Origin of the sequence: Flavobacterium fryxellicola (assembly GCF_900143245.1) — a bacterium.
GTDB lineage: Bacteria > Bacteroidota > Bacteroidia > Flavobacteriales > Flavobacteriaceae > Flavobacterium > Flavobacterium fryxellicola.
Window position 1 is genome coordinate 115343 of sequence record NZ_FRDK01000001.1, and the last position, 57671, is coordinate 173013.

Annotated in this window: 43 protein-coding genes and 1 tRNA gene (2 of these 44 running past the window's edge); 28 read left to right on the forward strand and 16 right to left on the reverse strand. The window is 36.0% G+C overall.

Annotated features, from left to right (window positions below; translation table 11 throughout):
- Both BUA03_RS00500 and BUA03_RS00505 read right to left on the reverse strand, forming a co-directional pair.
- On the reverse strand, nucleotides 1-678 hold the 5' portion of the coding sequence (locus tag BUA03_RS00500) for a peptide MFS transporter (protein WP_066083039.1). Its footprint begins 867 nt before the window's first position; 678 of the gene's 1545 nt are visible here — the first part of the coding sequence; the start codon lies at nucleotides 676-678; its stop codon lies beyond the left edge, outside the window.
- Nucleotides 679-687: 9 nt separating this feature from the next.
- On the reverse strand, nucleotides 688-2859 hold the full coding sequence (locus tag BUA03_RS00505) for a S9 family peptidase (RefSeq protein ID WP_066083040.1): 2172 nt from the start codon (nucleotides 2857-2859) through the stop codon (nucleotides 688-690).
- Between the two features lie 179 nt (nucleotides 2860-3038).
- On the opposite strand from BUA03_RS00505, the gene BUA03_RS00510 reads away from it, so the two are divergent.
- Together BUA03_RS00510 and BUA03_RS00515 are read left to right on the forward strand one after the other, a co-directional pair.
- A complete protein-coding gene (locus tag BUA03_RS00510) occupies nucleotides 3039-4355 on the forward strand; it encodes a hydroxymethylglutaryl-CoA reductase, degradative (protein WP_066083043.1) in 1317 nt (438 codons plus the stop codon).
- 69 nt (nucleotides 4356-4424) lie between these two features.
- Nucleotides 4425-5342: a GYDIA family GHMP kinase gene (locus tag BUA03_RS00515; RefSeq protein ID WP_066083045.1), complete on the forward strand. Its 918-nt coding sequence runs from the start codon at nucleotides 4425-4427 to the stop codon at nucleotides 5340-5342.
- A 122-nt stretch (nucleotides 5343-5464) separates the two neighbouring features.
- On the opposite strand, the gene BUA03_RS00520 is transcribed toward BUA03_RS00515, so the two are convergent.
- The 6 genes from BUA03_RS00520 to BUA03_RS00545 all read right to left on the reverse strand — a co-directional run bounded on the left by BUA03_RS00520 (nucleotide 5465) and on the right by BUA03_RS00545 (nucleotide 11710).
- Nucleotides 5465-7561 (reverse strand): peptidylprolyl isomerase, encoded by a 2097-nt coding sequence (locus BUA03_RS00520; RefSeq protein WP_066083047.1) that lies wholly within the window; start codon nucleotides 7559-7561, stop codon nucleotides 5465-5467.
- 108 nt (nucleotides 7562-7669) lie between these two features.
- Complete coding sequence (locus BUA03_RS00525; protein WP_066083049.1) at nucleotides 7670-8929, reverse strand: hemolysin family protein; 1260 nt, start codon at nucleotides 8927-8929, stop codon at nucleotides 7670-7672.
- A gap of 3 nt (nucleotides 8930-8932) precedes the next feature.
- Nucleotides 8933-9130, reverse strand: coding sequence for a hypothetical protein (locus BUA03_RS00530; protein ID WP_066083050.1), 198 nt, complete (start codon nucleotides 9128-9130; stop codon nucleotides 8933-8935).
- A 10-nt stretch (nucleotides 9131-9140) separates the two neighbouring features.
- On the reverse strand, nucleotides 9141-9695 hold the full coding sequence (gene lptC / locus BUA03_RS00535) for an LPS export ABC transporter periplasmic protein LptC (RefSeq protein ID WP_066083053.1): 555 nt from the start codon (nucleotides 9693-9695) through the stop codon (nucleotides 9141-9143).
- Nucleotides 9696-9735: 40 nt separating this feature from the next.
- Nucleotides 9736-10983, reverse strand: a complete 1248-nt coding sequence (locus tag BUA03_RS00540) for a BamG family beta-barrel-assembly machinery protein (protein WP_066083055.1) — start codon at nucleotides 10981-10983, stop codon at nucleotides 9736-9738.
- Nucleotides 10976-11710: a type III pantothenate kinase gene (locus tag BUA03_RS00545; RefSeq protein WP_066083057.1), complete on the reverse strand. Its 735-nt coding sequence runs from the start codon at nucleotides 11708-11710 to the stop codon at nucleotides 10976-10978. Before BUA03_RS00545 ends, BUA03_RS00540 begins: the two co-directional genes overlap by 8 nt.
- Before the next feature lie 128 nt (nucleotides 11711-11838).
- On the opposite strand from BUA03_RS00545, the gene BUA03_RS00550 reads away from it, so the two are divergent.
- A tRNA-Phe gene (locus BUA03_RS00550) sits at nucleotides 11839-11911 on the forward strand.
- Between the two features lie 206 nt (nucleotides 11912-12117).
- Here the strand turns inward: BUA03_RS00550 and BUA03_RS00555 are convergent.
- Nucleotides 12118-12657: a lipid-binding SYLF domain-containing protein gene (locus BUA03_RS00555; RefSeq protein WP_066083058.1), complete on the reverse strand. Its 540-nt coding sequence runs from the start codon at nucleotides 12655-12657 to the stop codon at nucleotides 12118-12120.
- Nucleotides 12658-13260: 603 nt separating this feature from the next.
- Between BUA03_RS00555 and BUA03_RS00560 the strand changes: the two genes are divergently transcribed.
- The 8 genes from BUA03_RS00560 (at nucleotide 13261) to acs (ending at nucleotide 24402) form a co-directional block, all read left to right on the forward strand.
- Entirely contained in the window at nucleotides 13261-13680 is a 420-nt protein-coding gene (locus BUA03_RS00560) for an IS1/IS1595 family N-terminal zinc-binding domain-containing protein (RefSeq protein ID WP_066083061.1), read from the forward strand.
- Between the two features lie 101 nt (nucleotides 13681-13781).
- Nucleotides 13782-15161 (forward strand): porin, encoded by a 1380-nt coding sequence (locus BUA03_RS00565; RefSeq protein WP_066083063.1) that lies wholly within the window; start codon nucleotides 13782-13784, stop codon nucleotides 15159-15161.
- 16 nt (nucleotides 15162-15177) lie between these two features.
- Nucleotides 15178-15438, forward strand: coding sequence for a DUF4212 domain-containing protein (locus BUA03_RS00570; protein ID WP_066083064.1), 261 nt, complete (start codon nucleotides 15178-15180; stop codon nucleotides 15436-15438).
- A 28-nt stretch (nucleotides 15439-15466) separates the two neighbouring features.
- On the forward strand, nucleotides 15467-17218 hold the full coding sequence (locus tag BUA03_RS00575) for a sodium:solute symporter family protein (protein WP_066083065.1): 1752 nt from the start codon (nucleotides 15467-15469) through the stop codon (nucleotides 17216-17218).
- A 273-nt stretch (nucleotides 17219-17491) separates the two neighbouring features.
- A complete protein-coding gene (locus BUA03_RS00585; protein WP_066083067.1) occupies nucleotides 17492-20197 on the forward strand; it encodes a sensor histidine kinase in 2706 nt (901 codons plus the stop codon).
- Nucleotides 20198-20201: 4 nt separating this feature from the next.
- Entirely contained in the window at nucleotides 20202-20564 is a 363-nt protein-coding gene (locus BUA03_RS00590; RefSeq protein ID WP_066083069.1) for a response regulator transcription factor, read from the forward strand.
- Between the two features lie 17 nt (nucleotides 20565-20581).
- Nucleotides 20582-22480, forward strand: a complete 1899-nt coding sequence (locus tag BUA03_RS00595; RefSeq protein WP_066083072.1) for an acetate--CoA ligase — start codon at nucleotides 20582-20584, stop codon at nucleotides 22478-22480.
- Between the two features lie 14 nt (nucleotides 22481-22494).
- Nucleotides 22495-24402: an acetate--CoA ligase gene (gene acs, locus BUA03_RS00600; RefSeq protein ID WP_066083074.1), complete on the forward strand. Its 1908-nt coding sequence runs from the start codon at nucleotides 22495-22497 to the stop codon at nucleotides 24400-24402.
- Between the two features lie 224 nt (nucleotides 24403-24626).
- Here the strand turns inward: acs and BUA03_RS00605 are convergent, their stop codons facing one another.
- The 4 genes from BUA03_RS00605 to BUA03_RS00620 form a co-directional block, all read right to left on the reverse strand.
- Entirely contained in the window at nucleotides 24627-27515 is a 2889-nt protein-coding gene (locus BUA03_RS00605; protein WP_066083076.1) for an alpha-amylase family glycosyl hydrolase, read from the reverse strand.
- Nucleotides 27516-27588: 73 nt separating this feature from the next.
- Nucleotides 27589-28701: a SusE domain-containing protein gene (locus BUA03_RS00610; RefSeq protein WP_066083079.1), complete on the reverse strand. Its 1113-nt coding sequence runs from the start codon at nucleotides 28699-28701 to the stop codon at nucleotides 27589-27591.
- Nucleotides 28702-28724: 23 nt separating this feature from the next.
- Entirely contained in the window at nucleotides 28725-30323 is a 1599-nt protein-coding gene (locus BUA03_RS00615) for a RagB/SusD family nutrient uptake outer membrane protein (protein WP_066083081.1), read from the reverse strand.
- 17 nt (nucleotides 30324-30340) lie between these two features.
- Nucleotides 30341-33280: a SusC/RagA family TonB-linked outer membrane protein gene (locus tag BUA03_RS00620; RefSeq protein ID WP_066083083.1), complete on the reverse strand. Its 2940-nt coding sequence runs from the start codon at nucleotides 33278-33280 to the stop codon at nucleotides 30341-30343.
- A gap of 233 nt (nucleotides 33281-33513) precedes the next feature.
- Between BUA03_RS00620 and BUA03_RS00625 the strand changes: the two genes are divergently transcribed.
- The 10 genes from BUA03_RS00625 (at nucleotide 33514) to BUA03_RS00670 (ending at nucleotide 46806) form a co-directional block, all read left to right on the forward strand.
- On the forward strand, nucleotides 33514-34536 hold the full coding sequence (locus tag BUA03_RS00625) for a LacI family DNA-binding transcriptional regulator (RefSeq protein WP_066083085.1): 1023 nt from the start codon (nucleotides 33514-33516) through the stop codon (nucleotides 34534-34536).
- A 188-nt stretch (nucleotides 34537-34724) separates the two neighbouring features.
- Nucleotides 34725-36254 (forward strand): MFS transporter, encoded by a 1530-nt coding sequence (locus tag BUA03_RS00630; protein ID WP_066083088.1) that lies wholly within the window; start codon nucleotides 34725-34727, stop codon nucleotides 36252-36254.
- On the forward strand, nucleotides 36247-36903 hold the full coding sequence (gene pgmB, locus BUA03_RS00635; RefSeq protein ID WP_066083090.1) for a beta-phosphoglucomutase: 657 nt from the start codon (nucleotides 36247-36249) through the stop codon (nucleotides 36901-36903). Before BUA03_RS00630 ends, pgmB begins: the two co-directional genes overlap by 8 nt.
- Nucleotides 36904-37014: 111 nt before the next feature.
- On the forward strand, nucleotides 37015-39318 hold the full coding sequence (locus BUA03_RS00640) for a glycoside hydrolase family 65 protein (protein WP_066083092.1): 2304 nt from the start codon (nucleotides 37015-37017) through the stop codon (nucleotides 39316-39318).
- Between the two features lie 247 nt (nucleotides 39319-39565).
- Nucleotides 39566-41371, forward strand: a complete 1806-nt coding sequence (locus tag BUA03_RS00645; protein ID WP_245792539.1) for a glycoside hydrolase family 13 protein — start codon at nucleotides 39566-39568, stop codon at nucleotides 41369-41371.
- A gap of 5 nt (nucleotides 41372-41376) precedes the next feature.
- The gene (locus tag BUA03_RS00650; RefSeq protein WP_066083094.1) at nucleotides 41377-43074 is read left to right on the forward strand and encodes an alpha-amylase family glycosyl hydrolase; all 1698 of its coding nucleotides are present in this window, start codon (nucleotides 41377-41379) and stop codon (nucleotides 43072-43074) included.
- A 118-nt stretch (nucleotides 43075-43192) separates the two neighbouring features.
- On the forward strand, nucleotides 43193-43900 hold the full coding sequence (locus BUA03_RS00655) for a glycerophosphodiester phosphodiesterase (RefSeq protein WP_066083192.1): 708 nt from the start codon (nucleotides 43193-43195) through the stop codon (nucleotides 43898-43900).
- 403 nt (nucleotides 43901-44303) lie between these two features.
- The gene (locus BUA03_RS00660) at nucleotides 44304-44711 is read left to right on the forward strand and encodes a GxxExxY protein (RefSeq protein WP_066083096.1); all 408 of its coding nucleotides are present in this window, start codon (nucleotides 44304-44306) and stop codon (nucleotides 44709-44711) included.
- A gap of 36 nt (nucleotides 44712-44747) precedes the next feature.
- Nucleotides 44748-45971, forward strand: coding sequence for a BaiN/RdsA family NAD(P)/FAD-dependent oxidoreductase (locus BUA03_RS00665; protein WP_066083099.1), 1224 nt, complete (start codon nucleotides 44748-44750; stop codon nucleotides 45969-45971).
- Between the two features lie 94 nt (nucleotides 45972-46065).
- Nucleotides 46066-46806: a hypothetical protein gene (locus tag BUA03_RS00670; protein WP_066083100.1), complete on the forward strand. Its 741-nt coding sequence runs from the start codon at nucleotides 46066-46068 to the stop codon at nucleotides 46804-46806.
- A gap of 67 nt (nucleotides 46807-46873) precedes the next feature.
- Here the strand turns inward: BUA03_RS00670 and BUA03_RS00675 are convergent, their stop codons facing one another.
- Nucleotides 46874-47350 (reverse strand): TspO/MBR family protein, encoded by a 477-nt coding sequence (locus BUA03_RS00675; protein ID WP_066083101.1) that lies wholly within the window; start codon nucleotides 47348-47350, stop codon nucleotides 46874-46876.
- 113 nt (nucleotides 47351-47463) lie between these two features.
- Between BUA03_RS00675 and BUA03_RS00680 the strand changes: the two genes are divergently transcribed.
- The 6 genes from BUA03_RS00680 to BUA03_RS00705 all read left to right on the forward strand — a co-directional run bounded on the left by BUA03_RS00680 (nucleotide 47464) and on the right by BUA03_RS00705 (nucleotide 52540).
- Nucleotides 47464-48546, forward strand: a complete 1083-nt coding sequence (locus BUA03_RS00680) for a diphosphomevalonate decarboxylase (RefSeq protein WP_066083103.1) — start codon at nucleotides 47464-47466, stop codon at nucleotides 48544-48546.
- Between the two features lie 41 nt (nucleotides 48547-48587).
- Entirely contained in the window at nucleotides 48588-48782 is a 195-nt protein-coding gene (locus BUA03_RS00685; RefSeq protein WP_066083104.1) for a hypothetical protein, read from the forward strand.
- A 57-nt stretch (nucleotides 48783-48839) separates the two neighbouring features.
- Entirely contained in the window at nucleotides 48840-49778 is a 939-nt protein-coding gene (locus BUA03_RS00690) for a mevalonate kinase family protein (RefSeq protein ID WP_066083106.1), read from the forward strand.
- Between the two features lie 106 nt (nucleotides 49779-49884).
- Nucleotides 49885-50838, forward strand: a complete 954-nt coding sequence (locus BUA03_RS00695; RefSeq protein WP_066083108.1) for a geranylgeranylglycerol-phosphate geranylgeranyltransferase — start codon at nucleotides 49885-49887, stop codon at nucleotides 50836-50838.
- A gap of 345 nt (nucleotides 50839-51183) precedes the next feature.
- The gene (locus BUA03_RS00700) at nucleotides 51184-52092 is read left to right on the forward strand and encodes a pseudouridine synthase (RefSeq protein WP_066083110.1); all 909 of its coding nucleotides are present in this window, start codon (nucleotides 51184-51186) and stop codon (nucleotides 52090-52092) included.
- A gap of 85 nt (nucleotides 52093-52177) precedes the next feature.
- On the forward strand, nucleotides 52178-52540 hold the full coding sequence (locus tag BUA03_RS00705) for a nuclear transport factor 2 family protein (RefSeq protein ID WP_066083111.1): 363 nt from the start codon (nucleotides 52178-52180) through the stop codon (nucleotides 52538-52540).
- 82 nt (nucleotides 52541-52622) lie between these two features.
- On the opposite strand, the gene BUA03_RS00710 is transcribed toward BUA03_RS00705, so the two are convergent.
- Nucleotides 52623-54770, reverse strand: a complete 2148-nt coding sequence (locus BUA03_RS00710; RefSeq protein ID WP_066083112.1) for a M3 family metallopeptidase — start codon at nucleotides 54768-54770, stop codon at nucleotides 52623-52625.
- Nucleotides 54771-54950: 180 nt separating this feature from the next.
- On the opposite strand from BUA03_RS00710, the gene BUA03_RS00715 reads away from it, so the two are divergent.
- A complete protein-coding gene (locus BUA03_RS00715; protein WP_066083114.1) occupies nucleotides 54951-56714 on the forward strand; it encodes a DUF885 domain-containing protein in 1764 nt (587 codons plus the stop codon).
- Nucleotides 56715-57475: 761 nt separating this feature from the next.
- Here the strand turns inward: BUA03_RS00715 and BUA03_RS00720 are convergent.
- Nucleotides 57476-57671, reverse strand: the end of a protein-coding gene (locus tag BUA03_RS00720) for a hypothetical protein (RefSeq protein WP_139255590.1). It continues 683 nt past the right edge of the window; only the last 196 of its 879 coding nucleotides appear in the window; the start codon falls outside the window, past its right edge; its stop codon occupies nucleotides 57476-57478.

Here is a 57671-nt window from a genome sequence, read left to right on the forward strand (position 1 = left end):
TAACGTTTCTGGAACTTTTGGCTCTCCTTTGCCCATCAACAATTTTCTTCCGGAAATAAAAGTCACCAAACCAAAAAACATTCCCACCCCAGCAGCGCCAAAACCATAGCTCCAACCGTACGTTTCACCTAGCCAAACGCAAATTATAGTTGCCAAGAAAGACCCTAAATTGATTCCCATATAAAACAATGTGAATCCAGAATCCCTTCTTTTATCACCCGTTTCGTATAACTCTCCAACTAAAGAGGAGATATTGGCTTTCAGAAAACCAACCCCTACAATTATTAAGGATAAGGAAAAGTAAAATATTTGCAAGGCAGTTTCGTCTCGCGTAATCTCGCCTGTCATAGATTGTGTTGCGGCATTGCCTTCATAAGCCATTCCTATATGTCCTAAAACCAGCATAATCCCACCAAAAACGATGGCTTTTCTAAAACCTAAATACCGATCTGCTATAAACCCGCCTATAACTGGCACGGCATAAACTAGAGCGGCATAACTCCCTATCAATAAATTTCCTGATGTATCTGAAAATAGATGGTATCGTGTCAAATAGAAAATCAACAATGCTTTCATTCCGTAAAAGGAGAAGCGTTCCCACATTTCTGTAAAAAACAATATAAAAAGCGCCTTTGGATGTCCAAAAAATTCTTCCTTATTTAATGCGTCGTTTGTCATAAAGCCCTGTTATAAATTTTCTTTAATGAAATTGGTCATTTTCGTGTACAATTGAATTCTAGTTTTTCCACCATAAATCCCATGATTATTGTCTGGATAAATTTGCGAATCGAATTGTTTATTAGCTTGAATCAAGGCTTCCATCATTTGCATGGAATTTTGAACATGCACATTGTCATCTCCTGAACCATGTATCAAAAGAAATTTTCCTTTTAATTTACTTACATGATTTATAGGCGAATTATCATCGTATCCACTTGCGTTCTCTTGTGGTGTTTGCATGTATCGTTCCGTGTACACGCTGTCGTAAAAACGCCAGTTCGTTACTGGGGCCACTGCTATTGCCATTTTGAAAACATCATTTCCTTTCAAAATGCAATTAGACGACATAAATCCACCATAAGACCAGCCAAATATACCAATTCTAGCCTTATCCACAAATGAATAATTTCCTATTGCTTTGGCCGCATCAATTTGGTCTTCCACTTCGTACTTTCCTAACTGCAATTGCGTTACTTTCTTGAAATCAGCTCCTTTAAAACCAGTCCCTCTACCATCTACACAAGCTACAATATACCCTTGTTGTGACAGCATCATAAACCAGTAATCATCTGTACTGTTCCATTCATTATTCACTTGTTGTGAACCGGGACCCGAATACTGGTACATAAAAACCGGATATTTTTTAGTTGCATCAAAATCTTTCGGTTTAATCATCCATGCATTCAGTTCAATTCCTTTTGCTGTTTTTAAAACAAAAAACTCTTTAGCCGGCAAATCATAGTTTTTAAGTTTTGCAGCCAATGCTTCGTTGTTTTCAATAACTTGAACTTGTTTTCCAAATTTAGCATCGTTCAACGTGTACTTCGTAGGTTGAGCCGCACTAGAAAATGTATTGATGTAATATTGAAAATTTGGGCTGAAGGTCGCCGCATTCGTTCCTGTAAATTGTGACAGACGTACTTTGTTCTTTCCGTCAAGACCTATTCTGTAAACATCTCTGTTGATGGAACCATTTTCAACAGATTGATAGAAAACGGTATTGGTCTTTTCGTCTAAACCATAGTAATTTGTTACTTCCCATTTTCCTTTGGTCACTTGATTTTTCAATTTTCCATTTTTATCATATAAATAGATATGATTGAAACCGTCTTTTTCAGATGTCCAAATAAAACTGTTGTCTTTCAAAAAGGTCAAATTATCCGTTACATCAACGTATGCTTTGTCTTTTTCATTCAAAACTACTTTTGCACTGCCTGAATTTCCATCTATAAAAACGAGGTCTAAATTATTTTGATGGCGATTCAATACCTGTGCAGACAAAGTATTTGCATCATTAGTCCATTTCATTCTGGCGATGTAAAAATCTTTATAATTGCCAAGATTTATATTTTTTACAGCATTCGAATTAACATTATAAATATGCAAAGAAACTACCGCATTATTCTCCCCTGCTTTTGGATATTTAAATGTTTGCATGGTTGGATATAAGTCTTTAGCAAACATAGACATTGAAAATTCTGGAACCTGAGTTTCGTCAAAACGAATGTAAGCTACTTTTTTGCTATCCGCACTCCAATCAAAAGCTTTTACGAAAGCAAATTCTTCCTCATAAACCCAATCCGTAATTCCGTTGATGATGCTGTTTTTTTGTCCGTCTGTAGTTATTGGAGTCGATTGATTAGAAGCGAGATTATATACATACAAATTATTTTCTTTGGCGTAAGCAATCATTGATCCATCCGGTGAGAAAGTAGGTTCTTGAATTTGAAAATCGAATAATTTACGCAACTTCTTACTGGCTATATCATACAAAAAATAATCAGCCGTAAAAGAGTGGCGGAAAATTTGATTGGTATTGCAAGCCAATAAAATCATTTTCTCCCCTGCATCAAAAGTATAACTGTCAATACCATCAGACAATTCTTTGTGCGCCTTCGTGTCAATTAATGTGGATACTTTTTTTAATGTTGCAAAATCATACAAATCAATCTGCATGCTTCTGGACTGTCTGTCCGCATTCAAAACGGTATACTGATTGGTGTTTTTCAAAGACTGCAACTCCTCCATTCCTTGAGCTCGGAAAGTGCCGTTATACATTTCATCGATTGTAATTTTTTGTTGTCCGACGACCGTAAAACACAAGAATAAAAATAATGCTATAATTTTTTTCGAATACATGATATTTATTTAAAGATAAAAACCGTCAATTTTAGTGAAAAAATTACAATTATCGGTCATTTTATATGTTAAATGTAAAAAGTATTATAAAAAATAACCTTTCGCTGAATATAATTTGATTGTAAATAAATTGGCTAAAACCGTATATTTGCATCAAATTACACCATAATCAATTGAGAATGAACAAGGCCATAAGCGGATTTTCTAAATTATCCAAAGAAGAAAAAATTAAATGGATTGCCGATCAATATTTTTCAACACCTACAGAAGCCATTGCCTTGTTGAAAAACTATTGGAACTCTGATGAAAAAATACAGAAATTACACGATGAATTCATCGAAAACACGATCACTAATTTCTATATTCCGCTGGGAGTTGCACCTAATTTTCTAATTAATGGCAAATACAGCACCATTCCCATGGCCATCGAAGAAAGTTCTGTTGTTGCCGCTGCCGCAAAAGCCGCTAAATTCTGGTCCACCAGAGGCGGGTTTAAAGCAACCGTAATCAATACCGAAAAAATTGGTCAGGTTCATTTTATCTATAAAGGTGACGCTTCCAAACTGAACTTATTTTTTGCAGAAAATAAAAGCAAATTTTTCGAAGAGACAGAATCGATTACAACAAACATGCAACAACGCGGCGGCGGAATTTTAGACATCATTCTAAAAGACAAAACCGATTTGTTGCCGAATTATTTTCAACTGCATGCCACTTTTGAAACCAAAGACAGCATGGGAGCAAATTTTATCAATTCCTGCTTAGAACAGTTTGCCAAAACTTTGCAAGAGGAAGCGCATCGCTATGGTTTATTCACCGAAACAGAGAAAGAGATTGAAGTGGTCATGAGTATTTTGTCGAATTATGTTCCAAATTGTATTGTAAGAGCAGAGGTTTCCTGCCCAATAGAAGACTTAGAAGAAAAACACATTCCGAATCCCCAGGATTTTGCTAAGAAATTCGTTCAAGCAGTTCAAATCGCCGAAGTAGAACCGTATCGTGCTGTAACGCATAACAAAGGAATTATGAACGGAGTAGACGCCGTGGTTTTGGCAACAGGAAATGATTTCCGCGCTGTCGAAGCCGGAATTCATGCCTACGCTTCGAGAAACGGAAAATATTCCAGTCTTTCACACGCCAAAATCGAAAATGATATTTTTACTTTTTGGCTAGAAATCCCACTAGCATTAGGAACTGTTGGTGGTTTAACTTCGTTGCATCCATTGGTGAAATTGTCCTTAGAAATGCTGGAAAAACCATCTGCTCAGGAGTTAATGCAGTTTGTAGCCGTAGCGGGTCTGGCCCAAAACTTTGCCGCTTTACGTTCTCTAACTACGACTGGAATTCAGGAAGGACACATGAAAATGCATTTGAACAACATCATCAACCAGTTTGAAGCCACCGATGAAGAACGCGTTTTGATTCAGAAACATTTCAAAAAGAATACTATTTCGCATAGTGCGGTGGAAACCTACATCATAAGTCTAAGAAAATAATTTTAAGAACCCTTTCAGGGTTGTAAACCCTGAAAAGGTTAAAAAGATACTGAAATAAATTCAGCGTAAATGAAAAAAACATTTTACAGCAACGGCAAGCTTTTAATCACTGGAGAATATCTCGTTCTAGAGGGCGCAAAAGCCTTTGCATTACCTACAAAAATGGGACAAAATCTCATTATAGAGGAAGGAAATAACAACGAAATCATTTGGAAAAGTTACGATGCGGATGGAAGCATTTGGTTTGAAGACACCCTTTTATTTTCTGACATTACAACAGGAGTAGCTGCTGAAAATGAATCGGTCACAACAACACTGATTACCATTTTACACGAAGCTTTTAAACTCAATCCGGATTTTATTTTAAATTCAGATGGTTACATTATCACCACTGAACTTGGATTCCCGAAAAGCTGGGGTTTGGGCACGTCATCGACTTTGATAAACAACATTGCCAAATGGTTGCAAATTGATGCCTTTACATTACTTAAAAACAGTTTTGGAGGCAGTGGTTATGATATTGCGTGTGCACAAAATGACACTCCTATCGTATATCAGTTAAAAAACGGAAAACCTATTATTGAAAAAGCCACATTTAATCCAGAATTCACACAAAACCTATACTTTGTATATTTGAATAAAAAGCAAAGCAGTAAAACTGCAATTGCCGCTTACAATATGAATAAAAAGAATAATCTGCCGAGAACAATCGCTATAAATGACGTGATAACATCTGAAGTTTTGAATGCTACAACAATTCAATCTTTTGCTTCCGCCATACATAAACACGAGGTACAAATGAGCAGTATACTAGAAACACCAACGATAAAAGAATCTTTGTTTCCTGATTTTAATGGTGTGATAAAAAGTCTGGGAGCTTGGGGAGGCGATTTTGTGATGGCAATTGCAAGTGAAAATCCAAGCAACTATTTTTTTTCAAAAGGGTATAAAACTATTCTTCGCTATGATGAAATGATCATAATCTAATTGGATCCGTTTCCAATAGCCACTATATTTCTTGATCGTTTTTCTAATTAAATCCTTAAAAGCAAAATCCCGATACATTCAGCATGTATCGGGATTTTTTATTTTGATTAATTCCTTTTTAACTAGTAATTAAAATCTTGTCTGTTGTCTTCAATTTTAGCATTTCCTTTCAATGCAGGAATTACTCTATTTACTTCTGAAGCACTTTGCCCTTTCAATTTAGCAACGTAAGGAGCATGGTTCTTCATTGCTGGAGCTTTTACAGTATTTGTGTTTTTAACTACGTAAACACCTGTATTCCCTTCGATAGGAGCTGACATTTTATTTGCAGCTAAAGCAAATGCATTTCCTACTACTCTTGGCTCAGGACCTACATTTGGCAACATGGTGTTTTCCATGGTGACATCAGCCGCTTGTTGTACTGTTCCACCTACTGCTTTTGCAATAGCCTCAAGTGAGGTACCAGTCATTTTAGCTTTGATCAGTTCTGCTTTTTTCTTGTTTTTAAGTATTTGTTCTACATAAGGTCTCGCTACAGAAACAGCAACTAAACCAGATTTATCAATACTTTTTACCTTTGCAATAACGTGTCCAACATTAGCCACTTCAAATCTTTTTACAGATCCTTCTTTAACTCCGTCTTCAAAAGCCCATCTTACAATAGTTCTTTGATTTCCTAATGTTCCAAAGTTTTCATCCATCCCTTTTACAGAGACAGCTGGAGTAACTTTAAGACCCATTTCTTTTGCTGCTTTGTTGAAATCTTTGTCTGCAGCATCCATTTCAAATTTAGTTGCTTGCGTAAACATTTTATCAGAAGTAGCTTCTGACGCTTCAATTTTTTGAGCTACAGTAGCCAAACGAATTCCATCTTGTTTGTCTGTTACTTTAATAATATGATAACCAAAAGGAGTTTCTACTAAACCAACTTTTCCAATCCCACTGTTAAAAACAAAGTCATTGAAAGGTTTTACCATTTGGTTTGGACCAAAATAACCTAAATCACCCCCTTGTTGAGAAGACGAGTCGTCAGAGGCTGTAAATGCTAGCATCAAAAAACTATCAGGATTAGCGGTAACTTGAGCTAGGATATCGTCTGCTTTTGCTTTTGCTTGTTCTTTAGTTCTTTTTTCTTTTTTGTTAGGAACTTGAGTTCCTTCATAACTAATCAAAATATGACTTGCTTTTGCATTAACTCCTGATTTCATTCCCATAGATTTTGAAATACAGTAGTATTTTCCAAACATGTAAGGACCATAAACTGCTCCTGGAGCCAAGTTGAACAATTTATCAGCATCTACAGCTGGTAAATCTTTCTTTGCGATATACGTTGAATCGTAAGGAACATCTGAATTTGAATTCACAAAGTCGATTGCATTTTTGGTAGTTCTAAATCCAGCCAAAGTGTCATTCTTTCCAGTAGCTTGGTTGTACACCACACTTCCTGTCAACAACGCATTTATTTTGGATTTTACTTCAGCCTCATCTACTGTAGAGGCTTTGTCTTCAATCAAGACATATTCTACCTCACGAGATTCATCTGCTTTGAATTTTTTTTCATTTTTCTTCATGTAGTCAACAATCTCTGCATCGGTGATTTTTACATCACTATCTTTAATCGTCGAATATAAACCGGCAACGTAAGCAAAATTCACTTTGTTTGCTTCCATTTCGTATTTCATTTTCCCTTCACTTTCCGTTGTAAAAACGGCCGCTTTGATCATTGTGTTGTACATTTGATATTTAGCGTTTAGTTCAGCGTCTTTTTCTCTATCTTTTAAAAATTGAGCTTGTTCAGGATTTGACTTGAAGTATTCTTTGAATTTAGCAACATCAAATACACCAGCGGCATTCATAAATAATGGATTTCCACCAATATTTTGATCTGCTTTTAGAACTTCTAGCAAGTGCTTTTCCCCTACTCTAAGTCCTAATTTTTCAAATTCAGAAGTCAACAAAGCAATAGAAACTTCTTGGTCCCAAACTCTATTTGCAGCTTCTGTTGAAGTAATCCCTTGCCCACTTTTCTCTACATTGCTTACTTTAACTCTAAAGTCTTCAAATGAAATATCTTTATCATCAATGCTTCCCACATCTTTTGATGTACTGTTAAAACCACCACTGTTGAATATATCACCTATGATAAATGCTAATAAACAAAACCCAATAACGAGTATCAGAAGAAGTGAACGTTGTCTAATTTTTTGTAAAACTGCCATTTTATTGTTGTTAATTTTTATATTCAGTTTGCGAAAATACAATTATCTAATTAATAATTATACTACTAGCGTTTTATTTTGCAAGAAATTTTATTATCACAATAAAAATCAGTCTTGAACGCTCATTTTTACTAATTCTATTTTCTTATTTGTTGCTTCTTCTATTACAAAATGATAGATTCCTATTGGAATTACGGCTCCTTTTTGCGGTATTTCCTTTGTAAAATCGACAATAAATCCACCTAGCGTACCGTAAGAATCCCCCTCCGGAATTTGCAATTTATAGGTTTGATTCAAATATTCTACATCTAGGCGAGCTGAAAATATAAAAACACCTTCACCGAGTTCTTTTTCAACCAATTCTTCATCAGAGTCATGTTCGTCTTCAATTTCGCCAAAAAGCTCTTCAACAATATCTTCAATAGTAATGATGCCTGATGTTCCGCCATATTCGTCCAAAACAACCGCTACACTTTTTCGCTTTTTAGTTAGCAAACTCATGGCATCCTTTATAAAAATTGTTTCCGGAACAAATTGCACCAAAATCACAATTTCTTTGATACTCTTTGGTTTTTTAAACAAGTCAAAGGAATGCACGTAACCAATAATATCATCCAGAGAATTTTGATAAACAACAATTTTAGAATAGCCCGTTTCTATAAACAACTCCCTTAATTCTTCGATTGAATCAAATAAGTCAATGGCTATAATTTCAGTCCTAGGACTCATTACATCTCTGGCTTTAACCCCTGAGAATTCTAATGCATTTTGAAACATGAGTATTTCTGAATCTACCGTTTCATTATCCTCTACCGCACTCATTTGTTCTGTAATGTAGTTTCCGAGTTCAATTTTACTAAAAAACAATGAGACACTATCCCCTTGTGTTTTAAAGAATTTTTTTAGTATAAAATCAGAAATTCCTACGAAGAAAGCAGCAATATATCCAAAAATCTTGTAAAAAAAATAAGCTGGAATTGCAAAAAATTTAATTAATGAGTTGGCATAAATTTGAAAAAAAACTTTAGGAAGAAATTCTGATGTAATCAAAATGAGCATCGTTGAAACCAGCACTTGTAATAGCAGCAGAAATCCTTCGGAAAGAGAATAACCTAAGGCTAAAAACCAACGCATCAAGACATCTCCCATTAAAAAACCATAAACCACCAAAGCGAGAACATTGCCTATGCCCATGGAGACAATAAAATTCGTAGGTTTCTCCGTCAGTTTGGTCAATATTTTTGATAGAAAATTATCTTGCTTTTTTTCAATCTCAAGATATATTTTATTCGAAGAGACAAAGGCTATCTCCATTCCTGAAAAAAAAGCACTTAGTATTAGACAAAGTATGATAATACTAGCTTCCATCACTTAGGAATTTTTGTTTCTATCTTCAAATTTTTTGGCAAATTTTCTTCTAAAGAAAAACATAAAGACGGCTAATCCTGCGATCATAAAACTCAACCACGGATTTCCCAATGCAGGATCGTTTACTTTGGTAAAGCCATCGTAAATGAAATAAGCTCCAAAAACAAGATAAACGTATTGTGTGTATTTTAAGTAATTCATAGTGTTAAAATTATTCGTTTGTTTCTACTTCGCCTGTTATTTTCTGAGAATTAATGACCTTGAAATCTTTACTGAAATCAATTCCTTGACCGTTTGAAACCCCTTTTGGATCGGTAAATTTAAATTTTCTTTCGGTAAAAAACCATTCGTTTTTTTGATCAAAATACAACTGCTCTGTTTCTAGCATTTGACCTTGCTCTGTGAAAATTTTCACCTTGCCTTGTAAATCGATTATGTTAGTCCCTTTGAAAGAGATGGCATAATTTGATTTTATAAAGGTTTTTTTTTCTTTTTTATCGTATAGTGTCACATCAATCCCTTTTGGAAATTCGGTAAAAGGGAAATCAACACTTGCGTAATCAAGCATTTTGGAGCTCACAAGCACTGCGGTAATGCGACCGGAATCCGTGTACTTGAGATTGACCATATCTGCATCGCTGCTGGGTACAAATTCAGAAAAATTAATTTTTTGTACCTCTTTAAAATTACTTTCGCACCCCAAAAACAGTGTCACAGCAAAAACTGTGACAATCCATTTGATAGTATATTTTTTAAATAAAGTCATACGCTTAACTTACGAAGAAGTTGTAGTGGCAATTCCTATTTTAGTTGAATTTTCGCTTCACAAACCATTGTTCGTTAAGAGAAAAACCAACACTTACGTTCGCATAGTTTTCTTCTACTAAGTTGGCAGCAGTAGTCCCTCTTTTTCCTAATTCAAGACCAATATTTACATTGGAGAATGTTCCCGTCAACGGCAATCCAACCCCAACTGTTACTGCCATATCTTGGATCGGTTCTGTATTAATAACCAAACCTGTCTTCTCAAATCTAAAACCACCTCGATAGGTAATTCTTTTGGTGTAGCTTGTAAATGAGTTATAATTAGGCAAATAATACCCTCCAATACTATATTTAGAGTGTTTTTCGTAGGTTACATTGTCAGGTGAATTATAATTATTACTTATGGAACCCGCTTCCTGAAAAGTATAACCAACTCCAATCAACCATTTTCTAGCTTCCCCAAAACCTGCAGCGGCAGCATATTTACTTGGTATTTTTAAATTTCTCTCTGTTTTTACATCTTCCAAAATATCTACAATTGATAAATCAAAATTTGTGTTATACAATGCTGTAGCAATATTTCTAGTGTTTTTAGCCTTCAGAGTGCTTTCCAGCGAGTAATTAAAACTACTGAAAAAAGATATTTTTTTATAAAATTTGGTTTGATACATTACTCCAGCATTAAAATTAACCCCAGATAAATCTACCGTATTTAATTCTCGTGTGCCTATTGCAATATCCGTTATGTATTCAAAATTATTAGTTTCAATTTTTCCAAAATTATAATTCACATCAGCACCTATGCTTAATCCCTTCATAATTTTATAACCCAGACCAATAAATGCTTTGTTCAAGCCTCCTTTGCCATTAAAACTTTGATTGTTTTCAGTAAGCGACCCTGCTGTTCTAATTTTATAACCAACAGAAGAGTAGGGTATCAATCCAAAACCTAAGCCAAATTTACCAAGTGGCAAACCTACGGCCAAATAGTCTAAAGTGGTCCGACGTGCATTTGACGACTCCGTTTCGGTTTTTAATTTTGTAGTAGCTTGAGTACCGCCTAAAGAAAATGTTGTCAATTTCAAACTTGCGAAACTAGCAGGGTTTTGTAAGTTCATGTGAATACTATCTTGTTCAATAGCGATTCCACCCATAGATCGATTTTCTAATGTTCCTTTGAATCGCACATCACCTATTCCGTAAAAAGAGTATGGGGATGCTGTCCCCTCTTGAGCAAAAGATACTAATGATAAAAGCAAACAAGCGCTTACTATAATTTTTTTAATCATTTTTGATTTTATATTGAAATGTTTGGTTCAAACTTTCCATCAGAAAATTTGAATTGGCAAATATGGTATTTTTTAATCGTTTGGCCAAAAAATCTGTGTCCCCACCCGTTAAAATTATTATAAAATTTGAATACCGTGTACTATATTCTGTTATGAAACCATCGATCTCATATACTAATCCATTAACAACACCAGAATGAATAGAATTTGAGGTGGAGTTTCCTATTAGTTCTTTTGGACTTTCCAATGCTAATAGAGGTAATTTTGCAGTGTTATTGTGCAATGATTCATACCGCAATCGCAATCCTGGCGTAATAGCTCCTCCCAAATAGTTGTTTTGGTCATCAATAAAATCATACGTAATGCAAGTTCCTGCATCAATAACTAGCCGGTTTTGATTTGGGAACTGAAAGACTGCTCCAGCAGCGAGAACCATTCGGTCTATTCCTAAAGTTTTGGGAGTACTATATTTATTTTGGAAAGGAAAAGGATCATCATTGGTCACAAAACTAATATTTAGAACCGAATCAAATGCTAAAAAAGACTGCTTTTCGACATCTCCTACGGAGGAAACAACCAAATGGGCTACTTTTTGAAATTTTTTTAAAATATTTTTAATGTTTTTCTCGAGCTCTATTTTCGTAAAAACAAAAATCTCTAAAAGTATAGCACCCTCAAAGACAGCTGCTTTAATTCTGGTATTTCCCACATCGACAACTAAAATCATAATTTGGTTTTTGATGTCGCGAAGGTACGAATTGATTTTTTTTAAAAAATGTTTTGGATAAACTAAAAATCATTCTATATTTGCACCCGCAATGAGCAAGCATTACAGCTTTCGAAAAGCACAAATAAGGTACCTTAGCTCAGATGGTAGAGCAATGGACTGAAAATCCATGTGTCCCTGGTTCGATCCCTGGAGGTACCACAAAACCCGAATAGAAATATTCGGGTTTTTTGTTTTAAAAATTTAATGAAATCATTAAATGCGCCTGAAATAGTGCACAATATTTAACAAGTTTTACATTTCCGTTGGCGCATCTTTTACTGTAGTGAAAAAGCAGACAACTACCTGCAAATTGTAAAATACCTAACGAGCGCTCCATTTTATTTTTTGCCTCCTAAGAAAATACCTTACAATTTATTGAATTGGAACTTTTGCCCTCCTACTGATGCTTCATACATGAGCCCTCCTTTTTGCATGGTAAATACCATCACACCACCAGCATACTTTACATTAGTTGAAGCACCGGCCGTTACAGCTACCGCCGAAGCTTGGGCAGAAAACTCGAATTGGCTACCTTTAAACCGCTCCAAATCATTTTTTCCTTCAAAAAATATCACCTCTCGATAGGCTTGTCCACCGGCCTGAAATCCAATGCTTACTTGCGAAAGTTTAGCCATACCTGCTATTTTTCCCCGTTCATAAACCACTCCGTTACCCGCTGCACCTCCAATACCAAATCCAGCTTTACCCACATTAGGAAAAATTACATACCCATAAGCATCTTCAAAAAGACCCTTCATTAGTGCATCCGCCTTAACAAACTCAACCTTTGCCATCTTACTATCGGCGATGATTTTATTTTTCTTTGCTGTAGATTGCCCAAAAACGGGCGCTATACACAGCATAAAAACCATCATTACTACCCAAATACTATTTGAATTTTTCATCTCTCTAAATTTAAATATTGTTAAAAAATTGAACCACACTACCTTATTATTGCTGCATAAGAAGCAAAATATGGCTATTCAAATATACCCTATTTTTTTAAAATAGATACTACAACCACTGATTATCAATTGTTTATTAAAAAAAACATAAAGAAAACCAAAGAAACCTTCATCCTCCTCGATTACAGCACGAAACATTTAAATAATTGGAATTCCCTTTTAAAAAGACTGTATCGCATTAAAGGGATTGAAGCACTTCGTTCTTACTTTTAATAAAAAAAGTTTTTGATACTTTACCAATCACCTCCATAGCTTTCCTATATAATAAGGTTAAGAAAAACCAACGCATTGTTGTAAACTCCAACAATTTTTTTTAGAACAGCCAAAAACCACCAAAGATTTTCACTTACAAGACCTTGGTTCAAATAAAAACTACGCACTGTAGAAGGTATTCAAGAGACACTTTAAAACAGGCCACACTATTATCAAAACCACATCATTTTTTCAATAAAAATGCACCTTTCGTAAATTTAAAACGATATAATTATATAATTCTCTTTTATATTGTTGCAAGATTGCTATATTTATGCAAAATTTATATATATGGAGATTTTAAGCTGTCCAAAATGCCAAAGCAACCACATCATTAAAAGCGGTGTAATTAACAGCAAACAAAGGTACTTATGTAAAAAATGTAATTATTTTTTTACGGTTAATAAAATTGGAAAAAAGATAGATGATTACTACGTAACCAAAGCATTACAGCTCTACTTAGAAGGCCTAAGTTTTCGGGAAATAGAGCGAATAATCGGGGTTTCACATGTAACGGTGAGCAACTGGGTCAAATCGTATAATATCAAAAAGCCCTCTCACGCCAACTACCATCCCACCTACAAGATTTTTAGCCACTTAGAACTGGTGGAATATTTAAAAAACAAGGAATTACTATCTGGCGCAGGGATGATTATTACCGAACTTGGCGATAAGTTTATGCTCATTAAATGGGAGCGATTTAAAGATTAACTATAGTACTTTACACAAAAATATATTGGACTTTTTTTCTAGAATTAAATAACTGAATTTGGCACTTTATTAACCAACCATTTAATAACCAATTTCTATTTATGAAAAAAATATTTTTTACAGCGACTTTATTTCTACTGTCGCTACAAGTTTTTTCTCAAGGCTCTACAGACTATGGTGCTGGACTGAAATTTAACTTGAACGAAGACGGTACCAAATTCATGCGCGTAATTGCATGGAACCAGATCTGGATGCGTTCCGCTCAGATGAATCCAGGAACAATGATTGGCGGAGAAGCAACTTCCACCGCAACCGACATTGGCAACCGACGTTTACGCTTTCTAGCCTATGCGCAAGTTTCTAAACGATACATGATTTTGACTCATTTTGGTATTAACAATCAAACTTTTATCAACGGTGGCGCAGCAGGAACTTCCGGAACAGGAGGCTATGGCGCCGGTAAAAAACCGGGTTTATTCTTTCACGATGCGTGGAACGAATATGCAGTTGCATTACCAGAAAAAGATAAAAAATTCAGTATGTCGCTAGGTGCGGGATTGCATTACTACATGGGATTGTCTAGATTAACAATGGCTTCTACTTTGAACTTTCTTACCATAGACGCGCCTATATTTAACTGGCCTCTAATTGAAAATTCGGATCAATTTGCCAGACAAGTAGGTTTATTTGCAAAGGGAAAATATGGAAAACTAGAATATCGCTTGAGTTACAACAAACCTTATGCTACTAATCTAGTTCCTACAAATGTAACTAATGCAACTAATGCTGTAGCAGTGGATAATAGCGGTATGACGAAATGGTCTAAAGCCGGTTATTTTGAATATCAGTTTTTAGATCAAGAAGCTAATTTATTACCTTATAAAGTTGGAAGCTATTTAGGAACTAAAAAGGTATTCAACGTAGGTGCTGGTTTTTACACCGCTCCTGACGCCACAAAAACATCTGTTAATAGCGCAATCACCAAGCATGATATTAAGCTTTTTTCTGCTGATATTTTTCTGGACTTGCCTGTTGGAAAAAAAGAAAACAAAATGGCTGTAACAGGTTATAGTGTGCTGTATGATTATGATTTTGGACCTAATTATTTGCGTAATGTTGGGATTATGAATATTGGATCAGTAGATCCTAATTTTACAGGAAATAGAGCAATAGCGGGAGCTGGAAATGCACAACCTACTATTGGATCTGGAAATATATGGTATACGCAAGCAGGTGTTCTATTACCAAATAATGAAGCGAAACCTAAAATTCGCATCCAGCCTTTTGGTGCTGTTACCTATAAAAACTTTGATGCTTTAGAACAATCAAGCACACAGTTTGATGTAGGATCTAACTTTTTCTTAGATGGACACCATGCCAAAATAACAGCACAATATTCAACAAGACCCGTTTATACCTCTTTAACAAATCGTTCGGGATCATTAGGAGACTTCGTAGTACAACTTCAAATTTATTTATAAACTAACTAAAAAAATTATGAGCGATAAACAAGACAAAGCGACCGCATATTGGAAGGAAAACCTAAGATACCTTCTGATTTTATTAAGCATTTGGTTCGCGGTTTCTTACGGAGCCGGAATCCTTTTCAAAACTGCATTAGATTCTTTTAAGATAGCTGGTTTTCCACTAGGTTTTTGGTTTGCACAACAAGGTTCAATTTATGTATTTGTCATACTGATATTTGTTTATGTTCGATTGATGAACAAATTAGACAAAAAATACGGCTTCGACGAATAAACTCAAAACTATAAAAAAATAAAACATCATGGATTTACAAACTTGGACCTACATAATTGTTGGAATAACATTTGCTCTTTATATTGGAATTGCAATCAAGTCTCGCGCGGGATCAACTAAAGAATTTTATGTAGCTGGAGGAGAAATTTCTCCATTGGCAAACGGAATGGCAACAGCTGCCGACTGGATGAGTGCGGCATCTTTTATATCGATGGCGGGCATCATTTCTTTTGATGGGTATGACGGCGCTGTTTATCTGATGGGCTGGACAGGTGGATATGTTCTGCTTGCCCTTTTACTAGCCCCATATCTGCGAAAATTCGGGAAATTTACCGTTCCGGATTTCATTGGCGAAAGATACTATTCAAATTCAGCGCGAACCGTTGCCATAATATGTGCGCTGGTGGTTTCTTTCACCTACGTGGCAGGACAAATGCGCGGAGTGGGATTAGTGTTTTCTAAATTTTTAGAAGTAGACATCAACACCGGTGTTATTATAGGAATGGTAATCGTATTGTTTTATGCCACTTTAGGTGGAATGAAAGGAATTACTTATACCCAAGTAGCACAGTACTGTGTGCTAATTTTCGCTTTCATGGTTCCAGCTATTTTTATTTCTATCCAAATGACGGGAAATCCGATTCCTCAATTAGGTATGGGTGGTAAAGTATTAGGAACCGATACTTATTTAATAGACAAACTAAATGGACTTTCCACTGATCTTGGGTTTTCAGTTTACACAGACGGAACGAAATCAATGATTGATGTATTTGCAATTACACTGGCCCTTATGGTGGGTACCGCAGGATTACCACACGTTATTGTTCGTTTCTTTACCGTTAAAAGAGTAAAAGATGCCCGCAAATCAGCCGGATACGCGTTGGTTCTAATTGCGATCTTATACACTACCGCTCCTGCAATTTCAGTTTTTGCAAAAACAAACCTGATTGAAACAGTAAACGGAAAAGACTACTCCTCAATGCCTGCTTGGTTTACCAAATGGGAGATTACAGGTCTATTAGCATTTGATGATAAAAATGGCGACGGGAAAATTCAGTATTACAATGATAACTCAAAAGACGCTGCATTTCTAGCAGCTGAAGCAGCTAAAGGAAATAAAGGAAGTGAATTGACTATTGATAAGGACATCATGGTGTTGGCTAATCCTGAAATCGCCAACTTACCGAACTGGGTTATTGCACTAGTAGCTGCCGGAGCGTTAGCTGCCGCACTATCTACTGCTGCTGGATTATTATTAGTGATTTCAGCTTCTGTATCTCATGATATCATCAAGAAAATGGTAAATCCAAACATTTCAGAGAAAGGCGAACTTTGGGCTGCTCGTGCAGCTGCCGCAGTTGCTGTAATCATCGCAGGATATTTCGGTATAAACCCTCCTGGCTTTGTCGCCGCAGTTGTCGCACTTGCCTTTGGACTGGCTGCTGCCTCATTATTCCCAGCAATCATTCTTGGTATTTTTGACAAAAAAATGAACAAAGAAGGTGCTGTAAGTGGTATGATCGTAGGGTTACTATTAATGCTCTACTACATGTTAAAATTCAAATTTGGGATTTTTGACGGCGGGAAAGATGCGGTAGCCGGATTAAAAGAAAGCTGGTGGTTCGGAATCTCTCCGGAAGGTTTCGGAACGATCGCCATGGCCGTAAACTTTACTGTTGCTTTTATAGTGAAAAGTTTTACTCCTGTCCCACCACAAGACGTCCAAGACATTGTTGAAAATATTAGAATCCCTTCTGGTGCTGGTGAAGCTACCCATTAGAAAAGAAACAAATTCAAAGCAAGGCAAATTACTTTTTTAATACACAATCTCTACATTTATTTGTAGAGATTGTTTATTTTCATTCCATGAAAAAAAGACACGAACAAAAGTTGGTTATTCTTTCAATGCTAATACTATTAGCGTTGAACATACCGCTTTTGCTGTTATTTGACAGTTCAAAACCCCTTTTCGGGTTTCCAATTATCTACATTTATATCTTCTCAGCATGGCTGTTTTCAATCGCCATATCGTACTTAATCATAAAAAGATATTATGAATAGCATTGGACTCTTATTAATATTGGTGCTTTATCTGTCGATTCTTTTTTACATTGCCTATTGGTCTGAAAAAAGAAGTCATTCTAAATGGACAAATAATCCCTACATCTATACCTTTTCATTAGCCGTATATTGTACAGCTTGGACCTATTACGGAAGTATTGGCGTGGCCGCAGAATCCGGTTTAAGTTATTTGCCTATTTACTTAGGCCCAATACTTATCGTCCCTACATGGATGGTAATTCTCAAAAGAATCATTAGAATTTCGAGAGTAAATAAAATTTCCAGCATTGCAGATTTTATTTCTTTACGATACGGAAATAGTAGATTTCTCGGGGCATTGGTAACCATGATTTGTATTATTGGCATATTACCATACATTTCTTTACAGCTAAAATCAATTTCAGAAACGTTTCATATTGTTACCAAAACGCAGGCCAGCTCCAATATATTTAATGATACCACAACCTATGTTTGCATAGCGCTGGCTTTATTTGCTTCCTATTATGGTACCAAATATGTGGATGCATCTGAAAAAAGACGCGGAATCGTAACCGCGGTGGCCATGGAATCAATCCTGAAGTTAGTTTTCTTTTTAATTGTGGGTATTTATGTCACCTATTTTGTTTTTGATGGTTTTGATGATATTTATCAAAAAGCGGCTGTCCTAAAAGATTTCGACAGAAAAAATACAATTGGTGGGATTACAAACGGAATTAACTGGTTCTTTCTATGTATTCTATCCATGTTTGCTATTTTCCTATTGCCACGACAATTTCACACCGCAATTGTCGAAAACAATAAAGAATCCCACATCCGAACAGCGATTTGGCTTTTTCCATTGTATCTGCTACTGTTTAATATTTTTGTATTCCCAATTGCTTGGGGCGGCAATATCCTTTTTGAAGGCAAAGGACATAATGCAGACACCTATTCCTTGCTGATACCACAATTTTTTGACAATAATGTATTAACAGTGATGGTTTTTTTAGGCGGATTTTCGGCAGCCATTTCGATGATAATTGTGTCTTCAATTGCACTCGCTACTATGTTGAGTAACAACTTACTGATTCCGTATGGTTTCATTGGTTCTTTGGAAAATTCATCTCAGAGAAAGAACAGCAAACGTATTGTAAACAGCAGAAAAATAGGGATTTTTTTGCTTATCATTTTGGCGTATGCCATCTATAGAATTTTCATTTTGGATTACTCGCTGGTTTCCATCGGACTCGTTTCCTTTGTCGTTATCGCGCAATTGGCTCCTTCCTTTTTTGGTGCATTATTCTGGAAAAGAGGTTCTAAAAACGGTGCAGTAACCGGAATTATTCTTGGCTTTTTAATATGCTTTTATACGTTGTTAGTTCCGTACGCTATTGGAATTTCAAAATCAACCAGCCTGTTTATTCAGGAAGGACCTTGGGGAATTGAATTGCTGAAGCCTTTTCAACTTTTTGGTTTGGATTATTTAGACCCTATTCCACATGCTGTTTTTTGGAGCTTATTAGTTAACATCTTGAGTTATTCTGCGGTTTCCGTGAGTTTCAAAGGCAATTACAGAGAACGCAATTATGCCGAAATGTTTGTCGATATTGACAAATACATCACCAATCACGAGAATGCATTTGTTTGGAAAGGGACCGCTTACATTTCTGATATTCAAAAAGTATTGCAGCGCTTTTTAGGAGAAGAAAGGACTAAAAGAGCCTTGACTATTTTCAATTTAAAATACAACGTCGATAAAGACATCACGACAGCGGACGCTCGATTTATAAAATTTGCCGAGAATTTATTAACGGGCCATATCGGCACGGCTTCCGCCAAAATATTAATATCGAGTGTTATTAAGGAAGACAAAATTAGCCTGCCGGAGGTATTACGGATTTTAGAAGAATCACAAGAAAACCTGATCATTAATAAAAAACTGACAGACACTTCCAATGAATTAAAAAAAATATCGGAACAACTTAAAAATGCCAATTTAGAATTAGTCAACAAAGACATTCAAAAAGATGAATTTCTAGATACCGTTACTCATGAGCTTAGAACGCCAATTACGGCAATTCGAGCGGCAAGCGAAATCCTTCATGATGATGACGATATTCCAGAAGAGTTGAGAAAACAGTTTTTACAAAATATTATTTCTGAATCGGATCGTTTAAATCGTTTGATTGATAAAATACTGGATCTAGAGAAATTTGAAACCGGGAAACAGAAAATCTATTTGTCTAAAAACAATATTTCAAGAACTATAAAAAACACCTTAGATTCCGTTCAGCAATTAATAAAAAATAAAAAAATTAGTGTTGAATTTACCAGTGCCTCCAAGGAAATAAAAGCCTTTTATGACGAAGAACGAATCATTCAGGTTATCCATAATTTACTGTCGAATGCCATAAAATTTAGTGCCGATACCGATGGAAAAATAGTGATTTCGATTGATGAGAATAAAAACAATATTGAAGTCAAGGTCCACAACAACGGCAAGGGAATAAAGAAAGAAGATTTCGAAGCCATATTTGATAAATTCTATCAATCTCGCAACCAGAACGTAAAAAAACCAATAGGAAGTGGATTGGGTTTAGCCATTTGTAAACAAATTATTGAGCATCACAAAGGCAAGATCTGGGCAGAGGATAATGTGATGGAAGGAGCCACTTTCGTTTTTACTTTACCCAATTACAACACCGCAGAAAATAGTTAAAAAGATGAAGAAGATTTTAATTGTAGATGACGAACCTAACATCGTAATGTCACTGGAATATACGTTTAAGAAGAATAATTTTGAAGTTTTCATAGCTCGCGATGGTCAGGAAGCATTGGATATTTTAGAAAAACAACTCCCGGATGTCATTATTTTGGATGTCATGATGCCCATGGTGGATGGTTTTGCCACATTGGAACAAATAAAAAAAGACGAAAGATTAAAGCATTGCAAGGTTATTTTCCTTTCGGCAAAAAACAAAGAAAAAGATATTGAAAAAGGACTTTCGTTAGGCGCCAATTTATATATAGTCAAGCCCTTTTCAATTAAAAAATTAGTCGATCAAGTTCATGAATTAATTCAATAAGAGACAAATTCAACACAATGACATACAAGGAAATTTATGAGGACAGCATTGACAAACCGGAAAAATTCTGGGCAGAACAAGCAGATGCAATTGAGTGGTACAACAAACCGGAAACAATTTTATCGAAAGATAAAAATGGATATCCGCTTTGGTACAAAGATGGAGAATTAAACATTTGTTATCTGGCGTTAGACAAGCACATTCAGGATGGATATGGAGATCAGGTCGCTATTATTTATGATTCTCCGGTGACACAAACCGTAAAAAAATACACTTTTTTGGAAGTAAAAACCGAAGTCGCAAAACTCGCGGGAGGAATGCAATCATTGGGATTAAAAAAAGGCGATACCGCCATAATTTACATGCCCATGATTCCTCAAACAGCTTTTGCGATGTTGGCTTGCGCCAGAATTGGCGTGATTCATTCGGTTGTTTTTGGGGGTTTTGCGCCACATGAATTGGCTATCCGAATCGACGATTGCAAACCCAGAGCGATTATTACCGCTTCATCCGGGATTGAAGTAGATCGCTTAATTGCGTATAAACCTTTGGTGGATGAAGCCATTGCATTAGCAAATCACCGTCCGAAAAAAGTAATCGTTTTCAATAGAAAATTAGGTGCCCGAATTCCGTTTAAAAAATACGATGTGGATTACGATGCATTGGTTTACGGTTCCGAAGAAACGCCTTGTCTTCCTGTTAATTCGAATCATCCGCTGTATATTTTGTACACATCCGGAACTACAGGAAAACCAAAAGGAATTGTTAGAGACACTGGTGGATATGCCGTTGCATTGAAATTTTCGATGAAATACATTTACAACGTAAAGGAAGATGAGACTTTTTGGGCAGCATCGGATATGGGTTGGGCAGTGGGGCACAGCTACATTTTATACGGACCATTATTAAACCGAAACACCACCATAATTTTTGAAGGCAAACCAATCAAAACTCCTGATGCGAGCACGTTTTGGAGAATCATTTCAGAGCATAAAGTGGGCACCATGTTTACCGCTCCAACCGCCATTCGAGCTATAAAAAAAGAAGACCCAAATGGAGAATTCATCAAACAATATGATTTGAGTTGTCTTAAAAATCAATTCTTGGCGGGAGAACGTTGTGACAATGCTACTTTAGAATGGTACCAACAACACATTCCTATCCCAGTAATTGACCATTGGTGGCAAACAGAATCAGGCTGGCCAATGATTGCTAATTCTCTTGGAATTGAAAAAATGTCTGTAAAATCAGGCTCTGCCACAAAAGCAGTTTGTGGGTATGACATTCGGATTTTTAATGAAAACGGTGACGAATTAAACGCAAATGAAGAAGGTTTAGTGGTTGTAAAACTGCCGTTGCCTCCAGGAAACATGTTGGGCATTTGGGAAAACGAAGCGCGTTTCAAAGCCGGTTATTTCAGCAAATTTGACGGTTATTATTTGTCTGGCGATGGTGGTTATAAAGACGAAGACGGTTATATTTTTATCACCGGAAGAACGGATGATGTCATAAATGTAGCAGGACATCGATTGTCAACGGCAGAAATGGAGGAAGTTGTTGCTTCCCATCATTCCGTGGCTGAATGCGCTGTTATCGGAATTCACGATGAGTTGAAAGGACAAATTCCTTTGGCTTTGGTGGTAACCAAATCAGGAGATGAAATCGAACATTATCAATTGGAGCAAGAAATCATCAAACTGGTTCGCCAGCAAATTGGGGCTGTTGCTTCATTGAGAAATGTTATGATTGTACAGCGATTACCAAAAACGCGCTCAGGGAAAATCCTGAGAAAACTAATGCGCAGCATTGCTGATGGTGCCGAATTCCAAATTCCGTCCACCATTGATGACGAATCCATTGTGGAGGAAATCAGTGCAACATTAAAAAAGTATAAAATAGGAGTTTATAATATTTAAAATTTACCAAAATCATGAGTTACTATAAAATTAATAATTTAGAAGAGTACTTTAAACATTACAAAAAATCAGTTCGTGAACCCAGAAAATTTTGGGATAAAGTAGCATCTGAGAATTTCACTTGGTACCAGGAATGGGACAAAGTAGTTGATTTTAATATGGCTGACGCCGAAATAAAATGGTTTACCAATGCCAAAGTAAACATTGTCAAAAATTGTATTGACAGACATCTTGCCAAAAAAGGGGATAAAACAGCTATTATTTTTGAACCAAATGATCCTACAGAACAAGCATTACATATTTCTTACAATGAGCTATACGAACGCGTTTGTAAAATGGCTAATGTATTAAAAGAACAAGGCATACAAAAAGGAGATCGCGTTTGTATTTACTTGCCAATGATCCCAGAACTTGCGATTACCACGTTGGCCTGCGCCAGAATTGGAGCCATTCACTCGGTTGTTTTTGCAGGATTTTCCGCCTCGGCAGTTGCAGCAAGAATCAATGACAGCGAATGCAAAATGGTGATTACTTCTGATGGTGGCTATCGCGGCAACAAGACCATCGATTTGAAAAGTATCGTGGACGAAGCATTAGAAAAAAGTCCGTGTGTGGAGAATGTTTTAGTAGTTAAAAGAATTAACTCTAGTATCAATATGAAAGAAGGACGTGACCAGTGGTTGCAGCCGCTTTTAGACCAAGCTTCGGAGAATAATGTTGCTGAAATCATGGATGCCGAAGATCCTTTGTTTATCCTTTACACTTCTGGTTCTACTGGAAAACCAAAAGGAATGGTACACACTACAGCTGGATATATGGTCTATTCCGCTTATACGTTTAAGAACGTTTTTAACTATGAGGACAATGATATTTTCTGGTGTACCGCCGATATTGGGTGGATTACCGGACATTCTTATATTCTTTACGGGCCATTATTGAACGGAGCTACGACGGTAATTTTTGAAGGAGTTCCCTCTTATCCTGATTTCAGTCGTTTTTGGCAAACTATCGAAAAGCATAAAGTTACCCAGTTTTACACGGCACCAACAGCCATTAGAGCTTTGGCAAAAGAAAGTATCGAATATGTACAAAGGTACCAATTGACCTCTTTAAAAGTAATTGGATCCGTAGGAGAACCTATTAATGAGGAAGCTTGGCACTGGTATAATAACCACGTAGGCGATAAAAAATGTCCTGTCGTGGATACTTGGTGGCAAACCGAAACCGGAGGAATTATGATTTCACCAATTGCATTTGTAACGCCAACAAAACCTACTTACGCTTCATTGCCATTACCAGGAATCCAACCTGTTTTGATGGATGAAAGACGCAACGAAATCGAAGGCAATCAGGTTACAGGAAGTTTATGCATTAAATTTCCTTGGCCGGGAATCGCAAGAACCATTTGGGGCGATCACCAACGATATAAAGACACTTATTTCTCTGCCTTTCCAGGTAAATATTTCACTGGCGACGGCGCATTGCGTGACGAAGTTGGGTATTACAGAATAACAGGTCGTGTAGACGACGTTGTTATTGTTTCGGGACATAATCTGGGAACTGCACCGATAGAAGATGCCATCAATGAGCATCCTGCAGTTGCAGAATCAGCCATTGTAGGTTTCCCGCATGACATCAAAGGAAATGCGTTGTATGGTTTTGTAATTCTAAAAGAAACCGGAGAATACCGCGACAGAGAAAACCTGAGCAAAGAGATCAACCAACACATCTCTGATCACATAGGACCAATTGCCAAATTGGACAAAATCCAGTTTGTTTCTGGCTTACCGAAAACCCGTTCTGGAAAAATTATGCGTAGAATTTTGCGCAAAATTGCTGAAGGAGATTACTCGAATTTTGGAGATACCTCAACGTTATTGAATCCTGAAATTGTAGATGAAATCAAGGAGGGTAAAATTTAGTTTTTAGTTTTAATTGTAGTTAAAAACTGCTTCACCATTGAAGCAGTTTTTTTATACAAAAAAAGCTGTCTTTTTACAGACAGCTTTCCTCACTAATTCAAACATTCTTCTACCAATTATAGTTATGCTAAAAAGGTCTGGTTTAACGCCAATAGCTTGTGCTTCTTTTTTACTGTCGTTTTAAAATCCTATCTTTTTTTAGCAGTTTGGAAATGATAAGAGTATTAATTTTTTAAAAATTTCAATACTTTCATTCCATTATTTTCATCAAATGTTTTAACGATGTACAGGCCTTGATTCAAGTCACTAATCGAAAAATGATATCCTGCAGCTTGACTTGCCTCAAAACTTTTAACCATTTGTCCCGTAATTGAAAAAATTTGAACTTTAGATATCGGTTCATTTAATGTAAAGTAATTTGACGCTGGATTTGGGTACAACACAATCGATGGTGCTTTCTCATAATCGGCTATTGCTAAAGAGGCACTTTTGTTTCCGTAAATTTTAAATTCTCCAGGTTGCAACGTAATTGCCGCTGACGTACTCATCACAGTAATAGCCGTATTATCCATTAAGTCATACCAAGTTCCTGTATATGGAAATCCGGAAGGAACATTTTGTGGTATTACATTAAAATTAGCGACAATCAAAACATCTTTCAGCTGGCTTGACGCCAATGCACTATTCGTAATTTTGATATTCGGAAATAACGAACTATTATTGTTAATTGTGGCAGTTCCTGAAAATACAGGCTCGACCGTTTTCAATGTAATCATTTTGGCCCAATCATTATAAATTTTATTACGGTTGGTATCTCCAAGCCAATTACTTGTCCATTGTGGCTGCGGCTTTGTATCGAGTTTACAATCCCCAGAAGTACCATCTGAAGGAGAGTTTACTGTTCCATTATTACACGTAAAAATAGAATTTTCCCAACCTAGTTCTCCAAATTGCCAAATCATTTTTGGTCCTGGAACCAGCAAAGAAACGGCTCCTAAAGCGGACATTCTAGACAGTGCAACGTTTAATGTTTTAACATTATGATCCGGGTTTGAACTATTTCCTGACTGTATGTTATTATACATTAAGCGCTCTTCATCATGACTCTCTGCATAACCCATCAATCGATGTGCGGTAAAACCCCTGCTTGTCGCATTCATTCTTGAAATATTACCTGCATAACCTTTGGTTAAATTATTGTACTCCGAGGTCAATATTCCCCACATCATAACGCCTTTGCTTGGCGTTTCGTTCAGCCTGTAATTGGCCCATTGTTGTTCTTCATCATTACCGCCCAAATGTTCGAAAATAACATAATGACTTGGATCTAAACCCCAAGAATAGTCTGCATATTTACGCAACACCTCTACCCTATCTTGTTGCTTGCTTCCCGTACAATTTTCTTGACCACCAGCTACGTTTGCAGGACAGTTTTGGGTAAAACCTTTGGTTAAATCCCAACGAAATCCGTCAATTTTATATTCTTCAACCCATTGTTTAATAACCCTTTGAACATAATTCTGTGTTCTAGGTTGCTGGTGATTGAAATCCTCCCCTACATTATAACTGTGCATTGCTGTGGTATTAAAATACGGATTTTCGGTTGAAGGAGAACCCCAACCATCTCCGTCAGGATCATTCATCCACATCCGTACCATTGGATTTCTTCCAAAAGCATGATTCAGGGCGATATCAAGAATAACGGCTATTCCGTTTTGATGGCATAAATCAACAAACTCTTTCAACTTATCTGAAGTACCATAAAATTTGTCCAAAGCCATGTGAAAAGAGGTATTGTATCCCCAACTTTCGTTGCCTTCATACTCCATCACTGGCATTAATTCTATCGCATTTATTTTCAGATTTTTGAAATAATCGATTTTATTAATCAAATCTTGATAGCTTCTGCTGGCATCAAAGTCCCGAACCAGTAATTCATAGACCACTAATTTTTCTTTAGCTGGTTTGATAAAATTTGTTGTAGCACTACTCCATGAATATGGCGTTTTTCCAGTTTGCAAAACGGTAACTTCTCTTTCCTGTCCTGCCGGATATGCCGGAAGATTAGGATAACTTAAAGTCGGAATACCACCATCATCAAAAGGAGATAAGACCAAAGTTGAATACGGATCTGCCGTTTTTACCAATGAAGGTGTCCCAGCAATAGGAGTTTGGTCCACCACCCAGTATTGGTACGTATAAGGCGTACCTGAAGTTAAACCCGTAAGCTCTAACCAGAATTTAGTAGAAGCTGGATCTTTTTTCATTGCATAAGCAGCTGTAGGTTGCCAATTATTAAAACTTCCTGCAACATATACAAAGTCTTTAAATGGAGCATCTACAACCAAAGTCGCTTTTGTTACATCGGTAGTATTGTAATTGATTCCATCTACCAAACCTGCTGGCAATGCTGCGCTAATCGCATTTGGGTTGACGATAGCGCTGAATTTTTTTATAATTGTCGTTGCTCCTTGGGTAACTAATAACTCGTAATTTTGATTCGTAGTTATATTGGTATGACTGAAGGAATAGCTGGCCGTTGAAGTATTTGAGTTTAAAGTTGTCCCATTTGTTTTCAAGACATAACTCGCGGCACCACCAGTATTGCTAGCAGCAACAGTCAAACCTCCGCCCGATGCAATTATAGTAGCGCTATTTTCCGTAGGAGCAGTTAGGGTCACTTGAAAGCTACCTACTTCGGCTAGTATATCTTGTGATTTTTTATCTCCTGTACCGTCTTTGGCTTTGACCAAGAAACCGATTCTTCCTATTCCATTTCTGTTGTAAAAGGTAGTAGGAGTAATGGTTTTTGTATAGGTATCTGAACCTGCGTTATACGTAAATCGGTTCGCTTCATTGGATGCAGTCCACGCACCATTTGTAGGACAATCAGCAATGTTAGCATCATTGAGATCAAAAGACCATGCCCACATGTACAAAGCATTTCCAGTTATTCCCCAATTTGCTTCACTAAAACTATTTCCATTTATGGTAATAGTTATAGAAGTTGTTTCTTCAAAAGTAGCTGGATTAATGCTATAAGTAACTGCTTGTTGTTGAGCAAATGCTGCCATTGAACAAAAAAGCGATAGTAAAAGTATAATTTTTTTCATAGTTCGATTATGATTAAATTAGAAAATAAAAAAGGGCTATCACACAGATAGCCCTTAAATTTTTTAAAACAAATTATTCTTGATTTGGCAACATCAAATAGCTACCATCTAAATCATTGAAATAGATTTTGTATTTTGATTTAGCAACTGGAATATCTCCTCCACTAGCACCATTACCTGTAAATCCAGAAAATTCCGTATCTCCTCCCCAGTTTTTATCCCAAGCATTATTTGCTCTAAATTTCCCTTTACCATCAAATAAAGAAATATTCATCGACCAAACATGTGGACTAAATGCTGAAACAGTCATTTCTGAATCATCGCCAGACCAACCTGCATCAGTACCCGTTCTAGATGATCCTAAGAAACCAATTCTTGAATAAACTGAAGCCGCAGCAGCATTATAAGGAACTAAAGTGTACGCTAACGTTTCGACGTTAAATGTAAAAGTGTAGTATCCTGAAGCTGAAATTGTAAATTCACCTGCATTATCTTTAATTTCAATAGTGTTATTTCCTGCATTCCCTAATTGAGAAGCCCAACTCCCTTTTACAGAAATTAGCTTAAAATTACCGGCATTAAAGTACCCTGTAAATTTATAAATATTTGGATTCACTCCACCTCTAAACATAGGTTGGTGTTTTGTGTCAACATTATTATCCCAACCACCTTCAACTGCGCCACCTATTAAATACCAATCAGTAAATGAATAAGCAAGTAATCCTGTGTATGCATTCACCAAAATAGTTAATGGAGTTTTAGAAATCATGTTTTGAACTCCTGACAAACTTGACATTACTTTAACATCATAAGAACCTAACACATCAGGTGTACCTCCCAAAGCAATTATTGCATTGTTTAAGGTTTTAACCGTAACCTCAACTTGAGTAGCACCAGAAGTCCCTCCTAATTCAATTGCTTTTGTAAAATCACCACCTTTAACGTCGATTAGAAGTTTGTATCCAATTTCTACATCTCCATCGTATGTTGCTTTCGTCCAAACAAAACGTTCTGCAACGTCATTCGCATTTTCTTCTAATAAAACGTATGATTTATCATTTTCAGGAGCAACTAGTTCCGGAGTATCAATTCCTTGAATTACTGGTCTATCTTCTACATCCTCTACGCTACAAGACAAAGCAAGTACCGCAAATAAAGCAATTACTGATTTCGTTATATTTTTCATTTTTTATTTATTTTTTATAGTTATTAATATCCAGGGTTTTGTTGTAATTTATTATTTGATGACAATGCAGTAGCAGGAATAGGAAATAAATTTCTAAACGCTTGAGTTGGCGCTCCACCAGCTACATTTCCTTTCCAAGGCCACAAATAACTACCACCTGAGAATCTACCAAAACGTATTAAATCCGTTCTTCTGTGTCCTTCCCAGTGTAATTCTCTTGCTCTTTCGTCAAGAATTAAAGTTGCACCTGTTGCATCAGCAGTAAGCGTGCTTATCATCGAAGCATTTGCTCTGGTTCTCAATGCATTTACATACCCTCTAGCCGTTCCAAGATCACCTACTTTACCAACAACTGCACACTCAGCATACATCAAATAAGCATCGGCTAAACGGAAAATTGGAAAATCGGAATCAGAGAAATCACCTGATTTATCGGAACCTTGAACTCCGTTTACTGTTACATTTCTAAACTTTTGAATAGCATATCCATCGGTGAAGTTTCCAATATTAACAATTTCTTTCGTTTGTCCATCCGTGTAAAATTGACCCCTTGCATCCGTAGTGTTTGCACTAAACTTGTCAACAAATGCAGATGTTGTTCTGATTCCAGCCCAACCCCCGTTGATTCCAAATTCAGAAGCTTTCATCGAACCACCCACTGGAGCATGTGTCAAGAACGTAGTTCCACCATAAGTTTGCGTTCTAAGACCGTCAAATGCAATGGCAAAAATGAATTCGTTTTGCGCTCCATTTTTATCATTGTCTGCAAAAAACAATTGGTTGTAATTGTTATGTAACGCGTACCCCGATGCAATGACTTTATTTACCAAAGGCAAAGCCCCTGTATAGTTATCTGTACCTATGTAAACTTTAGCATTCATATACAACTTGGCTTGTAACATCCATGCTGCTGCTTGATCTACTCGATACGCTTCATTTGATTTTGGCGCTTTCAATTCTGGAATAATTGCTGTTAATTCCTCATCAACAAACTTGTATAATTCCGCTCTTGTAGCGTACTCCGGGTAAAAGAATGTGCTTGGTGAATTTTCAGTTACCAATGAACCACCACCAAACATATCAATTAAATGCCAGTAGGTTATTGCTCTTAAGAAACGGGCTTCTGCTCTGTAGGTTTTAATTTCAGCTATCAAAGCTGCGTCAAGACCTCTAGCGGCTAATTTCTCATCTGTCGTTTGTCGTAGAAACTCATTACAGTTTACGATTTGGAAAGAGAAACGAGCAAATGTAGCTGTGATAAAACGATCTAAAGAAGTCCACGTTTGTGAGTGAAGATCTTTTATGGTTCCGTCATTCCAAGCAATTACCGCTTCATCAGTAGTCAATTCCTGCATCAACCAAAATCCTCTGATGTACTGACTTTCGCCTTCATCAATTCCGGAGATATCTGGAGAACCTGCAGCCGTTTGACCTGATGTAGCAAATCCTGCATATAATTTAGCTAAATTTTGTTTGTACGACTCTGGCGTGCTAAAAAATTGATCACCTGGAACAGCTACGTTGCCCTCTGGAGATTGGTTCAAATCATCGGTACATGATGGGAATAAAACCACCAACAGTAACAATGAAATACCCAATAATTTTGTTTGTATCTTTTTCATTTTTCTTGTTATTTGTATTAGAAATTAACGTTTAAACCTAACGTAAAAGTAATTGGTCGTGGGTATAAATTCCCATCGATACCTCCAGAAATCTCTGGATCCAATCCTTCATATTTTGTAATTATCAAAACGTTTTGAGCAGACAATGTCATTTTTACTAATGAAGAAGCTTTGTCTTTTTGATTGAAAGTATATCCAACACTTACGTTATCTAATCTTACAAAAGATGCATCTTGAATGTAGTAATCCGATTCGAAACGCTTGGTATCATTCGATTGAAAACCGGTTTCCAAAAGATTTTCAACACCATTTGATAAATCCGTATTTCTAATCAGAACGCTATTGTAAAATCCTTTACTAGAATCTACATTGTTGTAATTGTAGTTCCCCCAAGATCCTCTCCAGTTCATACCCATATCAAAGTTTTTGTAGGTTACACTTGTATTGAAACCGTAGAAAACGTCCGCTGCAGGTTTGTGAAAACGGTATTTATCTTGTTGTGTAATCAATCCGTCCTTGTTTCTGTCGATATACACGCCATCTATTGCTTTTCCATCTACACCATACGCTTGCTCATAAACATAAAACGAACTTGGTGCAAATCCTACTTGGTGGTTTTGAATCGTATTTCCAGTAGCGCCTTCATATCCGCCAATGTTGATTCCTGGCGTGTTGGGCTGCGTAGTAGTCAACTTCGTAATTTTAGAATCTTGGAACGTTACGTTTCCACCAATTCTCCATTCAAAATTGTCATTGCGAAAAGGAATCACTTCTGCTGCAATTTCAATTCCTTTATTTTCTATCGTTCCTACATTGTAATTATCAAAGTTTGAGAATCCGAAGAAAGAAGGATTTTGAGTGTACAATAATAAATCTTCAGTAGTTCTTTTATATAAATCTACACTACCGTTTATTCTATTGTTCACAAATCCAAAATCCAAACCTGCATTAACAGTAGTGGTTTGTTCCCACTTCAAATTACTATTATAAGGTTGTGGTCTATATGTGGTATAAAAATCACTTCCAAACTGGTATTGAGCAGCTGTATTAGAAGCTAAATACAGAGGAATAGACGGATAGCTAACTCCAATATCTTGTTGTCCGGTAATACCCCAACCTCCACGAAGTTTTAAAGTAGAAATACTTTCAACGTCTTTCAAGAAATTTTCTTCGTTCAACTTCCAAGCCAAAGCGACTGCAGGGAAATTAGCCCAACGATTCGTCTCTGTAAATCTTGAAGTACCATCACGTCTATAAGACAAGGTTAATAAGTACTTATCAGCAACTGAAATATTTGTTCTTGCAAAAAACGATTGCAAATTGATACGGGATGGAAAGTTAGGATCTACCGTAGTGTTATTACTTTGGAAATTAAAATTAGAAGCATAAAAAGACTCTCTAAAATCTTGATACGAATATCCTCCTGTTACGTCTAATTGTGTATCAATAGACTCCAATTTCTTATTATAATTTAAAAACAAATCCATCAACTTATTGAAACGAGATTGTGTTTTTTCATAGGTATTATTGAATCCTGAACCTGCAAGTCCATTTAGAAAATTTGCTTCCGTATTACCAAAAGATCTTCCTGATAATTGATCGTAACCAAAGTTAGCAACCGCCTTCAATTCCGGTAGAAAATGCAATTTATATTCCGTTTGGATATTTCCAATACTTCTATAGGCAGTTCCAAAACTATTTTGTTGTTCAATTTGAGACAAAGGATTTCTTCCCGCCAATTGGTTTATCTCTGTTGGAGAGGTATACCATTGAAAAAAAGTACCATCCGCATTTCTAACCACTTGTGTAGGATCAAAACGAATAGCTGATCCAATAGCGCCACGATTACTATAGTTACTGTTTATAAGAGACGTATTGTTGTTCAACTCAATTTTTAAATGATTGTCCAAAAAGTTCCCTGTTACATTAGCAGACATGGTAGTACGCTCCAAGTTGTCTCTTTTCAAGATACCATTCAAATTAGCATAACCTACAGATGCTCTATAAACGATGTTATCAGAACCTCCACTCAAGGATACATTATGATCCGTACCAATAGCAGTTCTATAAATCTGATCCTGCCAATCTGTATCTGCAGCACCCATTAGGGCTTGTTGCGCAGCAGTACCGTTAGCAGTAACAAAATCTCTAAATTGTGTACTTGACAAAGCATCTACTTTATTGGTGATTTCAGATACTTGGAAATTTCCGTTATAGTTTATTTGCATATCACCCGCTTTTCCTTTTTTGGTTGTAATAATAATTACCCCATTCGAAGCACGAGAACCATAAATAGCAGTTGCCGAAGCATCTTTTAAAACCGAAATAGACTCGATATTATTTTGATTGATTGTAGTCAATGGATTTCTACTACCTTCTACTCCACCAGCAGCAACTGGCACACCATCAATCACATACAAAGGATCGTTATTTGCAGATAAAGACGATCCACTTCTAATTCTAATAGTGGCGCCCTCACCTGGAGAACCTCCACCGTTGATGATTTGTAAACCAGCCACTTTTCCTTGAATCATTTGATCTGCAGATGTTACTGGCCCCTTATTAAAATCTTTTGAAGTCAAAACAGTTACAGCGCCTGTAGCATCTTTCTTCTTAACCGTTCCGTAACCCACTTGGATCACAACTTCTTTTAATTGATTGGCATCTTCTTCCAATGATACATTCAATGAATTTTGAGCTACGTAATCTACAACGGTGTTCATGTAACCAATATAAGAAAAAACGATTTTGTCACCTCTTTTTACATTTGTCAGCTGATATTTACCATTAAAATCAGTAGAAACTCCATTTGCGGCACCCTGTACATTTACATTTACCCCCGGAATTGGTTGTCCAGATGCTTTATCCAGAACAGTTCCGCCCACCGTATTCTGAGCCAGAACACTAAAAGGGAGTAGCAGTAATAAAATTAACAACTTTTTATAAATTGTTTTCATACTTTTTGTTTAATTTAATTTAATTTTTCTTGAGTTTTCAAGCTTAACTAGTACTTCGAATGTTAAATTTATGTAAATTTTAGCACTCCCGACAACGACCAAATTTTATAGGGTTACGAAAACGTAATAGTGTTGAAAACTTTCTGATTTATTTAAATTTTTACCACTTTAATTACCATTTGTAAAATTTAATTTTACCTTTAGTAAGAAATAAATTTTTACCCCATTTTACCATGAAAAGGAAAATAACGCTTAAACAAATTGCAAAAGAATTAGACGTTTCCATTTCTACCGTTTCCAAGTCACTTAGAAACAGTCTCGAAATAGGCGAAGAAACGAGACTTAAAGTACAGGCTTTCGCCAAATTCTACAATTACAAACCCAACAATATTGCGCTTAGCTTAAAGAATAGAAAAACCAAAACTATTGGAATTATTATCCCTGAGATTGTACACCATTTTTTCTCTACCGTCATCAATGGAATTGAGCAAGTTGCCAACGAAAATGGCTATAGTGTAATTATTTGTCTTTCAGATGATTCCTTTGACAAAGAAGTTCTAAATATGGAAATGCTGGCAAACGGCAGTATCGATGGCTTCATTATGTCACTGTCCAAAGAAACCCAATTCAAAGGCGATTTCCATCACATTTCTGAAGTGATTGATCAAGGCATGCCAGTGGTCATGTTTGACAGAGTCACCAATGAAATTCTTTGTGATAAAGTTATTATAGATGACAAATTAGCAGCGTATGAAGCCGTTAAAAGCTTGATTGACAAAGGCCGAAAAAAAATTGCCTTAGTGACCACTGTAGATTACGTGAGTGTGGGTAAACTTAGAACAGATGGCTACATCAAAGCACTTTTAGACAATGACATCCCCTTCAATGAAAACCTAATTATCAAGATAGAAGATGTGGATACCTGCGAAATCACCATTGGAAAACTATTAGAAGACAAAGCCATTGATGCCGTTTTTGCTGTAAATGAATTATTTGCTGTCACCATCATTAAAACTGCCAATAAAATAGGACTCAATGTACCTACAGATCTAGCCGTTATCGCCTTTACGGATGGCATAATTTCTAAATATTCTACTCCCACAATCACAACAGTGAGTCAGAGTGGTATAAAAATGGGAAACAAGGCCGCAAAAATGCTTATTGAAAGACTCGAATCTGAAGAACATGAGGAAGACGAAAACTATAAAACCGAAGTAATTGAAACCCATTTGATCGAAAGAGAATCAACGAATTAGCTTTTGTTTGTTAATTTTTATAGTACTACAACCTTGTAGTTGCTAAAGTTTTCTATTTTTTGTTTCTCAAAAACAAAAGTTTGAAATATATTTTTATATTTACCCATCAAAGCTTTAACTTTTACTTCGAAAATAAGGTAAGTTTTGATAAGCATAGCGCTTATCGTATTAATTTCTAAATTACGATAATGGAAAAGCGTAAATTAAGTTTCTGGCAAATTTGGAACATGAGTTTCGGATTTCTGGGAATTCAAATGGGTTTTGCCTTGCAAAACTCAAATGTTAGTAGAATATTTCAGACTTTAGGTGCAAATATTGATGACATCCCTATTTTATGGGTTGCTGCTCCGTTGACCGGATTAATTATTCAACCCATTATTGGCTATTTTTCAGATAGAACCTGGACAAAATTAGGTCGAAGAAAACCCTATTTTTTGGCCGGTGCCATTTTTGCATCAGCAGCGTTGTTTATAATGCCTAATTCCCCGTTACTTTGGGTCGCAGCAGGAATGCTTTGGATTATGGACGCTTCCATAAACGTATCTATGGAGCCCTTTCGTGCTTTTGTTGGAGATAACCTTCCAGAAAAACAACGTACCATGGGATTTGCCATGCAAAGTTTTTTTATTGGTATTGGTGCCTACTTCGCTTCAAAACTACCTTTGATTTTTACTCATTTGGGCGTTCAAAATACAGCTCCGTTGGGAATTATTCCTGATTCGGTAAAATATTCCTTTTATTTTGGTGGAATTGTATTTCTCCTTGCTGTGCTGTGGACTGTGATCCGTTCAAAAGAATATTCCCCAGAAGAATTGGCCGCTTTCGAACAACACAAAGACGCCACTTTTGTAAAGGAAGAACATTCTGTTGCATGGTTTGCCTCTAATGCAAAATCACATCTTACAAAAGGAATCTTGTTCCTACTGATCAGTATCTTGTTTTCATTTACAATCTATTATTACGATTTAAAGAAAGACTTATACGTTCTGTCACTGGGATTAATTGGTTTGGGAGGACTGGCTATGTTGGTTTCTGGATTGATGCAAAAAGCAAACCATACTAAAAATGGCTTTGTAACCATTATGAATGATTTTCAGTTTATGCCAAAAATCATGAAACAATTGGCTTGGGTCCAGTTCTTTTCTTGGTTTGCGCTTTTCTCTATGTGGATTTACACCACCCTTGCGGTTACACAACATATTTACGGCACGACAGACACGACCTCTAACGCTTATAATACAGGAGCGAATCAAGTGGGCGAAATGTTTGCCAATTATAATTTAATTGCTGCATTGGCCTCTTTTTTATTGCCAGTATTAGCTAAATATACCAGTAGAAAATTCACCCATTTTGCGGCACTTGTTTGCGGCGGTCTTGGCCTTATTTCGATTTACTTTATAAAAGAACCCACAGCCTTTACTATGGAATGGCTTCCAATGATTGGTGTTGGAATTGCTTGGGCTAGTATTTTATCTATTCCTTATGCTATGTTATCGGGTTCATTGCCTTCTGACAAAATGGGATATTATATGGGAGTTTTCAACTTCTTTATTGTAATTCCTCAATTAGTTGCTGCTTCAATTTTAGGATTTTTAGTGTCTAAATTTTTTAATAGTGAACCTATTTACGCGCTTTTGATTGGTGGAGCTTCCATGATTCTTGCCGGAATCATCGCGCTTACCATAAATGACAACTCCAAAATAATAATAAATGATTAAGAAAGCATTTATATTCGACTTAGACGGCGTAATTGTAGACACCGCCAAATACCATTATTTAGCCTGGAAAAAAATTGCAAACCAGTTAGGTATCGAATTTACATTAGAACACAACGAACTATTAAAAGGAGTGAGCCGCGTGCGATCCCTGGATATAATTTTAGAATTAGGGAAAGTCGAAGCCTCCCAAGAAAATAAAAACAAATGGTTAGTTCAAAAAAATGAGGATTATTTATCTTATTTAGTGGACATGAATGAAAGCGAAATCCTTCCAGGAGTTTTTCCCATTTTGCAATTTCTAAGAGAAAAACAGCAACCCATCGCGTTAGGTTCTGCTAGTAAAAATGCCAGACCTATTCTAGACAAAACAGGCTTATTATCTTATTTTGATGCTATTGTTGATGGAAACGATGTTACCAATGCTAAGCCGGATCCTGAAGTTTTCCTGATGGCAGCGAAGCTATTAAAAGTAAATCCCGAGCATTCCATTGTTTTTGAAGATTCAGTAGCGGGAGTTCAAGCAGCAAACATCGCAAAGATGATTAGTGTAGGAATTGGTGAAGGATCTATTTTACATGAAGCAAAATACATCTTTAAAGATTTTACAGCAATCGATACGGATTTCATAGAGGAATTAATTAGAACCTAAAAAGATAGTATAAAAAGCCCCAAAAAGGTAGAAAGTAGTCAACTGTGATCCATTTCACAGACTTTATACTTCTAAGCCTAAAACTTTTTAAACTTTAAACCATACAAAACAATGAATCAAGATTATATAAAACCAGATAATTGGTCCGTCATAGAAGAAGGATTTGATGTAGAGAGCGTAAAATCATCTGAAAGTTTGTTCAGTCTTGGCAACGGAGCCATGGGACAACGAGCTAATTTTGAAGAAAATTATACTGGGGAAACATTCCAGGGAAGTTACATTGCCGGAATCTATTATCCTGACAAAACAAAAGTGGGCTGGTGGAAAAATGGATATCCAGAATATTTTGCCAAAGTTTTAAATGCGCCAAATTGGATTGGTATCGACATTGAAATCAATGGAGAAAATTTAGATTTGAATGCGTGCTCTGAAGTTAAAAATTTTCGCCGTGAACTGAACATGAAAGAAGGTTGGTACCATCGATCTTTTGACGCTACCTTAAAAAACGGCACCGAAATTTCTGTAAAGGTGCGCCGTTTTCTGTCGTTAAATTTAGATGAAGTTGGATATATCAATTATGAAATCACACCCTTAAACAAGGATGCAAAAATAATTTACAAACCGTATATTGATGCTGGTGTCACCAATGAAGATGCCAACTGGGAAGAAAAATTTTGGGAACCGCTTGATGTAAAAAAATCAGGAAATGAGGCTTTTGTAACGGCACAAACCTTCAAAACACATTTCAAGGCAACTACTTTTATGCATAATACCATTTTGACAAATGGTGAAAAAACCGCTATCTCGCCATCTAATATTGATGCGACCGCTGATAAAATTCAATTTAGTTATGATGTAATTGTGGCTCAAGGCCAAAAATCATCTATCCAAAAAATTGGCGGCTACACCGTTTCCTTAAACCATGAAAATACCGTTACCGCTGCTGAGAAAGTAATTCAGTCTGCTTTAGCGTTAGGATACGACAAAATGTTACAGGATCAAATTGACGCTTGGGCAAAAATTTGGGAAATGTCAGATATCACTATTGATGGCGATGTAAAAGCGCAACAAGGCATTCGTTTCAATATTTTTCAGCTGAACCAAACCTACTTAGGAAAAGATTCTCGCTTGAATATTGGACCCAAAGGATTCACAGGCGAAAAATACGGTGGTTCTACGTATTGGGACACTGAGGCGTATTGCATTCCGTTTTACATGGCGACCAAAGACCAAGAAGTAGCTCGCAACTTGTTAACGTATCGCTACAATCAGTTGGACAAAGCCATTGAAAACGCAGCCAAATTAGGATTTACTAACGGTGCTGCTTTGTATCCCATGGTAACCATGAACGGTGAAGAATGTCATAATGAATGGGAAATTACATTTGAAGAAATTCATAGAAATGGAGCCATTGCCTTTGCCATTTATAATTTTTACAGGTACACTGGCGACTACAGCTACATTCCTGAAAAAGGGTTGGAAGTACTAATAGGAATTGCCCGTTTCTGGCATCAAAGAGCGAATCTTTCAACTAATTTAAACCAATATGTCATTCTGGGAGTTACAGGTCCAAACGAATATGAGAATAACGTAAACAATAATTTCTACACGAATTATATTGCAAAATGGTGTTTGGAATATACCTACGAACAAATTCAAAAAGTATCGCTGGAATACCCTTCAGATCACAAAAGAATTACGGAAAAAGTAAAAATCACGGATTCCGAATTACAATCTTGGAAGAAGGTTTCGGATAATATGTACTTTCCCTTTTCAGAAGAGCACAACGTATACTTGCAACAAGACGGTTTCTTGGACAAAGAATTAGTCCCCGTAGCCGACCTTGATAAAAGCCAAAGACCTATTAATCAAAAATGGTCTTGGGATCGAATTTTACGTTCGCCATATATCAAACAAGCCGATGTTTTACAGTGTTTTTATTTCTTTGAAGATCATTTTTCGAAAGAAGAACTGAAAAACAATTTTGAATTTTACGAATCGTTTACGGTTCATGAAAGCTCTCTTTCGCCTTGCGTTCACTCGATTCAAGCTGCTTTGTTGGACAAAATGGATATGGCATACACGTTTTACTTGCGAACTTCACGTTTAGATTTAGATGATTACAACAAGGAGGTCGAAGAGGGTTGCCACATCACCTCAATGGCTGGTACCTGGATGAGCATTGTAGAAGGATTTGGAGGCATGAGAATTAAAGAGGATAAACTTCATTTTTCTCCAAAAATTCCGAAAGAATGGGAAGGCTATTCCTTTAAAATAAACTTTAGAAACCAAATTTTAAAAGTCGCAATCAATCACAACGAAACTACTTTTTCCATTGATGGCACTAAGGAATTGGAAATCATAGTAAACGGTCAGCCAATTGTAGTTAAGTCTGAGAATTTAGTTACTGTATAAAAACAATTATCGGAACTTTCAGTTCGTCCTACCATTTGATTAAAAACACAGTTGAGCTAACAAACAATCCCAATTCCTATTGGGATTGTTTACTTACCAAAGTTTGAAAAGGAAAAAAAATAGGCACCAGTTTGAATTAAAGAGAGAAATTAAAACACTAAAAACAGATTTGATAATGAATAAAATTATTAATTTACCGTTTATCTTCAGGAGCTTTATAAAAAAAATAACTTTATTCCTTTTTTTTATGTCTTTAACTTTACACGCTCAAATCGACAAAGTAGAACCGCCGTTTTGGTACGCAGGTATGCAAAATCCTGAGTTGCAAGTATTATTCTACGGCAAAGACATTGCACAATACCAAGTTACAGCTTCAAATGGAATAAAAATCACCAACGTTAAAAGAACCGAAAATCCCAACTACATTTTTGTCACCATTGACACCAAAAAAGTAGGAGCAACTGACTTCGTATTTACTTTTAAAAGCAACAAAAAAGAAACACTTACACAAAAATACAGTTTAAAGAAACGAAGAGAAAAGTCTGCGCAACGCAAAAGTTTTGATTCTTCGGATATGATGTATTTATTAATGCCAGATCGCTTTGCCAATGGAAACAAAAACAACGATAACGGAAACTACACTAAAGAAAAATACAACCGAGATTTACCGGGCGGTAGACACGGTGGCGATATTGAAGGAATCATAAAAAACTTAGATTACATTACTGCACTTGGAGCAACTGCCATCTGGAGCACACCGCTTTGTGAGGATAACGACGCCGCTTATTCCTATCACACCTACGGACAATCTGATGTATATAAAATAGATCCGCGCTACGGAACCAACGAAGATTATGTGCGTCTGGCAACTGAAATGCACAAAAAAGATCTGAAACTAGTTATGGATTACATAACCAATCACTGGGGAATTGAACATTGGATGATCAAAGATCTCCCTACGAAAGATTGGATTAATCAATTTGACACCTACACGCAGACCAATCACAAAAGAACCGTTCTTCATGATACCAATGCCTCCGAAATTGATAAAAAAATCGCGATAGACGGCTGGTTTGTTCCTACAATGCCTGATTTAAATTTAAAGAATCCTTTGACTTTAAAATACCTAATTCAAAATGCAATTTGGTGGATTGAATACGCTGATTTGGATGGCTTTAGAGTAGACACCTATAATTATTCAGACCCAAAAGGAATCGCAACATGGACAAAATCCATAACTGATGAATACCCCAATTTTAATATTGTTGGGGAAGTTTGGATGCAAAGTCAAGCGCAAATGGCGTATTGGCAAAAAGACAGTAAAATAGCGGCGATCCAAAATTACAATTCGTACCTACCCAGTGTAATGGATTTTACATTATACGAGGCGACCAGCAAAGTTTTCAACGAAGATGAAGGCGCATGGGACAAAGGAATGGTGAAAATCTATGATAATTTTACGAATGATTTTCTGTATCCAAATACAAACAACATGTTGCTATTTGTGGAGAATCACGACACCAATCGATTCAACCAAACCTACGAAAATGACATTAGAAAATACAAAATGGCCATGACCCTATTGGCAACGGTTCGAGGCATTCCACAATTGTATTACGGCAGTGAAATAGGCATGGCTGGTGATAAAAACAAAGGTGATGCAGACATTCGTCAAGATTTTCCTGGTGGTTGGGAAGGCGATCAAAACAATGCATTCATCAAAGAAGGACGAACACCAGGACAAAGTGAGTATTTTGATTTTACGTCTAAAGTATTCCATTGGAGAAAAACAAAAAAGGTTATACACTCGGGAAAAATGACGCATTACATTCCTGAAAATAACACCTACGTCTATTTTAGATACAATGCTGAGGAAACCATCATGGTCTTAATAAACAACAGTAATGAAACCAAAACGTTAAAAACAGACCGCTTCAAAGAAAACAGCAAAGGCTTTACCTCTGGAAAAGATGTGATTTCTGAAGTTACTTTTGACATTACTAATGAAATCACCATTGAACCTAAGTCGGTTTTAATTTTAGAACTAAAATAAAAAAAATGAAAAAATATTCCATCCTACTTTTATTGTCAACGATGACTTTACTACATAGCTGCTCTAGTACAAAAACTGTTTCTGAGAGCAACAAAACCCCTTTCGTGTGGGAAGCAGCTTCTGTCTATTTCTTAATGACGGACCGTTTTAATAACGGAGACTTAGCAAACGATCTTAATTTTGAAAGAAACAAAACAGCAGGAAAACTGCGTGGTTTTGAAGGTGGCGATATCAAAGGAATTTCGAAAAAAATTGACGAAGGTTATTTTGACAAATTGGGAATAAATGCCATTTGGTTTACACCAATTGTAGAACAAATCCACGATGCTGTCGATGAAGGAACGGGATTAAGCTACGCTTTTCATGGCTATTGGGCCAGAGATTGGACGAACTTAGACCCTAACTTTGGCACCAAAGAAGATTTAGCAGCCTTAGTTCAAAAAGCACATGCACACGGAATCCGCATCATTCTAGATGGCGTCATCAATCATACGGGTCCAGTAACTCCTGAAGATACGGTATGGCCAAGTGAATGGGTACGTACGGGACCAAATTGTGATTACCAATCTTTCGAGAATACAACGGCTTGCACACTAGTATCAAACCTTCCAGATATAAAAACGGAAAGTTTGCAAAACGTAGCGCTACCGCCTTTTCTAGTCGAAAAATGGAAAAAAGAAGGACGTTACGAAAAAGAGGTACAAGAACTCGATGTGTTTTTTGCACGTACTGGATATCCAAGAGCTCCCAAGTATTACATCATCAAATGGTTGACCGATTACATCACAGAATATGGAATTGACGGTTACAGGGGCGACACCGTAAAACATACAGATGAAACCGTTTGGGCCGAATTTAAAACGCAATGTGATTATGCGTTTGCTACTTGGAAGAAAAACAATCCTACAAAAGTATTGGATAACAATTCCTTCTATACCATTGCTGAAGTATACAATTACGGCATCAGCGGCGGACAAGATTTTGATTTTGGAGACAAAAAAATTAACTATTTCAAAAATGGTTTCAACAACATGATCAATTTTGAATTCAAATGGGATGCACAAAAAGACTATGAATTTATTTTCTCCAAATATTCAAGCAAACTGAATAATGAACTGAAAGGCTACAGCGTTTTGAACTATTTGTCGTCACATGATGATGGTGGCCCTTTTGATGCTAAACGTACCAAAAGCAAAGAAGCGGGTACTAAATTATTGCTTTCACCGGGAATGTCTCAAGTGTATTACGGCGACGAAAGTGCCCGTTCGTTAGTGATCGAAGGCACGCAAGGCGATGCTACTTTGCGTTCCTTCATGAATTGGGAAGACATCAAATCGAATCCAGAAACACAAAAAGTACTTTTGCATTGGCAAAAATTAGGACAGTTCAGAAAAAACCACCCGTCGGTTGGAGCAGGAATTCACAAGCAAATTTCGGCTCAACCGTATACTTTTTCCAGAATTTTTTCTAAAGAGAATTATACCGACGCTGTCGTAGTTGCGTTAGATGCAGCTATTGGTAGTAAAGAAATTGCTGTAAATGCTATTTTTGCAGATGGAACGCTTTTAAAAGACACCTATTCCGGAAAAGAAGTGGTAGTTGTAAAAGGAAAAGTTACAATTGATTCTGAATTTGATATTGTTTTGTTGGAATCCTCTCCCCAACCCTCTCCAAAGGAGAGGGAGACGAAACCAAAAAACTAAATTCTATACGGTTTTAGAACTTTGTACGCATATTATTCACCTCACCCATAACGATCCAAACGCTTTTAGAAATGAAGGCGTTTTTTTTATGTTTACCTTTACCAAAAATAAAAAGGCAATGCTCAAAATTGGACATCGTGGCGCAAAAGGACATGAACCCGAGAACACTTTGGTTTCGTTCCAAAAAGCATTAGACATGCAAGTGGACGGTATTGAACTCGACGTGCATTTGAGCGCAGACGGAGAAATCATGGTTATTCATGACGAATCCATTGATAGAACAACAAATGGAAAAGGATTTGTAAATGCATTATCTTTGCGCCAATTGAAGGCTTTTCGAGTAAATCAAACGCAAAACCAGAGGCTTTCAGCCGCACTGCCGCAGCAAATTCCAACACTTAAGGAGGTTTTTGATTTGGTAAACCAAGATTGCTTTATTAATATTGAACTTAAAAGCTACGAAGCAACAGATAAAGTAGTTACACTAATTGAAAAATACGTCACTAAGAAAGGATGGAAATACGATCGCTTTTTAGTTTCCAGTTTTGATTGGAATGCCTTGCAACAAGTAGCGTTTTTAAATGTTAAAATCCCAATTGGTGTTTTAACAGAAACCGATTTAGACTTGGCTTTGGCTTTCGCCAAATTCATTCAGGCAAAATCGATTCATCCGTATTTTCATTTATTGACAAAAGAAAATACGGCGCAAATTCAAGCAAAAGGATTGCAGGTTTTTCCTTGGACCATCAATGAATTAGAAGATATTCAAAAAATAAAAACATTCAACGTAAACGGAATCATCACTGATTTCCCGAATAGAATATGAGTCCTAATTTTTTTTAACCATTAAGAGAATTAGGTTAGTTAAGTACTAAAGTATATAATTTGTTTATGAAAAAAAGATGAACCAAATTTTTTTGAACCATTAAGAGAATTAAGGCAGTTAAGCAATGAAGTATTTACTTTGTTTTTGAAAAAAAAGAGATGGTACAATTAAGTAACGAAATCATTTAGTAACAATAAAAAATACTTAACAAATTAAAAGTCTTTAAATTATATAAATTTTTAATTAAAAAATATTTTTCAAGCCCTACAATAAACTTAAAAATCTTAACTTTCTTAATGATTTAAAAAATTATAGTAACATAATCTCTGTTCCAAATAAGATTTTATTTGGTAACCATCAAGTGAGTTAATTCAATTATGAAACGAGTTAAAAAGTTCAGTTTATGACAAAAAAAGAAATTACTCAATTATCCTATGAAATTATCGGATATGCCATAAAAGTTCACAAAAAACTAGGGCCAGGTTTATTGGAAAAAATTTATGAAGAATGCTTAAAATATGAGCTAGAAAAAAATGGTTACAATGTTAAGCAACAATTTAATGTCGAAATTGATTACTATGATTTAGAATTAACGCATCCATTGCGATTGGATTTATTAGTTAATGATTGCATTATTGTTGAGTTAAAAACAGTTGAAAAATTTCATCCAATCGATGAAGCCAAATTATTAACCTACATGAAACTATTAAGTATTCCCCAAGGATTACTTATTAATTTTAATACTACTAACATAACAAAATCCTCAAAACCTTTGATTAATGAATATTTTTCGAGGCTAGCTGATGATTAACTTAATAAATCTTAACTCCCTTAATGGTTAAAAAAAATGAATCAGAATTTTGATATTATAATAGTAGGCGGTGGCGCAGCAGGATTTTTTACAGCGATAAATATTGTGGAAAAAAATCCAAAACTAAAAGTTGCCATTTTAGAGCGTGGCGCCGATGTACTCCAGAAAGTTCGCATTTCCGGCGGCGGCAGGTGCAATGTTACACATGCTTGTTTTGAACCAAATGAATTAGTGAAATTTTATCCGCGTGGCGAAAAAGAATTGCGTGGTCCTTTTCATCAGTTTGGTTCTGGCGATACAATAGAATGGTTTGAAAAACGCGGTGTGGAACTCAAAATTGAAGCGGACGGACGTATGTTTCCCATTTCTAATTCTTCCCAAACCGTCATTGATTGTTTTATAAAAGCGACTCAAAAACTGGGAATTGCAGTGCTTACCGGTCAAAGCGTGCAATCTATTTTCAATCCTGAAGTGTCTGGAGAGAAATTTTGGAAAATCGAAACCCAAACTGAAAATTACCTCACTGAAAAGCTAATTCTAGCCACAGGTAGCAATCCTAAAATCTGGGAAATGCTGCAGTCTTTTGGGCATGCCGTTATTACTCCCGTTCCTTCCCTATTTACGTTTAATATCAAAGATTCCAGAATAAAAGAATTACCTGGTGTAGCAACATTAGCAACCGTAAAAGTAAAGGACACCAAACTCACATCAACTGGGCCGTTACTAATTACCCATTGGGGAATGAGTGGACCTGCCATCTTGAAACTCTCCGCTTGGGGTGCTCGCATATTGCATGACAAAAATTATCAGTTTACGATTTTCGTGAACTGGTTGAATGATGCAGACAAAGCAGATGTTGAAAAAAAGCTAAAAGATTTAAAACAAGAACACGCTAAAAAAGCGGTTTCAAAGAAATCACCTTTTGAAATAACCAATAGATTATGGGAAAGTTTAGTGCTCGCTTCCGAAATTGAAGCCGAAACAAAATGGGCTGATTTATCAAAATTACAACTACAAAACCTAACGAATCAATTGACGAATGGCACTTTTCAAGTCAATGGAAAAAGTACGTTTAAAGAGGAATTCGTAACTGCAGGTGGAATCGATTTAAAAGAAATCAACTTTAAAACCATGGAAAGCAAATTGCATGAAAACCTCTATTTTGCTGGAGAAATCGTAAACATTGATGCGATCACAGGAGGATTTAATTTCCAAAATGCGTGGACTAGCGGGTTTATTGTGGCGAATTCTATAAAATAAAATCTTACTAAATTTAATTAACAAGACTTTACGGCTTTTCTAAGTTTTTCTTAAGACAAATCTAATAACTTTACCCGTAGCTTATTAGAAATGTATGAAAATAAAACTTCTCAGTATAATTCTCTTATTTACCTATCAGACAGGTTTCTCTCAAACCGAAAAAACAATTAAAGGACACATCTACTTTGAAAATAGTATTGTTCCTAATGTAGAAGTCATCAATGCAAACTCTAAAAAAGTTACCGTTTCAGGTGCAAATGGTGAATTTTCTATTGTAGCCAAAGCGAATGATTTAATTGTTTTTGTTTCTAAAAACTATGAACTGAAGAAGGTTTTAATTGACGAAAAATCTCTTGACAAGACTTTTATTACGGTTGAACTAAGTCTTAAACCAGAAGAACTAAAGGAAGTAGTACTCACAAAAATGCCTGCTATTAAATTAAGTAAAGATGCAAAGTGGGAACAAGGAAAACTCGATAAAATGGCTTTAGAAAAAGCTGCCATTACACCAAAAGTAATAGGAGTCTATACCGGAAAAATTGAAAACGGCATGGACATATTGCGAATTGGCGGTATGATTTTAGGCTTATTCATTAAAGAAAAAGAAGAAAAAATCAAGCACGAAGTCCCTCAAATAGAATTTACAGTGTTAGCAAAAGCAAGTTGTAACCAGAAATTTTATCTTGAAAACTTAAAGTTAAAACTGGATGAAATTGACTTGTTTCTCCAATTTTGTGATGCTGACCCGAAATCAAAAACCGTTACAGAAAATAGTAACGTCTTATCGATGATGGATTTTTTAACCACCAAGAATTTAGAATTTAAGAAGCTGTAAGATTTTAAAAAATAATTTATTTTTTTCATTCCAATACAAAGTGATCATTGCGACCGAAATCTGCCAACTACCTATTCAACCACCAAATACTTCCATTCAATACCGCAGCAAAACTTACCCAAGCCAAATACGGAATAAAAAGATAACCCGCGATTTTATTAATTTTGGCAAACTGAATGTAGGTTTCAAATATCATTAGCCACAACACAATAATTTCTAATCCGGCTAACATTGGGTTCTGCAAACCAAAAAACAAATACGACCACAAGGCATTCAGACCTAATTGTATGGCAAAGAAAACCAATGCTTTCTTGACCAAATCCCGCTCTTCCTCTATGCGGTTCCATACTAATCCTGCGGCAACGCCCATCATCACATACAGCGTACTCCAAACGGGCGCAAAAATCCAATTGGGTGGATTAAAACTTGGTTTAATTAACGTAGGATACCAAGTGGTAATCGCAGAACGAGTTACGTTTCCTGAGAAATAACCAATAACAAGACAAGTAACAACAACTGCTAATATTCGGGTGATTTTATTCATTTTTGTGTTTTTCTAATGTGAGCCAAAATTACTTAAATCTTTCTAACGATTAACCATCTAAACAAATAAACAAATAACCCAAAAAAAGTATCTTTGCGTAAATTTTATCATTCATGATTACAGCAAACGAGTTTATTCCATCACACTACACACAATCGGTTGAAAGTGGTTTTTTTCAATGGAGCGCTCCCAGCAACATTGCCCTTGTCAAATACTGGGGGAAAAAGGACAACCAAATTCCTGCAAATCCATCAGTTAGTTTTACCTTAAACAACTGCAAGACGATTACGAAATTGGCTTTCGCCAAAAAAGATAACCACGCTTCTTTTTCGTTCGATTTACTTTTTGAAGGACAAACTAAAGAAGATTTCAAGCCAAAAATTCAAAAGTTTCTAGAACGAATCGAAATCTATCTGCCCTTTTTAAAAGACTATCATTTTACGATTGACACAGAGAATACGTTTCCGCACAGTTCTGGGATTGCTTCTTCGGCGTCAGGAATGGCAGCTCTGGCAATGAACTTGATGAGTTTAGAAAAAGCATTAAATCCAGAAATGACCGACGACTATTTTTTTCAGAAAGCTTCTATGCTGGCGCGTTTGGGTTCTGGAAGTGCTTGCCGCAGCGTGAAAGGACAAGTGGTAGTTTGGGGAAATCAAGCAAATATCCCTACAAGCTCTGATTTATTTGGAGTGGAATTTCCACATGCCATTCACGATAATTTCAAAAACTATCAAGACACTATTTTGTTAGTTGACAAAGGCGAAAAACAAGTTTCGAGTACTGTGGGTCACGATTTGATGCACGACCATCCTTTTGCCGAAAGGCGATTTGCACAAGCGCATGAGAATTTAGACCAACTAATTGCTATTTTCGAAAGTGGAAATCTGGAGGAATTTATCAAAATTGTAGAAAGTGAAGCGCTAACTTTACATGCCATGATGATGACTTCCATGCCATACTTTATATTGATGAAACCGAACACCTTACAAATCATAAATGCGATCTGGAAATTTAGAAATGAAACTAAAATTCCAGTTTGTTTCACGCTGGATGCTGGTGCCAATGTACATGTTTTGTATCCCGAAAACACCACCGAAAAAGTTTTGCAATTTATTAAGGACGAATTAGTTGGCTATTGCCAAAATGGGCAGTACATTTGTGACAAAATTGGAAATGGTGCTGTTTTGATTTAATCTGTTTTTTAACTATCTTTATTTTTTAAAGACTTGTAATTATGGACCTTCAATCAGAGAAATTAGAATTAATTAAATTGCTATTAGAGACGGACGACACAGCTATAATAGAATCCATAAAAAACATTTTCAAATCAGAAAAAAAGGACATTTGGAAACAATTATCTGCTGAAGAACAAGAGAAAATCGATCTCAGAATTCAAGAAGCAAATCGTGGCGACCAAGTTGAATTATAAAAATTATAAAATAAATACCTAATTATCAACCCCCAAATTGTTAATTTACAGCACCCTATGAAAGGACCTTTGTTTTACTCAAAAATATTACTCTTTGGAGAATACGGAATTATTCGTGACTCAAAAGGGCTTTCAATTCCCTATAATTTTTATAATGGTGCGCTTAAGAAAGAAGAAAATCCTTCTGCTGAGGCAATAAAATCAAATGCAAATTTAAGACGTTTTGTACCTTATTTGGAAACTTTACAAAACGAGCAGCCTAGTTTGGTTACCTTTGATTTGACTACTTTAAACAGTGATATTGAGTCAGGAATGTATTTTGATTCGAGTATACCGCAAGGATATGGAGTAGGAAGCAGTGGCGCATTAGTTGCCGCTATTTATGATAAATACGCACAAAATAAAATCACAGTACTGGAAAATCTGACCCGGGAAAAATTATTACAATTAAAAAATATATTTTCTCAAATGGAGAGTTTTTTCCACGGAAAAAGTTCTGGTCTAGATCCTTTAAACAGTTATTTGAGTATTCCAATTCTGATTAATTCCAAAGATAATATTGAAGCAACTGGTATTCCTACCCAAAGTTTTGACGGAAAAGGTGCCGTATTCTTATTAGATTCGGGAATTGTAGGTGAAACGGCTCCCATGGTTAATATCTTTATGGAAAACCTAAAAGACAAAGGTTTTCGTGCGATGTTGAAAAACCAATTTGTAAAATACACCGATGCTTGCGTAGAAAACTTCTTAGGCGGAGACATGAAATCATTGTTCATGAACACTAAGAAATTATCAAAAGTGGTTTTGAATAATTTCAAACCGATGATTCCAGAACAATTTCACGGGATCTGGCAACAAGGAATTGACAGCAATGATTACTATTTAAAATTATGTGGATCCGGTGGTGGTGGTTACATTTTAGGTTTTACCGAAGATTTAGAAAAAGCCAAAGCTTCTCTGAAAGATTACAAACTGGAAGTGGTATATCAATTCTAAATCTTCTTCTTTAAAAAAAGAAGAACGCACAAAAATAAACTTAAAAAATTTCGCAACTTTTGTCCCTGCCTGCAGCAGCTAGGTTCGTGGCTAAACCACACTACTAATGAACAGAAAGCACAAACTTTTATTGATGAAAATTATAAGTTTGTTCTCTGTAGTTCGCGGGTACAATATTCCAATAATTATTTTAGCCCAGTATCTTTCAGCAATATTTATCCTTGCTCCCGAAAAAAGAGCACTTGACATTCTACTTGATTTCAATTTATTTATACTCGTTTTTGCTTCTTCGCTTACCATTGCTTCGGGATACATTATTAATAATTTTTATGACAACCAAAAAGATTTAATTAACCGGCCTAATAAATCCATGTTAGACCGATTAGTAAGCCAAAAAACAAAACTAAGTGTTTATTTTACACTTAATTTTATTGTGGCTTTGATGGCATTATTCGTTTCTTGGCGCGTTTTTTTATTCTTTTCAGCATATATATTTTTTATTTGGTTTTATTCTCATAAAATAAAAAAATACCCTATTGTAGGAAATCTTACTGCAGCAGTATTGGCAGTTTTGCCTTTTTTTGCCATACTCTTGTATTTTTACACCCGCATTCCCTTTGAAGATATAGAGAATTACAAAAGACAACTTGCCGTAATATTTGCTCATGCCGCATTTTTATTCCTGCTGCTACTTGTTCGGGAAATGATCAAGGATTTAGAGAATTTAAGAGGCGATTTAGCGAATGATTACAAAACAATTCCAATTGTTTACGGGGAAGAAATTTCCAAAAAAGTCATCACCATTTTGACACTTCTAACGGTTTTACCGATTTATGTTTTGATCGAAATTTACGATGTGGGCTACATGGATATCTACTTCTATATCTGTTTGATTATCTTGATTTTCTTCCTGCTTTATCTTTGGAAATCAAATACCAAAGTGCAATTTTTAGTACTCCACAATGTTCTAAAATTCCTTATTGTAGCCGGCGTATTTTGCATTGTTTTGATTAATCCAACTGTATTATGGCATGGAAAAAGATTGCTGCTGATGATTTAATTGTACTTGTGACTACGCTAATTCTGAACAAGACAGTTTTCATTAGTAAAATGCCTAATTTGTTCCTAGGCCATTGCCCCGATTGTTCATGATGCTTCGGGAGGCATCCTTTTTTTTCCGCCTCTTTCTGCGGAGAAAAAGATAGCGTAAAAAGCGGGACCCGAGCAAAGCGAACTGACACAGTAAATAGCTCCAAAAAAAGAAACTATAACGATTAATTGAGTTATTAACGAGACAGTTAGCGCTTTTATAATTGGCTCTTATTGATTGGCACCTATATAAAATGTATCTTTGCACGCACGAGGTCATAAAGACCGAACTGACGAAGTAAATTATTGGAATATTATGAATAACAAGGAAGGCAATAATAAGAAAAGTGGTCCTAGAGCAAATAGCTCAAGACCAAGTTCGAATAAGCCAAAACCTGCCATGCAGAAGCGCGCTCAAGGGCCGAAAAAAGTGAAAGTAAATACTAAAGTTGCAGAAGTTGTTACTGATAAAGTAGAGAAAAAGCCAAATCAAGCACCGAAGAGACCGAAAGTAAAAGACGAAATTCGTTTGAACAAATATATTGCTAATTCAGGTGCGTGTTCGCGTCGTGATGCAGATATTTACATCCAGTCTGGGACTGTAAAAGTAAATGGAGTTCCTGTGACCGAAATGGGATATATGGTGAAACCAGGTGATGTAGTAAACTTTGATGGAGCCACTTTGACACCGGAGAAAAAAGTATACATACTGTTGAACAAACCTAAAAACTTTACGACTGCGATGGACGAAGGTCAGGAATATCGTAATGTATTAGAATTAGTAAAAGGTTCTACTACTGCAAAAATTGGCGCTGTTGGACGAATGGACAAGAATACAACTGGTTTGTTATTGTTCACGAATGACACGGATATGATTCGCAAGTTTACATTACCAAGTCAAAAATCATCCAAAATATACCAAGTTTCCTTAGACAAAAATTTGAAATTTGAGGATTTAGAAAAAATAAATAAAGGCTTAACACTTGACGGTCACCGTGTTTTTGTAGAAGATGTAAGTTACATTGAAGGAGAAGCGAAAAGTGAAATTGGATTGCAATTAAGATCGGCTAACGTGAAAGTGGTTCGTAATATATTTGAACATTTTAGTTATGATGTTTTGCGTATTGACCGCGTTTCGTTTGCTGGTTTAACCAAAAAGAATTTGCCAAGAGGAAACTGGAGATTGCTTACCGAACAAGAAATAATCAATTTAAAGAACGTTTAATATTTCTTTAAAATGATAAATACAAAATCCCTTTCGCAATGCGAAATGGGATTTTTTTAATTAAAAACACCAACCTGATAACAGTATGACACCAGAAAAATTACAATCAATAGCTTTTAAATGGTTTGAGACTTTCAACAATAAAGAATTAGACAAACTGTTGTCCTTGTATGATGATGAAGCCATTCATTATAGCCCAAAACTAAAAATGTACAAACCCGAAAGTGAAGGTCTTGTTGCCGGTAAAGAGGCTTTGCGAGAATGGTGGAAAGATGCTTTTGAGCGCTTACCAAGTTTGAATTATAAAGTTAAATCACTTACCGCAAATGGGGATCGCGTATTCATGGAATATACCAGAACCGTTACTGGCGAAACCGATTTGCAAGTGGCAGAGGTATTAGATATCAAAGAAGGTAAAATAATTGCTTCCCGAGCCTACCACGGATAAAAACTTACCTGCAACATGAATAAAAAAAACCTGCAACAAAGATAATTTGTTGCAGGGTTTTTTATTTATAAATCAAATTTGATTATCCTTTTATTTTTTTAAGCGGTTCTGCTTTTTTGTCCAAACCGCGTTTTCTTAACAACGGTTCAATACTTGGTTCAGCTCCACGGAATCGTTTGTACAAAACCATTGGGTCTTCGGTTCCACCTTTTTCCAACACATTCTCACGGAATAATTTAGCTTTTTCAGGATTGAATAATGTAGTTGTTTTAAATGCTTCAAAAGCATCAGTATCTAAAACGCCTGACCAGATGTAGCTGTAATAACCAGAAGAATATCCACCAGAGAAAATATGACTAAAATAAGTACTTCGGTATCTTGGAATGATTGACGCTATTAATCCTATTTTTGTCATAGCAGCTTTCTCGAACGTATTTGCATCTACTGTTATATCTGTAGTTTGAGAATGGTATTCTAAATCCAGCAAAGAGGCCGCAAGATATTCAGTTGTAGCAAAACCTTGATCAAAAGTACCTGCTTTTTTCAATTTATTTATTAGCGCTTCTGGAATCACCTCATCCGTTTTATAGTGTTTCGCATACATTCTTAACACCTCTGGTTCAGCCGCCCAGTTTTCCATAATTTGAGAAGGAAGTTCTACAAAATCTCTAGGAACACTTGTTCCCGCTAAGCTTTTATAGGTTACATTTGATAATAATCCATGTAAGGAATGTCCAAATTCATGAAAGAAAGTTGTCACTTCGTCAAAAGTCAAAAGTGCTGGCGCATTAGCTGATGGTTTCGTAAAATTACAAACAATAGAAACTACTGGAGCAATGCGTTTTCCGTCTACCGTCTCTTGACTTCTATAGGAGGTCATCCAAGCACCACCACGTTTAGAATCACGCGGATGAAAATCCATGTATAAAACACCTAAATGTGTACCCTCTTTTTCTGAAACTTCCCAAACAGTAACATCTTCATGGTATTTAGGAACGTTACTTAACTCTTTGAATTGAATGCCATATAATTTTTCAGTTACTTGAAAAACTCCTTTTCGTACATTCTCTAAACTAAAATAAGGTTTCAATTCTTCTTCATCTAAATCAAAACGTTCTTTTCTGATTTTTTCCGTGTAATAGCGCCAGTCATAAGGCTGAACAGCCCCTTTCACTCCTTCTTTAACCATCAGTTTTTGAATATCTGCCGCTTCTGTCTTGGCAATTTCCAAAGCAGGTTTCCATAAATCATTCAACAATTTATTTACATTTTCGGGCGTTTTAGCCATTGATTCTTCCAAGACATAATTGGAATGTGATTTGTAGCCCAGTAAGCGTGCTTTTTGCCCCCTAAGATTAGCTAATTCAACTGCATTAGTTTTATTATCATAAGCGTCATCGTGGTTTCCTCTAGTTTGGTACGCATTCCAAATTTGTTTTCGCAATTCTCGATTTGAACTGTACTGTAAAAATGGCATAACGCTAGAATTAGAAAGTGTAAAAATCCACTTTCCCTCTTTACCTTTTGCTTTAGCATCAGCAGCAGCAGCCTCAATTAAACCTTGTGGCAAGCCCCCTAAATCTTTCTTGTCATCAATAACCAACTCATATTTATTGGTCTCCGCCAAAATATTTTGTCCGTACTTTAAACTAGTAAGTGAAAGTGTTCCGTTTATTTTACGCAATTTTTCTTTATCAGCACTTGATAAATTAGCACCACTTCTTACAAAGTCTTTGTAGGCATTGTCCAAAATTTTAGCTTGTTCTAAATTAAGACCTATGGTTTCTTTTTTGTCCCAAAGTGATTTGACTTTTGCAAATAGTTTCTCATTTAAATAAATATTGTCTCGGTGTGCAGAAAGATTTGGCGCTATTTCTTTGGCAATACGCTGCATCTCTTTATTCGTATTAGCAGAATTCAAATTAGAAAATACGGTATTTACATCACTTAGCAACGTTCCCGCATTTTCCATGGCAAGAATCGTATTCTCAAAAGTAGCAGGCTTGACATTAGCTGCGATAGCATTAATTTCAGTTTCATGCTTACTGATTCCTTCTAAAATTGCTGGTTTAAAATGTTCATTTTTAATTTTATCGAAAGGTGGCACGTTAAACGGTGTGTCATAAGCCTGGAAAAATGGATTCATAGTCATAGCTTCTTTTTTCTCTTGTGCTTCAATTGTTAGCATGTTTCCGATGACTAACAAAATGAAGAAGGATTTTTTTCTCATTTGAGTATAATTTATTAGAAGAGTAAATTTAGAAGAAATGGTTTTAAAACAAAGCTTCCAACAGCGCGTTAACTAAATTTTGTGAAAAAGAAAAACTACTTTCTTAAACCAATAAGGAATCTTGCACAAGAAATTAAAAAAAAAGAATAAATTAGCTAAATCTATAATCAAACATTCATTATGAGAAAAATAACCATTCTTTTAGTTACAATAACTACCGCTGTACTGCTGGTAAATTGTAAAACTGAAGACAAAAAACAAGACTTTAGTAGTGTGACGAAAAACTATTTTGACGATAAAAACGCGCTGAGTCCATTAGACGCAACACAAAGCGGTCAAAACGAATACAATAATCAGTTGCAACTTGAAATGACGGACGGTTTTAGAAAATCGCAAGAAGCTTTTTTTGACAAATACCAAACTGCTTTAAACACTATTGATAAAGAAAACTTATCCGAAGAAGAAAAAAACAGTTACGAAATCATCAAATGGGAGGTTGAAGTAGGAAAAGAACTATTGAAACAGCCTACAAATTTACTACCCGTTCATCAGTTTTGGGGAACTCACCTCACTATGGGACAATTTGCAGGAGGAACGGGCGCACAACCTTTTAAAACAGAAGAGGACTATACCAATTTCCTACAGCGAATGGAAAAATATTCTGTTTGGATTGATTCCGCTATGGTTTACATGAAAAAAGGAATCGAAAAAGGAGTGGTATTACCTAAGTCGTTGACGGTAAAATTAATTCCGCAATTTGCAGAAATGGCAACGCCAAATATTGAAGATAATTTATTTTACTCAGCAATAAAATTGATGCCGGCCTCATTCCCTGACAGTATCAAAGAAGACTTAACCGCTAAATACGCGGCAACCATCAACAACAAACTGATTCCTCAGTATAAAAAAATGGCTGATTTCTTGACCAAAGAATACCTTCCCGCCTCTAGAGCCACTAGTGGGATAGGGAGTTTGCCTTTTGGAAAGGAGTTATATGCTACTTATGTTAAACAGTGGACTACTACTGACAAGACTCCCGAAGCCATCCACGAATTAGGACTGAAAGAAGTCGCTCGATTAACTGCCGAGATGGAAAAAGTAAAAACACAAGTAGGTTTCAAAGGGACTTTGTTACAGTTTTTTGAAGAAGTTCGTAACAAAAAGGAACTAAAACCATTTACAAAACCAGAGGAGGTAATTGCCAATTTCCAAAGCATTTACACCCGAATTAAGCCGAATGTAGATAAATTATTTGCGCTACAACCTAAAACAAAATTTGAAATTAGACGAACAGAAGCCTTTAGAGAAAAAACAGCGAGCGCTGAATACAATCAGGGAACGGCAGACGGAACACGTCCGGGAATTTTTTATGTTCCAATTCCGGATGTAGCGAATTATAATATGTATGGCGACGAAGATTTGTTTTTACATGAAGCTATTCCAGGGCATCATTTCCAAATATCCTTGCAGCAAGAAAATGAAAGTCTTCCTGATTTTAGAAAGTTCAATTGGTTTGGTGCGTATGGCGAAGGCTGGGCATTGTATACCGAAAGTCTAGGAAAAGAATTGGGTTTGTATCAAGATCCGTATCAATATTTTGGGATGTTAGGTAATGAAATGCACCGCGCAGTACGATTAGTAGTTGATACAGGATTGCACTCTAAAGGTTGGACAAGAGAGCAAGCCATTAAATATTCATTAGCCAACGAAGCCGAAAGCGAAGCCAGTATCATTCCAGAAATAGAGCGCTACATGGCCATTCCAGGACAAGCATTGTCTTATAAAATAGGTCAATTAAAAATAATGGAATTGCGCAAAAAAGCAGAAGCCAAAATGGGTACCAAATTTGATATTAAAAAATTCCACGAAAAAGTGTTAGAGTCTGGAGTAATGCCTTTAGCATTATTAGAGACGAAAATAAATGCATGGATTGAGAATAAATAATTATTGAAAGTAGGTTTAAAAAAAGCTTCTCGATTGAGAAGCTTTTTTTTTGTGCGGATAATAAATCTTAATAATATCGTTCAGTTATCCAAAAAGATCAAGCCTCTTTCTCTACTACGCATTCCCACTCTTATTGGATATACTATTCTATTATCGTACCAATATGAAGCAAATTTTATTTTATCCTTCTAATTATCTGTAGTTTGAATGGTTAGGACATCCGGATTTGTGATTTTGTGCGGAACAATTAAGGCAGTTTGTGGCCCATTCTCTATTTCCTTGGTTCGTATTGTTAATGGCGTTTAATCTGCAGTAAGTGGATTTCCTTCTTCCATTATGGTCAGGACGATTTTATCTACACTTCCAAATGCAGGATTGAGCTTTTCTATTTGTACTTTTTTATTGAATTTGAGATCCTTTTACTATTGGAATTGGGGGCCATTAGAATTATACTTTTCAATAGTAATGTTTTAGATTTTTTCGAATGTATTCCAGTGCTTTTTTTCGATGTCATCGCTTGTTTTCATTCTTTTGGATACTATCCATTCATTCCCATCTCTTGTGTAAAAATACACTTTTTCCCATTTTTATAATAAGGAATTGAACTAACATGCGTGAATCCATAACTTTTTGGTATTGCAACTTTTAAATATGCCGCTACTTTGCTAAAGCTATAACAAAAAACAAATGGCAATTTCGTTCCATCGGTTAAAAGGCAAACGACCGTAGAGAGACCGTTTGACTGTTTCAGTAGTCAAGGTTTACTTCACGTACTTATCAATCATATATTGTGTAATGGGTTTTAACGTTTTCTCATTTTCAGGGTGGAAACCTGGACCATTAAAAAAATCAAGATGGTTTCCATTTTTACAATACCATAAAATGGGTTTATTATGCTTAAAAAAAGTTGTTGTATCCGATACCTCAATTTTTTTAAAATTTAGCATACTTTCATTT

What these genes read in the sequence shown, in the direction of transcription:
- BUA03_RS00505 (WP_066083040.1), bottom strand. Translation starts at nt 2,859, where the DNA reads ATGTATTCGAAAAAAATTATAGCATTATTTTTATTCTTGTGTTTTACG.
- BUA03_RS00510 (WP_066083043.1), top strand. Translation starts at nt 3,039, where the DNA reads ATGAACAAGGCCATAAGCGGATTTTCTAAATTATCCAAAGAAGAAAAA.
- BUA03_RS00515 (WP_066083045.1), top strand. Translation starts at nt 4,425, where the DNA reads ATGAAAAAAACATTTTACAGCAACGGCAAGCTTTTAATCACTGGAGAA.
- BUA03_RS00520 (WP_066083047.1), bottom strand. Translation starts at nt 7,561, where the DNA reads ATGGCAGTTTTACAAAAAATTAGACAACGTTCACTTCTTCTGATACTC.
- BUA03_RS00525 (WP_066083049.1), bottom strand. Translation starts at nt 8,929, where the DNA reads ATGGAAGCTAGTATTATCATACTTTGTCTAATACTAAGTGCTTTTTTT.
- BUA03_RS00530 (WP_066083050.1), bottom strand. Translation starts at nt 9,130, where the DNA reads ATGAATTACTTAAAATACACACAATACGTTTATCTTGTTTTTGGAGCT.
- lptC (WP_066083053.1), bottom strand. Translation starts at nt 9,695, where the DNA reads ATGACTTTATTTAAAAAATATACTATCAAATGGATTGTCACAGTTTTT.
- BUA03_RS00540 (WP_066083055.1), bottom strand. Translation starts at nt 10,983, where the DNA reads ATGATTAAAAAAATTATAGTAAGCGCTTGTTTGCTTTTATCATTAGTA.
- BUA03_RS00545 (WP_066083057.1), bottom strand. Translation starts at nt 11,710, where the DNA reads ATGATTTTAGTTGTCGATGTGGGAAATACCAGAATTAAAGCAGCTGTC.
- BUA03_RS00555 (WP_066083058.1), bottom strand. Translation starts at nt 12,657, where the DNA reads ATGAAAAATTCAAATAGTATTTGGGTAGTAATGATGGTTTTTATGCTG.
- BUA03_RS00560 (WP_066083061.1), top strand. Translation starts at nt 13,261, where the DNA reads ATGGAGATTTTAAGCTGTCCAAAATGCCAAAGCAACCACATCATTAAA.
- BUA03_RS00565 (WP_066083063.1), top strand. Translation starts at nt 13,782, where the DNA reads ATGAAAAAAATATTTTTTACAGCGACTTTATTTCTACTGTCGCTACAA.
- BUA03_RS00570 (WP_066083064.1), top strand. Translation starts at nt 15,178, where the DNA reads ATGAGCGATAAACAAGACAAAGCGACCGCATATTGGAAGGAAAACCTA.
- BUA03_RS00575 (WP_066083065.1), top strand. Translation starts at nt 15,467, where the DNA reads ATGGATTTACAAACTTGGACCTACATAATTGTTGGAATAACATTTGCT.
- BUA03_RS00585 (WP_066083067.1), top strand. Translation starts at nt 17,492, where the DNA reads ATGAATAGCATTGGACTCTTATTAATATTGGTGCTTTATCTGTCGATT.
- BUA03_RS00590 (WP_066083069.1), top strand. Translation starts at nt 20,202, where the DNA reads ATGAAGAAGATTTTAATTGTAGATGACGAACCTAACATCGTAATGTCA.
- BUA03_RS00595 (WP_066083072.1), top strand. Translation starts at nt 20,582, where the DNA reads ATGACATACAAGGAAATTTATGAGGACAGCATTGACAAACCGGAAAAA.
- acs (WP_066083074.1), top strand. Translation starts at nt 22,495, where the DNA reads ATGAGTTACTATAAAATTAATAATTTAGAAGAGTACTTTAAACATTAC.
- BUA03_RS00605 (WP_066083076.1), bottom strand. Translation starts at nt 27,515, where the DNA reads ATGAAAAAAATTATACTTTTACTATCGCTTTTTTGTTCAATGGCAGCA.
- BUA03_RS00610 (WP_066083079.1), bottom strand. Translation starts at nt 28,701, where the DNA reads ATGAAAAATATAACGAAATCAGTAATTGCTTTATTTGCGGTACTTGCT.
- BUA03_RS00615 (WP_066083081.1), bottom strand. Translation starts at nt 30,323, where the DNA reads ATGAAAAAGATACAAACAAAATTATTGGGTATTTCATTGTTACTGTTG.
- BUA03_RS00620 (WP_066083083.1), bottom strand. Translation starts at nt 33,280, where the DNA reads ATGAAAACAATTTATAAAAAGTTGTTAATTTTATTACTGCTACTCCCT.
- BUA03_RS00625 (WP_066083085.1), top strand. Translation starts at nt 33,514, where the DNA reads ATGAAAAGGAAAATAACGCTTAAACAAATTGCAAAAGAATTAGACGTT.
- BUA03_RS00630 (WP_066083088.1), top strand. Translation starts at nt 34,725, where the DNA reads ATGGAAAAGCGTAAATTAAGTTTCTGGCAAATTTGGAACATGAGTTTC.
- pgmB (WP_066083090.1), top strand. Translation starts at nt 36,247, where the DNA reads ATGATTAAGAAAGCATTTATATTCGACTTAGACGGCGTAATTGTAGAC.
- BUA03_RS00640 (WP_066083092.1), top strand. Translation starts at nt 37,015, where the DNA reads ATGAATCAAGATTATATAAAACCAGATAATTGGTCCGTCATAGAAGAA.
- BUA03_RS00645 (WP_245792539.1), top strand. Translation starts at nt 39,566, where the DNA reads ATGTCTTTAACTTTACACGCTCAAATCGACAAAGTAGAACCGCCGTTT.
- BUA03_RS00650 (WP_066083094.1), top strand. Translation starts at nt 41,377, where the DNA reads ATGAAAAAATATTCCATCCTACTTTTATTGTCAACGATGACTTTACTA.
- BUA03_RS00655 (WP_066083192.1), top strand. Translation starts at nt 43,193, where the DNA reads ATGCTCAAAATTGGACATCGTGGCGCAAAAGGACATGAACCCGAGAAC.
- BUA03_RS00660 (WP_066083096.1), top strand. Translation starts at nt 44,304, where the DNA reads ATGACAAAAAAAGAAATTACTCAATTATCCTATGAAATTATCGGATAT.
- BUA03_RS00665 (WP_066083099.1), top strand. Translation starts at nt 44,748, where the DNA reads ATGAATCAGAATTTTGATATTATAATAGTAGGCGGTGGCGCAGCAGGA.
- BUA03_RS00670 (WP_066083100.1), top strand. Translation starts at nt 46,066, where the DNA reads ATGAAAATAAAACTTCTCAGTATAATTCTCTTATTTACCTATCAGACA.
- BUA03_RS00675 (WP_066083101.1), bottom strand. Translation starts at nt 47,350, where the DNA reads ATGAATAAAATCACCCGAATATTAGCAGTTGTTGTTACTTGTCTTGTT.
- BUA03_RS00680 (WP_066083103.1), top strand. Translation starts at nt 47,464, where the DNA reads ATGATTACAGCAAACGAGTTTATTCCATCACACTACACACAATCGGTT.
- BUA03_RS00685 (WP_066083104.1), top strand. Translation starts at nt 48,588, where the DNA reads ATGGACCTTCAATCAGAGAAATTAGAATTAATTAAATTGCTATTAGAG.
- BUA03_RS00690 (WP_066083106.1), top strand. Translation starts at nt 48,840, where the DNA reads ATGAAAGGACCTTTGTTTTACTCAAAAATATTACTCTTTGGAGAATAC.
- BUA03_RS00695 (WP_066083108.1), top strand. Translation starts at nt 49,885, where the DNA reads ATGAACAGAAAGCACAAACTTTTATTGATGAAAATTATAAGTTTGTTC.
- BUA03_RS00700 (WP_066083110.1), top strand. Translation starts at nt 51,184, where the DNA reads ATGAATAACAAGGAAGGCAATAATAAGAAAAGTGGTCCTAGAGCAAAT.
- BUA03_RS00705 (WP_066083111.1), top strand. Translation starts at nt 52,178, where the DNA reads ATGACACCAGAAAAATTACAATCAATAGCTTTTAAATGGTTTGAGACT.
- BUA03_RS00710 (WP_066083112.1), bottom strand. Translation starts at nt 54,770, where the DNA reads ATGAGAAAAAAATCCTTCTTCATTTTGTTAGTCATCGGAAACATGCTA.
- BUA03_RS00715 (WP_066083114.1), top strand. Translation starts at nt 54,951, where the DNA reads ATGAGAAAAATAACCATTCTTTTAGTTACAATAACTACCGCTGTACTG.